Source organism: Cyanobium gracile UHCC 0281, from assembly GCF_034931305.1.
Lineage (GTDB): Bacteria > Cyanobacteriota > Cyanobacteriia > PCC-6307 > Cyanobiaceae > Cyanobium > Cyanobium gracile_A.
Genome location: NZ_JAYGHY010000016.1, coordinates 1 through 52710, shown reverse-complemented (window position 1 = coordinate 52710; position 52710 = coordinate 1). Strand labels below are relative to the sequence as shown.

The 52710-nt window shown below is 67.2% G+C and carries 48 protein-coding genes, 1 tRNA gene and 1 pseudogene; 22 read left to right on the top strand and 28 right to left on the bottom strand.

Translation table 11 applies throughout. The features are described 5' to 3' along the window. Window positions 1–1026 (bottom strand): hypothetical protein (locus VB739_RS07100; RefSeq protein ID WP_323356393.1); only part of this gene is annotated, 1026 nt, incomplete at its 3' end. A 67-nt stretch (window positions 1027–1093) separates the two neighbouring features. After that, on the bottom strand, window positions 1094–2809 hold the full coding sequence (locus VB739_RS07095; RefSeq protein WP_323356392.1) for an AarF/ABC1/UbiB kinase family protein: 1716 nt from the start codon (window positions 2807–2809) through the stop codon (window positions 1094–1096). Here VB739_RS07095 and VB739_RS07090 point away from each other — a divergent pair. From VB739_RS07090 to VB739_RS07080, 3 genes are read left to right on the top strand one after another with little or no spacing between them, the layout of a single operon-like run. Then, window positions 2808–4166 carry an aminotransferase class I/II-fold pyridoxal phosphate-dependent enzyme gene (locus VB739_RS07090; RefSeq protein WP_323356391.1) on the top strand — a complete coding sequence of 453 codons (1359 nt, stop codon included), beginning with the start codon at window positions 2808–2810 and terminating at the stop codon, window positions 4164–4166. The two genes, VB739_RS07095 and VB739_RS07090, sit on opposite strands and share 2 nt — an antisense overlap. 5 nt (window positions 4167–4171) lie before the next feature. Then, window positions 4172–4771 (top strand): precorrin-6Y C5,15-methyltransferase subunit CbiT, encoded by a 600-nt coding sequence (cbiT, locus tag VB739_RS07085; protein WP_216910874.1) that lies wholly within the window; start codon window positions 4172–4174, stop codon window positions 4769–4771. Between the two features lie 10 nt (window positions 4772–4781). Beyond that, window positions 4782–5687, top strand: a complete 906-nt coding sequence (locus tag VB739_RS07080; RefSeq protein ID WP_323356390.1) for a phosphatidate cytidylyltransferase — start codon at window positions 4782–4784, stop codon at window positions 5685–5687. Window positions 5688–5703: 16 nt separating this feature from the next. Here VB739_RS07080 and VB739_RS07075 read toward each other — a convergent pair whose 3' ends face one another. Together VB739_RS07075 and VB739_RS07070 are read right to left on the bottom strand one after the other, a co-directional pair. Continuing rightward, window positions 5704–6306, bottom strand: coding sequence for a DUF2993 domain-containing protein (locus VB739_RS07075; RefSeq protein WP_323356389.1), 603 nt, complete (start codon window positions 6304–6306; stop codon window positions 5704–5706). Between the two features lie 93 nt (window positions 6307–6399). Further along, on the bottom strand, window positions 6400–6705 hold the full coding sequence (locus VB739_RS07070; RefSeq protein ID WP_323356399.1) for a hypothetical protein: 306 nt from the start codon (window positions 6703–6705) through the stop codon (window positions 6400–6402). Window positions 6706–6777: 72 nt separating this feature from the next. Here VB739_RS07070 and VB739_RS07065 point away from each other — a divergent pair, with 72 nt between their 5' ends. After that, window positions 6778–8247: an NAD(P)-binding protein gene (locus VB739_RS07065; protein WP_323356388.1), complete on the top strand. Its 1470-nt coding sequence runs from the start codon at window positions 6778–6780 to the stop codon at window positions 8245–8247. On the opposite strand, the gene VB739_RS07060 is transcribed toward VB739_RS07065, so the two are convergent. The 5 genes from VB739_RS07060 to VB739_RS07040 all read right to left on the bottom strand — a co-directional run bounded on the left by VB739_RS07060 (window position 8198) and on the right by VB739_RS07040 (window position 13937). Then, a complete protein-coding gene (locus VB739_RS07060; protein ID WP_323356387.1) occupies window positions 8198–8656 on the bottom strand; it encodes a DUF1499 domain-containing protein in 459 nt (152 codons plus the stop codon). The two genes, VB739_RS07065 and VB739_RS07060, sit on opposite strands and share 50 nt — an antisense overlap. Continuing rightward, entirely contained in the window at window positions 8653–9573 is a 921-nt protein-coding gene (locus VB739_RS07055; protein WP_323356386.1) for an alpha/beta fold hydrolase, read from the bottom strand. The genes VB739_RS07060 and VB739_RS07055 overlap by 4 nt, the downstream gene beginning before the upstream one ends. After that, entirely contained in the window at window positions 9570–10673 is a 1104-nt protein-coding gene (locus tag VB739_RS07050) for an iron-containing alcohol dehydrogenase (protein ID WP_323356385.1), read from the bottom strand. Before VB739_RS07050 ends, VB739_RS07055 begins: the two co-directional genes overlap by 4 nt. 54 nt (window positions 10674–10727) lie before the next feature. Next, a complete protein-coding gene (locus VB739_RS07045) occupies window positions 10728–13289 on the bottom strand; it encodes an ATP-dependent Clp protease ATP-binding subunit (RefSeq protein WP_323356384.1) in 2562 nt (853 codons plus the stop codon). 177 nt (window positions 13290–13466) lie between these two features. Next, on the bottom strand, window positions 13467–13937 hold the full coding sequence (locus VB739_RS07040) for a GNAT family N-acetyltransferase (protein WP_323356383.1): 471 nt from the start codon (window positions 13935–13937) through the stop codon (window positions 13467–13469). A gap of 56 nt (window positions 13938–13993) precedes the next feature. Here VB739_RS07040 and lysA point away from each other — a divergent pair, with 56 nt between their 5' ends. Genes lysA through VB739_RS07000 form a run of 8 tightly spaced genes read left to right on the top strand, consistent with a single transcriptional unit; the run spans window position 13994 to window position 20841 of the window. Beyond that, window positions 13994–15409, top strand: coding sequence for a diaminopimelate decarboxylase (lysA, locus tag VB739_RS07035; RefSeq protein ID WP_323356382.1), 1416 nt, complete (start codon window positions 13994–13996; stop codon window positions 15407–15409). A gap of 48 nt (window positions 15410–15457) precedes the next feature. Further along, window positions 15458–16273: a diadenylate cyclase CdaA gene (gene cdaA / locus VB739_RS07030; protein WP_323356381.1), complete on the top strand. Its 816-nt coding sequence runs from the start codon at window positions 15458–15460 to the stop codon at window positions 16271–16273. Further along, window positions 16270–17058, top strand: coding sequence for an isoprenyl transferase (locus tag VB739_RS07025; protein WP_323356380.1), 789 nt, complete (start codon window positions 16270–16272; stop codon window positions 17056–17058). Before cdaA ends, VB739_RS07025 begins: the two co-directional genes overlap by 4 nt. Beyond that, window positions 17055–18032 carry a biotin synthase BioB gene (gene bioB, locus VB739_RS07020; protein ID WP_323356379.1) on the top strand — a complete coding sequence of 326 codons (978 nt, stop codon included), beginning with the start codon at window positions 17055–17057 and terminating at the stop codon, window positions 18030–18032. The genes VB739_RS07025 and bioB overlap by 4 nt, the downstream gene beginning before the upstream one ends. Beyond that, complete coding sequence (locus VB739_RS07015) at window positions 18029–18973, top strand: rhodanese-related sulfurtransferase (protein ID WP_323356398.1); 945 nt, start codon at window positions 18029–18031, stop codon at window positions 18971–18973. Before bioB ends, VB739_RS07015 begins: the two co-directional genes overlap by 4 nt. Window positions 18974–18977: 4 nt before the next feature. Further along, window positions 18978–19994, top strand: a complete 1017-nt coding sequence (locus VB739_RS07010; RefSeq protein WP_323356378.1) for a DUF952 domain-containing protein — start codon at window positions 18978–18980, stop codon at window positions 19992–19994. Beyond that, entirely contained in the window at window positions 19988–20488 is a 501-nt protein-coding gene (locus VB739_RS07005; RefSeq protein ID WP_323356377.1) for a hypothetical protein, read from the top strand. The genes VB739_RS07010 and VB739_RS07005 overlap by 7 nt, the downstream gene beginning before the upstream one ends. Window positions 20489–20511: 23 nt before the next feature. Next, on the top strand, window positions 20512–20841 hold the full coding sequence (locus VB739_RS07000; RefSeq protein ID WP_323356376.1) for a hypothetical protein: 330 nt from the start codon (window positions 20512–20514) through the stop codon (window positions 20839–20841). A 56-nt stretch (window positions 20842–20897) separates the two neighbouring features. Here the strand turns inward: VB739_RS07000 and VB739_RS06995 are convergent, their stop codons facing one another. Further along, window positions 20898–21092, bottom strand: a complete 195-nt coding sequence (locus VB739_RS06995) for a DUF2256 domain-containing protein (protein WP_323356375.1) — start codon at window positions 21090–21092, stop codon at window positions 20898–20900. Window positions 21093–21204: 112 nt separating this feature from the next. On the opposite strand from VB739_RS06995, the gene VB739_RS06990 reads away from it, so the two are divergent. Next, window positions 21205–22236: a magnesium transporter CorA family protein gene (locus VB739_RS06990; protein WP_323356374.1), complete on the top strand. Its 1032-nt coding sequence runs from the start codon at window positions 21205–21207 to the stop codon at window positions 22234–22236. A gap of 31 nt (window positions 22237–22267) precedes the next feature. Here VB739_RS06990 and VB739_RS06985 read toward each other — a convergent pair whose 3' ends face one another. The 5 genes from VB739_RS06985 to VB739_RS06965 form a co-directional block, all read right to left on the bottom strand. Next, the gene (locus VB739_RS06985; protein WP_323356373.1) at window positions 22268–22711 is read right to left on the bottom strand and encodes a nuclear transport factor 2 family protein; all 444 of its coding nucleotides are present in this window, start codon (window positions 22709–22711) and stop codon (window positions 22268–22270) included. Between the two features lie 13 nt (window positions 22712–22724). Beyond that, entirely contained in the window at window positions 22725–22970 is a 246-nt protein-coding gene (locus VB739_RS06980; protein ID WP_323356372.1) for a hypothetical protein, read from the bottom strand. 33 nt (window positions 22971–23003) lie between these two features. Next, window positions 23004–23240, bottom strand: a complete 237-nt coding sequence (locus VB739_RS06975; RefSeq protein WP_216910803.1) for a chlorophyll a/b-binding protein — start codon at window positions 23238–23240, stop codon at window positions 23004–23006. 166 nt (window positions 23241–23406) lie between these two features. After that, a complete protein-coding gene (locus tag VB739_RS06970; protein ID WP_323356397.1) occupies window positions 23407–23550 on the bottom strand; it encodes a chlorophyll a/b-binding protein in 144 nt (47 codons plus the stop codon). A 344-nt stretch (window positions 23551–23894) separates the two neighbouring features. Continuing rightward, entirely contained in the window at window positions 23895–25115 is a 1221-nt protein-coding gene (locus VB739_RS06965; protein ID WP_323356371.1) for a family 10 glycosylhydrolase, read from the bottom strand. Window positions 25116–25238: 123 nt separating this feature from the next. Between VB739_RS06965 and VB739_RS06960 the strand changes: the two genes are divergently transcribed. After that, window positions 25239–26258 carry a glutathione S-transferase family protein gene (locus tag VB739_RS06960; RefSeq protein WP_323356396.1) on the top strand — a complete coding sequence of 340 codons (1020 nt, stop codon included), beginning with the start codon at window positions 25239–25241 and terminating at the stop codon, window positions 26256–26258. Here the strand turns inward: VB739_RS06960 and VB739_RS06955 are convergent. Next, window positions 26143–27126 carry an ion channel gene (locus VB739_RS06955; protein ID WP_323356370.1) on the bottom strand — a complete coding sequence of 328 codons (984 nt, stop codon included), beginning with the start codon at window positions 27124–27126 and terminating at the stop codon, window positions 26143–26145. The two genes, VB739_RS06960 and VB739_RS06955, sit on opposite strands and share 116 nt — an antisense overlap. A gap of 150 nt (window positions 27127–27276) precedes the next feature. Here VB739_RS06955 and VB739_RS06950 point away from each other — a divergent pair, with 150 nt between their 5' ends. The 5 genes from VB739_RS06950 to VB739_RS06930 all read left to right on the top strand — a co-directional run bounded on the left by VB739_RS06950 (window position 27277) and on the right by VB739_RS06930 (window position 32179). Beyond that, on the top strand, window positions 27277–28416 hold the full coding sequence (locus VB739_RS06950; protein ID WP_323356369.1) for a hypothetical protein: 1140 nt from the start codon (window positions 27277–27279) through the stop codon (window positions 28414–28416). 94 nt (window positions 28417–28510) lie between these two features. Continuing rightward, entirely contained in the window at window positions 28511–29182 is a 672-nt protein-coding gene (locus tag VB739_RS06945) for an ABC transporter ATP-binding protein (protein ID WP_323356368.1), read from the top strand. After that, window positions 29179–30045, top strand: coding sequence for an ABC transporter permease (locus VB739_RS06940; RefSeq protein ID WP_323356367.1), 867 nt, complete (start codon window positions 29179–29181; stop codon window positions 30043–30045). Before VB739_RS06945 ends, VB739_RS06940 begins: the two co-directional genes overlap by 4 nt. 149 nt (window positions 30046–30194) lie before the next feature. Further along, window positions 30195–31241 carry an Acg family FMN-binding oxidoreductase gene (locus tag VB739_RS06935; protein WP_323356366.1) on the top strand — a complete coding sequence of 349 codons (1047 nt, stop codon included), beginning with the start codon at window positions 30195–30197 and terminating at the stop codon, window positions 31239–31241. Between the two features lie 758 nt (window positions 31242–31999). Continuing rightward, complete coding sequence (locus tag VB739_RS06930) at window positions 32000–32179, top strand: hypothetical protein (RefSeq protein WP_323356365.1); 180 nt, start codon at window positions 32000–32002, stop codon at window positions 32177–32179. A gap of 104 nt (window positions 32180–32283) precedes the next feature. On the opposite strand, the gene VB739_RS06925 is transcribed toward VB739_RS06930, so the two are convergent. Beyond that, window positions 32284–33582: a cytochrome P450 gene (locus tag VB739_RS06925; protein WP_323356364.1), complete on the bottom strand. Its 1299-nt coding sequence runs from the start codon at window positions 33580–33582 to the stop codon at window positions 32284–32286. Between the two features lie 268 nt (window positions 33583–33850). On the opposite strand from VB739_RS06925, the pseudogene VB739_RS06920 reads away from it, so the two are divergent. Both VB739_RS06920 and VB739_RS06915 read left to right on the top strand, forming a co-directional pair. Beyond that, a pseudogene (locus tag VB739_RS06920) lies at window positions 33851–34955 on the top strand (IS3 family transposase). A 69-nt stretch (window positions 34956–35024) separates the two neighbouring features. Beyond that, window positions 35025–35123 carry a DUF1651 domain-containing protein gene (locus VB739_RS06915; RefSeq protein ID WP_416233309.1) on the top strand — a complete coding sequence of 33 codons (99 nt, stop codon included), beginning with the start codon at window positions 35025–35027 and terminating at the stop codon, window positions 35121–35123. 826 nt (window positions 35124–35949) lie between these two features. On the opposite strand, the gene VB739_RS06910 is transcribed toward VB739_RS06915, so the two are convergent. Then, window positions 35950–36023: transfer RNA gene (locus tag VB739_RS06910), tRNA-Pro, on the bottom strand. A gap of 329 nt (window positions 36024–36352) precedes the next feature. After that, the gene (locus VB739_RS16675; protein WP_416233308.1) at window positions 36353–36742 is read right to left on the bottom strand and encodes a PilZ domain-containing protein; all 390 of its coding nucleotides are present in this window, start codon (window positions 36740–36742) and stop codon (window positions 36353–36355) included. A gap of 451 nt (window positions 36743–37193) precedes the next feature. Between VB739_RS16675 and VB739_RS06905 the strand changes: the two genes are divergently transcribed. Next, window positions 37194–38957 carry a carbon-nitrogen hydrolase family protein gene (locus VB739_RS06905; protein ID WP_323356363.1) on the top strand — a complete coding sequence of 588 codons (1764 nt, stop codon included), beginning with the start codon at window positions 37194–37196 and terminating at the stop codon, window positions 38955–38957. Between the two features lie 9 nt (window positions 38958–38966). Here VB739_RS06905 and VB739_RS06900 read toward each other — a convergent pair whose 3' ends face one another. The 9 genes from VB739_RS06900 to VB739_RS06860 form a co-directional block, all read right to left on the bottom strand. Then, window positions 38967–39653: an autotransporter outer membrane beta-barrel domain-containing protein gene (locus VB739_RS06900; RefSeq protein ID WP_323356394.1), complete on the bottom strand. Its 687-nt coding sequence runs from the start codon at window positions 39651–39653 to the stop codon at window positions 38967–38969. A gap of 27 nt (window positions 39654–39680) precedes the next feature. After that, window positions 39681–41420 carry a hypothetical protein gene (locus VB739_RS06895; RefSeq protein WP_323356362.1) on the bottom strand — a complete coding sequence of 580 codons (1740 nt, stop codon included), beginning with the start codon at window positions 41418–41420 and terminating at the stop codon, window positions 39681–39683. 343 nt (window positions 41421–41763) lie between these two features. Further along, window positions 41764–42468 carry a hypothetical protein gene (locus VB739_RS06890; protein ID WP_323356361.1) on the bottom strand — a complete coding sequence of 235 codons (705 nt, stop codon included), beginning with the start codon at window positions 42466–42468 and terminating at the stop codon, window positions 41764–41766. Between the two features lie 118 nt (window positions 42469–42586). After that, window positions 42587–43444, bottom strand: a complete 858-nt coding sequence (locus tag VB739_RS06885; RefSeq protein WP_323356360.1) for a hypothetical protein — start codon at window positions 43442–43444, stop codon at window positions 42587–42589. A 51-nt stretch (window positions 43445–43495) separates the two neighbouring features. Continuing rightward, window positions 43496–46918, bottom strand: a complete 3423-nt coding sequence (locus VB739_RS06880; RefSeq protein ID WP_323356359.1) for a CHAT domain-containing tetratricopeptide repeat protein — start codon at window positions 46916–46918, stop codon at window positions 43496–43498. Between the two features lie 65 nt (window positions 46919–46983). Continuing rightward, window positions 46984–47346, bottom strand: a complete 363-nt coding sequence (locus tag VB739_RS06875) for a dihydroneopterin aldolase (RefSeq protein ID WP_323356358.1) — start codon at window positions 47344–47346, stop codon at window positions 46984–46986. Next, window positions 47343–48674, bottom strand: a complete 1332-nt coding sequence (locus VB739_RS06870) for a glutamate-5-semialdehyde dehydrogenase (RefSeq protein ID WP_323356357.1) — start codon at window positions 48672–48674, stop codon at window positions 47343–47345. The genes VB739_RS06875 and VB739_RS06870 overlap by 4 nt, the downstream gene beginning before the upstream one ends. 5 nt (window positions 48675–48679) lie before the next feature. Beyond that, on the bottom strand, window positions 48680–49597 hold the full coding sequence (locus VB739_RS06865) for an ROK family protein (RefSeq protein ID WP_323356356.1): 918 nt from the start codon (window positions 49595–49597) through the stop codon (window positions 48680–48682). A 33-nt stretch (window positions 49598–49630) separates the two neighbouring features. Then, on the bottom strand, window positions 49631–52710 hold a 3080-nt coding region (locus tag VB739_RS06860), incomplete at its 5' end, for a translocation/assembly module TamB domain-containing protein (RefSeq protein ID WP_323356355.1).

The window sequence follows — 52710 nt, the reverse complement described above, 5'->3', positions numbered from 1 at the left end:
GGCCTGCAGCCGGGGCGGCGCGGCCCCCGGCCGGTGCAGCCGCAGCACTCCCAGGCCGAACACCAGCACCGCCGCCAGGGCGGCGCCGGTCGTCAGGGCGCTGGAGACGGCCAGCGCCGGGCCATTGGCCAGAAACCAGCCGACCTGAAACAGGCCATAGACCCAGCTCACCAGCAACCGGTGCCGCTGCCAGCGATGGCGCCGGGGCAGCTCGGAGCCCACCAGGGCGATGGCGGTGGCGATCGCCAGGGCCGGGCCACCCTGGGGAGCGATCGCCAGGGGCACCAGGCTCACGGCCACGTGCAGCGAGGCGATCGTGGCGGTGCGCGCGATGGCGGCCAGGCCGAGGTTGACGGCGACGCCACCGGCCAGCAGGGCCATGGCCTGGGCTGGGACCACCACCCACTGCAGACCGAGCTGGGGCAGCCCACCGGCGGCGGCGCAGGCGAACAGGACCAGGGCGCCCCCGCCGCTGCGCAGGCCGTCGGTGAGGTCGCGCCAGCGCTCCCGCCGGCCCCAGAGCAGCGACGGCAGGGCCAGCAGCCCGCCAGCCAGCAGGACGAGCAGAAAGCGCTCCCGGGCACCCAGCCGCAGGCCCGCATGGATGCTCATGAAGGTGACCCCGGCCACCACCACAAGCACACCGAGCAGGCCGCTCCAGTTCTCCACCAGCCGCCGCTCGATCCGCTTCCAGGGTCGGGCTGCGCCCCTGGCCGGCCGCAGCGGTGCGACAGGCACGGGCGCGGGCACCACTGGGTCGTCCCAGGCCCGGGTGGTGCCTGGGGCTGGGGCTGGGGCCAACACCGCAGGCTCCTCCGCCGGGGCGATTCCCGACTGGCCGGGCCAGGATTCACCCGCCAGGCGCTTCTCCAGGGCCTCGCTCCAGAGCGAGAGGGCGAAGAAGCGCTGGCTGAGGGAGGCACTGTGCCGCTCCAGGCGCCTGAGGCGGCGCTCCATCGACAGGGTCTGCAGGATCCACCCGGCCAGCAGGAGCAGGAGGGCGATGAGCAGCAGAGCCTCGGTCAAGGGGCCGCAGGAGGCAGGGTCGCGACCCAGCTTCGCCTGGCCAGGCGCTCAGCGCACCCGTGGGGCCTCAGGCGGCGAGCGGATTGAGGCGGGACAGCAGACCCGTGGCCAGCTTGCGGGCCGAGAAGGTGCGGCCCATCAGCCCCAGCAGGGCCTGGAGATCGTCGGTGTGCAGCCGGTCGTGGCTCACCAGACTCAGCAACAGCCGCTGGCGCAGGCTGGTGCCTTCCTTGCCCAGCAGCAGGCGCAGGCCATCCCGCGCCACGGGCAGCAGGTCGGTGGAGGTGGTGCCGTTCTCGACCACCGCCAGCAAGTTCTCCAGCCGCTCCACCCGCAGGCGCCCGTCCTTGTCGAAGATCACCTCCAGCAGCTTCTCGCGCATCTCGGCAGTGTCACCGGCCAGCAGGCGCCGGGCCACGTAGGGGTAAGCCACCCGGATGATGCGGAAGTCCGGGTCGAGGCGCATCGCCAACCCCTCCTGGCTCACCACGGCCCGGATGATCAACGCGAAGCGTGCCGGCACCCGGAACGGGTAGTCGTACATCAGCTCCGAGAAGCGATCGGTGATCGCCTTGAAGTTGAAGCTGCCCACGTTCTCCCCCAGGGCACCACCGAGCACTTCCTCGAGCGCCGGCACGATCGGCCCCAGGGGGGTGCTGGGGTTGAGGAAGCCGAGCACCACGAAATCCCTGGCCAGGGCCTCGAAATCACGGTTGATCAGATGCACCACCGCCCCGGTGAGGGTCAGGCGGTCGGAGTCGCTCAGCGAATCCATCATGCCGAAGTCGACATAGGCCACATGGCCCAGGCCGTTGGTCTTGCCCGGCAGGGCGAACAGGTTGCCCGGATGGGGATCGGCGTGGAAGTAGCCGAACTCGAGCAGCTGCTGCAGGCCTGCGATCACCCCAGTGCGGATCAGGGCCGCCGGGTCCAGGTGGTGGGCCTCCAGCTCACGGCGGCTCTGCAGCTTGGTGCCGTTGATCCAGCTGGTGGTCAGCACCCGGCGACTGCTGAGGCTGCGCACCACAGCCGGAACGGTGACCTCGGGGTGGTCCTGGAACAGGGTGGCGAAGCGTTCGGCGTTGTCGGCCTCACGCCGGTAATCGATCTCCTCGAACAGGGTGGAGCCGAACTCATCGATGATCGCCCCGAGGCCGAAGCCCAGGTTCAGGGGCAGGAACGGGGCCGCCAGCACCGCCAGCGAGCGGATGATGACCAGGTCGCGGCGCAGCACGAAGGGCAGATCGGGCCGCTGCACCTTCACGGCTACCCAGTGGCCCTCCGCCAGACGGGCCCGGTAGACCTGCCCCAGGCTGGCCGCCGCCATCGGGTAATCGGGGAACTCCTCATAAAGCTGGTGGGCAGGGGCCCCCAGTTCCTCCTCGATCAGCGCCAGGGCGACCGCGTGGGAGAAGGGGGGCAGATCGTCCTGGAGCCGGGCCAACTCCTCCAGCCAGTCGCGCCGCACCAGGTCGGGGCGGGTGGAGAGGGCCTGCCCCACCTTGATGAAGCAGGGCCCCAGGTTGCTGAGGGTTTCCAGGATGGCGCGGGCCAGCCGCTGCTGCACCCGGGCATCGGTGCTGCTCGACTGAACCGCCAGCCGCAGGGCCAGCCCGGCAAGCCGCCAGATCACCACGATCAGCCGTGCCACCAGGACCCACGGCCGCAGCAGCAGCCAGCGCAGATCTCCGTTGGGGTCGTAGGTGGGCGTGGGGGTGACGGCCTCTGCCAGTGTCTTGCCGCAGCGATCGCCAGACTCTAGGAACTGTGTTCCCTGGTCCATGGGCCCCTTCTGGCGGTCAGCGCCGCTGGCCCTGCACCTGCCGGCCCATGGCCGGGGCCGGGCCCTGGCCCCCGCCCTGCGCCGGCTGTTGCGTCAGCCACCGGGGAGCTGGGATCTGCCGGAACTGCCTGGCTTCGGCGGGCCCCTCGAACCGGAGGGAACGGTGGCCGAAGCCCAGGGGCGCGCGGCGGCCCTGCTGGGGGCGGAGCGTTGCTGGTTCGGGGTGAATGGGGCCTCGGGGCTGCTGCAAGCGGCTCTGCTGGCCCTCGGCCCGTCGGGGTCCCGGGTGTTGCTGCCCCGCAACCTGCATCGCAGCCTGCTGCACGGCTGCGTGCTGGGCGGCATCGAGCCGCTTCTGTACGACCTGCCGAGCGATCCGCTCACCGGCCTGTGGCAACCGCCGCAGCCCGAGCGGCTCGAGCGGGTGCTGGCTGCCGCCTCCGACGGCGGCAGCCCCCCAGCGGCCCTGGTGCTGGTGGATCCCACCTACCAGGGCCTGGTGGCCGACCTGCCGGCCCTGGTGGCCCTCGCCCACCGCGCTGGACTGCCGGTGCTGGTGGACCAGGCCCACGGCGGCGGCGAGGCCCTGGGGGCCGGAGCCGATCTGGTGGTGCTCTCCGTGCAGAAGAGCGGCACCGGCCTGGCCCAGAGCGCGGCCCTGCTGGCCCAGGGTGACCGGGTGGCCCCGGAGGCCATCGAGCGGGCCCTGCTGTGGCTGCAGACCTCCAGCCCCAGTGCCCTGCTGCTGGCCTCGACGGCAGCAGCCCTGGAGCATGGAGCCAGCGATGCCGGACGTCGCCAGCGCCACCGGGCCGAGGCCAGGGCCGCCCGGCTGCGCAGCCGGCTGGAGGACCTGGGCCTGCCGCTGGTGGCCAACGGCGATCCCCTGCGCCTGGTGCTGGCCACGGCCCCGCTGGGGATCAACGGGCTGGAGGCCGACACGTGGATGCTGCAGCGTGGGGCGATCGCGGAGTTGCCGGAGCCAGGCGCCCTCACCTTCTGCCTGGGGCTGAACCCACCCCGGGGCCTGGAGCGGCGCCTGCCGCGCCTGCTGCAGGACCTGCGCCGGGCCCTCGGCGGACAACCGCTGCCGTCCTTCACAGCTCCCCCTCTGCCGCTGCTGGCGGCACCGGAGCTGCCGATCGGCGTGGCCTGGCGGAGCCCGGCGGAGGCCGTCCCCCTGGAGCGGGCCGCCGGCCGGGTGGCCGCGGCACCGATCTGTCCCTACCCGCCGGGGATTCCGCTGCTGGTGCCCGGCGAGCGGATCGATGCGGCCCGCGCCGACTGGCTGCAGGGCCAACGGCGCCTCTGGCCCGGCCAGATCGCTGATACCGTGAGCGTTGTGGTCGGTTCGTGAGCCCGTTGCCGAACCCCTTCCACTGGGATTTCGTCACCCCCGGACTGCCGGACAGCGCCTTCGAGGACGCCCCGGGATTCAGCCCCACGCCGCTTGAGCTGCGGGTGATGCTGCTGGCCCACCTGCGCCCCCGCGCCGATTCGCTCGTCTGGGACGTGGGCGGCGGCACCGGCGCCCTGGCCCTGGAAATTGCCCGGCTGATGCCCACCGGCGCCGTTCATACCCTGGAGCGGGATCCGGAGGCGATCGACCTGCTGGAACGCAACCGGCAGCGCTTCGGCATCCACAACCTGCACATCCACGCCGGCGAGGCCCCGGAGGGACTGGCCCTGCTCCCCCCCAACCCCGACCGGGTGCTTCTGGAGGTGGGCCGGCCCCTGGAGGACGTGCTGCGGGCCGTCTGGGGGGCCCTTCAGCCCTCCGGACGGCTGGTGATCAGCACCGTCAACCTGGAGGGTCTGGTGAAGGCCACCGACACCCTCGCCCAGCTGGGGGCCCACGATGTTCAGGTGGTGCAGGCCACCGTGCACCGCATGCAGCGCCGCGGCAGCCAGGCCAAGCTGGCCGCCGCCGAACCGCTGTTCGTGATCGCCGCCGAGCGTTGAGCCCCAGCCCTTGCCTCCCGCCCCCCGCACCGCCACCTCCCTGTCCCGCCTGCTGAGTGGCTGGCTGGCCGGCGGCTTCGGGCTGGTGGTGGTGGGCCTCGGCGGCTGGTGGTTCACCGTCGCCGTGGGGGTGATCGTGCACCTGGGCCTGCTGGAGTTCTTCCGCATGGCCCAGTTCAAGGGCATCCGCCCCGCCACCAAGACCACCCTGGTGGCGGTGCAGCTGCTGCTGGTCTCCACCCAGGTGGCCGCCGGCAGCCTCTGGCCGGGGGGTGGCATGGCGGGCGACGTGGCCGCCGCCGTGCTGCCCGCCTCCGGGGCGGTGATCTGCGGCTGGCTGCTGCTCCAGCCGGTCACCGGCACCATCGCCGACATCGCCGCCTCGGTGTTCGGGCTCTTTTATCTAGGCTTCCTGCCCAGCCATTGGATCAAGCTGCGTGATCTCACCGATCCCGCCCTCGCTCCCGCCCTCGACGGGCTGGGCTGGCCCTGGAGCCCCGGCATGGCCCTCACCCTGCTGGCCTGCCTGATGATCGTGGCCACCGACATCGGCTCCTACGTGATCGGTCGACGTCTGGGCCGCCACGCCCTCTCGCCGATTTCCCCTGGCAAGACGGTGGAGGGGGCCCTGGGCGGGGTGCTCTGCGCCCTGCTGGTGGGGGGCGTGGGCGGGGTGCTGCTGGGCTGGCGCTGGGGCTGGCTGATCGGAGCGGTGCTGGGGGCGGTGGTGTCCCTGTTCGCCCTGGTGGGCGACCTGACCGAATCGATGATGAAACGGGATGCGGGCCTGAAGGACTCCGGCGATGCGATCCCCGGCCACGGCGGCATCCTCGATCGGATCGACAGCTACCTGTTCGTGCCAGCGGTGGTCTATTCCGCGGTGACCCTGGTGCTGCCGCTGCTGCAGCGGGGCTGAGCGTCTGCCTGGGCCCTCAGGGGGAGACCCGGGCCTCCCCCTCCAGGTGCAGCAGACCGGCACCGAGCTCGGCCCGTTCGATGCGGATGTTGGGATCCATCGGCAGCCGGGCGTGGGGAGTCCCCTCGGCGCAGCGCAGCTCCACGGTGCCGCCGTCGGCCCGCACCGCCACCTCCCGCTCCACCGGCTCCCGATCGCCGCTGGCGAAGGCCCGCAGCACCAACCGGTCCTCGCGGATGCGCAGCCCCGCCAGGGGGGTCAGGCCCAGCAGGTCGTCGGCCAGGCCATCGCCGAGGCCGCGCCAGGCCGGGGTGCTCAGGGAACGGCTGAGGCCGTCGCCGCTGAAGCTCACCAGCCCCTGGATGCGGAAGGGCTGCTCCAGCCTCACCGCCTGGTTCCGCACCAGGGATCCCATGCGCACCTGAATGCCGTCACAGCGGAGGTCCACCTCCTCGATCTCCATCGCCTGGTACACGACCCGCCGGGCCCGCAGCCGCACCCCATCCAGACGTCCCCGCAGCAGCCGCAGCCCCGAACCCTCCAGGCGGATCTCCAGCCGCTCGATGGCCTCGCACTGCTGCCGCAGCCACAGCTCCAGACCCCGGGCCAACAGCCCCATCACGGGGCCTGCTGCTTCAGGTGCCTCGGGGGGACGGTCGCTAGCTGGTGTCTCGCTCATCCGCCAGCAGAGGGCACAGGACTGCTCAGATTCTCATTCCATCCGGGCTCGGCGCGCCTCGCGGAAGGCCTCCGCGGCCGTCAGTGCCGCCAGCAGCAGCAATCCCCCCAGGCCGACCAGCTGGTTGCGGGGGTCGGGCGCCGTCAGGTCCGTCGCGCTGGCTGCGCCGCCCAGCACGGCCCCCAGCAGGAACCAGGCCGTGGCCAGGGCCGAGGTAATCCAGTAGGCCCGCCAGCGGCGCTGGTAGATGTAGCCGGTGCCCAGGCCGGGCACGACGTTGAGCAGGGCCCCCAGCCAGGGGGCGGACGCGGCCAGGATTGTCTTGTCTTCAGGCGTCATCGTCATCACGGCATGGCTGGATCGTCAGGTGAGTCTGGCCAGTCGCGGCGGCCAAGCGCGCCATCGCTGGCGGTGATCGGCGCCGGAGTGGCCGGTTGTGCCCTGGCCGCAGGGCTGCGGCGCGGTGGCTGGGACGGCCCGATCGACCTCTGGGAGGCGGGTCGGGGTCCCGGAGGTCGGGCCGCCACCCGCCGCTCCCGCCAGGACGCCGCTTGGCGCCTCGACCACGGAGCACCCCTGCTCAACCTGCTGGAGGGCCCCGAACCGGAACTGGTGGCGCCCCTGCGGTCGGGGGACTGGATCGTGCCCTGGCGGGAGCCGGCGGCGGAGCTGCAGGCCGACGGAACCCTGGGACCAGCCGAGGCCGATCCCCTGCTGCGCGGCGCTTTGTACCGGGGCCGTCTGGGCATGGACGACCTCTGCCGCGGCCTGCTGGCCCTGGCCCAGGCCCAGGGGCCGCCACCCAGCCCCACGGGCCACTACGGCACCCTGGTGCGCCACCTGGAGGCTCGCCCCGATGGGGGCTGGCGCCTGATCGAGGCCACCGGGACGGTGCTGGGCGAGGCCGACTGGCTGGTGCTCAGCGGCACCCTGCTGGCCCATCCCCGCGCCATGGAGCGGTTCGGCTGGTCGGAGGTGCCGCTGCAGCGGGCGGCAGAGGGCCTCGGCGATGGAGCACTGGAGACGGCCCTGGCGGCCCTCGCCAGCATGGGGATGCAGAGCCGCACCAATCTGATGCTCACGATCGAGCCCACCGCGGCGACCCGGTGGCTGGCCCTGCCGTTCCGGCTGCTCGGCTTTGACGGCCCAGCCCAGCAGCGCTGGGGGCTGCGGCGGCTGGCGATCCAGCCCCTGGCCGACGGCCGCTGCGGCGTCGTGGCCCACAGCGTCACCGACGCCGTCGTCGACATCGCCGCCCTGGAAGGAGCCGTCGCCAGCGCACTGGTGCCGTGGCTCGGGGAGCGGCCCGTCGGTGGCGACGCCCTGGAGGGGGTGGTCCAGCGTCAACTGATGCACTGGGGAGCCGCCTTTCCCGTGGCCCCCGGCCTTTCCCCCACCGCCATGCTCTGCCCCGCCAGCCGGGTGGCCTTCTGCGGCGACTTCATCGCCGGACAAGGCTTCGGCCGGATCGAGGGGGCCCTGCGCAGCGCCCAGGCCCTGGCGGCTCAGCTGCTGGCCATGGTGCTGCTGCTCTGTCTTGCCCTGGGGAGCCCGGCGGCCGCCGCGGCCGCGGCCGTCACCTACCGCTGCGACGGTGACCTGCTGCTGGCGACCAGCGACAACGGGGCCGTGGATGCCCCGGGCCTCCCCAACACCAGCGCCGGCACGGTCCCCGGCGCCACGGTGCTGCTGGAGTGGCGCGACCTGCGTCTGCAACTGCCGCGCACCAACAATGCCGGCCCCCCCAGCTACACCGACGGGCTCTGGTGGTGGAGCCTGGAGGATCCGCAGCAGCCCCGTTTTCTGCACCGCCGCGGCGCCATCGAACGCTTCAGCTGTCAGGCAGTTGCTGCTGGAGGGCCGCCAGCCGGCGGGCATTGACGCCCAGATCCGAGTCCCCCAGCCGTGAGCTGGAGCGGGCCTGCAACACACCGGCGGCCGGCAGGGCCTGCAGTTCGAGGTCGTCGACGAAGCCGAACAACCGGCTGGTGGCTGTGGCGTGCAGATAGCGGCCATCACGCTCGACGATCCTGACGCCCTCGGTGGTTTCCAGCAGGGGCACCAACGCGCTCAGGGCCGCCTCCGGGTCGGTGAGCGGCCAGTCGGCCCGAACGCAGTGGGCCGGCACCGCACAGGCAGAGAGGGAGCCGTCGTGCACGCCGAGCTCCGCCGGCACCGGTCCCTCCAGGTGCAGCAGCGAGGCCTCGGCCGGGCCCGCCAGCCCAAGCAGCAAGACCAGCAGCAAGCCGGCAACGAGGCGTGGCAAGGACAGAGGAGAGGGGGACGTCATGGGGGGGTGGGGATCGGGGCGCAGGGTGAGCCCAGCCAGGCGGCGGCCACCCGCTCGGGCTGGTCGATGTGGGGCAGGTGGCCGCAGGCCGCCAATTCGGTGATGCGGGACCCCAGCAGGGCCTGGGCGGCCCGCTTCTGCGGGGCGCGCAGGATCCGGTCGTCGGCGCCCCAGAGCACCGCCAGGGGCTGGGGAGGCAGGGGCGCGCCGCAGCCGGCGAAGCCGCCACTGCGGGCGAAGCGGCGCAGGGCCTCGGCCCAGCCCGGCGCCCTGAGATGCAGCGAAGCAATCTCCAGCTCGGCCGGCCCCACGTCCCGATCGGGATCGGCAAAGGCGCTGCGGCAAAGGCCACCGCGCACCTTCGGCAGAGCCAGGAACCGCACACCGAGTCCGTCCAGCAAGGGCGGCAGCGGCATGGGGCGGCCGGTGAGGCCCGCCGGGGCCAGCAACAGCAACCGCCCGAAGCGCGTGGGGTGGCGCCGGGCCAGGGCCACCGCCACCGCTCCGCCCATCGAGGCCCCGATCAGGCCCAGTGTCTGTTCGCCGGCAGGAACCTGGCGATCGAACGCCTCCAGCCACGCGTCCAGATGCCGCAGGACAGCCTCGGGGGTGTAGTCGCGGTCCGCGGGCCTGGGGCAGAAGCCGAAGCCGTGCAGGTCCGGGATCAGCAGCCGGTGGCTGGCCGCCAGCAGGGGGGCCAGGCGGCGGAACTCCAGGAAGGAACTGTCGAAGCCGTGCAGCAGCAGCAGGGGCGGGCCCTCCCCCAGCACCGCCACCGGCCAGTGCTCCGGGTGCCCGGGCAGCTCCCACCACTGGACCTGGCCGGCCAGGGCGCGGCCCAACGGGTCAAGCAGGGAGTCGGCGGCGGCCGTGACCAGATCGCGGCCGCTGGGCGGGCGGGTGAGGCTGGACCTCACGTCTGCTGCCGGTCGACGGTGGCGCCCACCATGGCGGCCAGCAGGTCTTCGGGGGCCACCGCGAAGGGCAGGTGGTGCAGGTCGGAGCCGTCGCGGCAGGCGAAGCGGCAGACCTGACGCAGATCCTCCAGGGTGGCCCCGCCCAGCCCCAGGGCCTCGAGATCGGTGGGCAGCCCCAGCCGGCGGAAGACGGGGAGCAACTGGCGGCGGGCCTGGGCCGCCAGCCGGTTGCCGGCCAGCTGCTCCTCCAGCCAGAGCTGCACCAACACACCGAACCCCACTTTCTCGCCATGGAGCTGGCCGTGGGTGGCGGCGAGCTGGGTGAGGCCGTTGTGGACGGCGTGGGCGGCCACGGTGCGGCAACGGGCGCCGCCGATGCCGCCGATCAACCCCGCGGTGAGGGCGCAACCCTCGGCCACCCTCACCCAGGCTTCGCCGCTCGGGTCCGCCAGGGCGGCTTCCCCCTCCAGCAGCAGCAGATCGCGCAGCAGGCGGGCCATCTGCACGGCCTGCTGCACCAGGCCATCATCGCTGGAGCCGCTGCTCACCGAGGCCTCATACCACTTGGCCACCGCATCGGCGATGCCGCTGGCCAGGGTGCGTGCCGGCGCCTGCCGCACCAGGTCGTGGTCGAAGACGAGAAGATCGGGGCAGCGCTCGATGGCCACATCGCCCAGGAAGGCGCCCTCGGGTGTGTACATGTTGGCCAGGGCCGTCCAGCCAGCACAGGTGGCGGCGCTGGTGGGCACCGTGATGCAGGGCAGGCCAAGCCGGTGGGCCAGCAGCTTGCCCGCATCCAGCACCTTTCCGCCACCGGCGGCGATCAGAGCATCACAGCCGGCCGCGATGGCGTCCTGGGCCAGGGGCAGCAGGTCTTCGTCGCAGCAGTCGCGGAACCCCTGGCTGGCCACTGGGCGGGCACCGGCCCGCTCCAGATCAACCAGCAGCTGTTGTCGCAGGGAGTAGGTGGAGGCGCTGCGCCCCAACAGGAAGGGACGTTGACCCAGGGCCACAACGCGAGGCAGAGCCTGCGACCAGGCTCCGTCGCCGCGCAGCACCAGGGCCGGGGCGATGGCGTGGGTCTGCAGAGAATCCGTCATGGCCGACTTCTGATCACTGAAATGTAGAAGTCGGCCGAACGACGTCGCGACGACTCAGGCGCTGGCGCCCGCCAGCTCCGGCAACGGAGGGGTGATCGACTGCTTGCGGATCACCACCTGCTTGTCGTCATCGACATCCACCAGACAGGCGTCGCCCTCACCGATCCGGCCGGAGAGGAATTCCTCGGCCAGCGAGTCCTCGAGCAGACGCATCACGGCACGACGCAGGGGCCGGGCACCGTAGCTGGGGTTGTAGCCCTCTTCCACGAGACGCTCCTTGAAGGCCTCGGTGACGGACATGCCGATCCCCTTGTCCTGCATGCGGGCGAAGACCTCCCGCAGCATGATCTCGGCGATCAACTTGACCTCGTCGCGGGTGAGCTGACGGAAGACGATGATCTCGTCGAGACGGTTGAGGAACTCGGGGCGGAAGTACTGCTTGAGCTCCTCGTTGACGAGTGAACGGATGCGGTTGTACTGGGTTTCCTCCACATCGCCGCCGCCGAATTCGAAGCCCAGGCCACCGCCACCTTTTTCGATCACCTTCGAACCGATGTTCGAGGTCATGATGATCAGGGTGTTCTTGAAGTCGACCGTCCGTCCCTTGGAGTCGGTGAGCCGACCATCTTCCAGCAGCTGCAGAAGAAGGTTGAACACATCGGGGTGGGCCTTCTCGATCTCGTCGAACAGCACCACGGTGTAGGGACGGCGCCGTACGGCTTCCGTCAGCTGGCCGCCTTCGTTGAAGCCCACGTAGCCAGGAGGCGAACCGATCAGCTTGCTGACGGTGTGGCGCTCCATGAATTCGCTCATGTCCAGGCGGATCATGGCGTCTTCGCTGCCGAAGAAGTAGGCCGCCAGGGCCTTGGTGAGTTCCGTCTTACCGACGCCAGTGGGGCCGGAGAAGATGAAGCTGGCGATGGGTCGGTTGGGGTTCTTCAGGCCGACGCGAGCCCGGCGGATGGCCCGGGACACGGCCTTGACGGCCTCGTCCTGGCCGATCAGGCGCTGGTGGAGGGTCTCCTCCATGTTGAGCAGCTTCACCGACTCGCTCTCGGTGAGCTTCTGCACGGGCACCCCGGTCCAGGAGGCGACGATCTGGGCGATGTCCTCCTCGGTGACCAGGGGAGCACGGCTTTCATCGGTGCCACCGTCATCGGCTGGAGCAACGCCGGCGAAGGACGACCCTTGCGCTTCGGCAGCGGCAGGGGCCACGGCGGCGGGTTCGTCGTCACGGCGGGCCTGGAGGATCGAGCGGATCTGATCGCGCAGTTCCACTTCCTTGTCGCGCAGTTCACCGGCCTTGGTGAAGTCCTGCTGGCGGACGGCGTCCTCCTTCTCCTTCTGTACACCACGCAGCTGCTTGTCGACCTCCTTGGCCGCCGGGGGCAGCTTGGAGTTGAGCAGCCGCACCCGGCTGCCGGCCTCGTCGATCAGGTCGATGGCCTTGTCGGGCAGGAAGCGATCGCTGATGTAGCGGTCGCCCAGGGTGGCGGCCGCCACGAGCGCCTCATCGCTGATCTTGAGGCGGTGGTGCTGCTCGTAGCGCTCCCGCAGACCCTTGAGGATCTCGATCGTGTCGACGACGGAGGGCTCGCCCACCATCACGGGCTGGAAGCGACGCTCGAGGGCGGCATCGCGCTCGATGTGCTTGCGGTATTCGTCGAGGGTGGTGGCGCCGATGCACTGCAACTCGCCCCGTGCCAGGGCAGGCTTGAGGATGTTGGCGGCGTCGATGGCGCCCTCGGCAGCGCCGGCACCGATCAGGGTGTGGACCTCGTCGATCACCAGGATCACGTTCCCGGCGGAGCGGATCTCCTCCATGATCTTCTTGAGGCGCTCCTCGAACTCACCGCGATACTTGGTGCCGGCCACCAACAGGCCGATGTCGAGGGTGAGGACCCGCTTGTCCTCAAGGATGTCGGGGATCTCGCCCTGGGTGATGCGCTGGGCCAGGCCTTCGGCGATGGCCGTCTTGCCGACGCCGGGCTCGCCGATCAGCACGGGGTTGTTCTTGGTGCGGCGACCCAGGATCTGGATCACCCGATCGATCTCGTTGTGGCGACCCACGACGGGGTCGAGCTTGGACTCGGCGGCCAGCTGGGTGAGGTTGCTGCCGAACTCATCGAGGGTGGGGGTCTTGGTGGATCCCTTGCCCGAGCTGCCGGACGCCACTTCAGCCGTCTCGCCGAGCATGCGGATCACCTGGGTGCGGACCTTGGCCAGGTCGACACCGAGGTTTTCGAGCACACGGGCGGCGACGCCCTCACCCTCGCGGATGAGCCCGAGCAGGAGGTGCTCGGTGCCGATGTAGTTGTGACCGAGCTGCCGGGCTTCTTCAAGGGAGAGCTCCAGCACCCGCTTGGCCCGTGGGGTGAAGGGAATCTCGACGGCGACGAAGCCCGAGCCGCGGCCGATGATCTTCTCGACCTCGACACGGGCATCCTTGAGGTTGACCCCCATCGACTTGAGAACCTTGGCGGCGACACCGGTGCCTTCGCCGATCAGGCCCAGCAGGATCTGCTCGGTGCCGACGAAGTTGTGGCCGAGGCGGCGGGCCTCTTCCTGGGCCAGCATGATCACCTTGATGGCCTTCTCGGTAAACCGCTCGAACATGGGGCGGGACCTGATGCAAGTGCAACCAACCTATCAGGATTGAAGGGCTGCGTGGGAGGGCGGGGACACTCTCAGGCGAAGGCGTTGCGCCGCAGGCTCTCAGGGGAAGCTGAAAACAAACAACAAGCCCAGAAGTATGGGATGTAGGTATAGATATCTACGGTTATCCGCACCCTTTCACCTCTTCAGGTTGACCCATTGGATCAGGGCATCCTCGCCACTGCGGTAGTAACCATGACGGATGCCGGCGGTGCGGAACCCCAGGGCCTCGTACAACCCCGTCCCGGGCCCGTTCCCGGCCGCTACCTCCAGGGTGGCCCGGCTGGCGCCGCTGCGCAGCCCGACCTGCATGAGTTCCTCCAGGATTCGGCGCCCCAGTCCCCGGCGTCGGTGGCCAGGGGCCACCGCCACCAGGGTGATGTGGAGCTCATCGACCACCAGCCAGCCGCAGGCCATGGCCAGCAGCTCCTGCCCCTGGCGCAATCCCAGGCCTGGCCTTGCCTCCTCCTCCAGCTCCCGCTGCCACTGGGCCAGGCTCCAGATTCCGCCGAGGGCGGCCCGATCCAGCTCCAGGCAGGCACCGACGTGCTTCGGGGCCAGTTGGATCAGGGTCGGGGATGGCAGCGGTGACGGGGACGGCACAGCCACAGCGCGCAGGGATCCTTACGATCAGACATCTTGATCTCTTCCCCGGGCAGGCCGTCATGGTGACCAGCGCATCTCCGGCGACCGATTCGGTCGCCCCTGCCGCCGGGGAGGCAGCGGCGCCGTTTGAGCAGGGCCTCGATCGCCTCAGCCCCAACCGCAACCTGGCCCCGATCACGGCCCGGCTCGATGCCCTCGGCCGGCTGGAGGTGGGGGGGGTGGCCCTGGGCGACCTGGCCCAGACCTACGGCACACCGCTGTATGTGCTCGACGAGGAGACCCTGCGGGCCACCTGCCGGGCCTACCGGCAGGCGCTGGCCGCCCACTACCCGGGCGACGCGCTGGCCCTCTATGCCTCCAAGGCCAACAGCTCCCTGGCGATCACGGCGCTAGTGGCCTCCGAAGGGCTGGGTCTCGATGCCGTCTCGGCCGGCGAACTGCTCACGGCGCTGCAGGGCGGCATGCCGGCCGAGCGGATCGTCTTCCATGGCAACAACAAGTCGGCCGAGGAGCTCCAGCTCGCCATCGACCGGGGCGTCACGGTGGTGCTCGACAACTGGAACGACATTGAGCTGCTCTCCGACCTGGCAGCCGGGCGGGCCAGGCCGGTGCGGGTGCTGGTGCGATTCACGCCCGGCATCGAGTGCCACACCCACGAGTACATCCGCACCGGCCACCTCGACAGCAAGTTCGGCTTTGACCCCGACCAGCTGGAGTCCGTGCTGCAACACCTGGCCGGGTGCGCCTGGGCCCGGGTGGATGGCCTGCATGCCCACATCGGCTCCCAGATCTTCGAACTGGAACCTCACCGCGACCTGGCGGCGGTAATGGCGGAGGCCCTGCTCCTGGCCCGTTCCCTTGGTCACCCCTGCGGCGACCTCAACGTCGGCGGCGGGCTCGGCATCCGTTATGTGGGCTCGGATGATCCCCCGAGCATCCAGGAGTGGGTGCGGGTGGTGGCGGGGGCCGTCGCGGAGGCCTGCAACCAGCGCCAGCTGGTGCTGCCGCGGTTGCTCTGCGAACCCGGCCGCTCCCTGGTGGCCACGGCCGGCCTGACCCTCTATTCGGTGGGCAGCCGCAAGGAGATCCCCGGCCTGCGCACCTACCTGTCGGTGGATGGCGGCATGAGCGACAACCCCCGGCCGATCACTTATCAATCCCTCTACACCGCCGTGCTGGCCGACCGGCCCCTGGCCGAAGCCACTGAGGTGGTGACCGTGGCCGGCAAGCATTGCGAGTCCGGTGATGTGCTGCTGCGCGACATCCGCCTGCCGGCCGCCTCCCCCGGCGACGTCCTCGCCGTGTTCGCCACCGGGGCCTACAACGCCGCGATGGCGTCCAACTACAACCGCATCCCGAGGCCGGCGGCGGTGTTCGTCCATGACGGCGTGGCCGATGTCGTGCAACGGCGGGAGCGGCCGGAAGACCTACTGCGCTACGACGTTTTGCCCCACCGTCTCCTGCCGGTAACCTGACCCCGTCAGGCGGCCTTCCCTGGAACCGGCCTGCCCATCTGTCTTGTTGTGATCTGGCTGCGGCTCATCGATTTCCGCCTGCTGCTGGATCTCCTGTTCGCCTCCCTGCTTGGGCTGCTTCTGCTCGGCCGGGTCACGGAGGCCCGCACCCTCTGGCTGCTGCGGGGGTATCTGTTTCTGGTGGCGCTGGCCTGGTTCGTGCAGCGCTACGCCAACCTGCCACTGACCAGCAGCCTGGTGGACGCCCTGGTGCTGGCCTGCAGCCTCGCCCTGGCGATCCTGTGGCAGGGGGAATTGCGGCGGCTGATGGAACTGCTGGGTACCGGTCGCCTGGGCGTGCTGTTCGCCGATCGCAGTCGTGATCAGTTGGCGTCGGGGTCGGTGAGCCTGCTCACCGAGGCCGCCGGCCGCCTGTCCCAGGCCCGCTGCGGTGCCCTGATCGTGCTCGACCTGGGCAGCGATCTGCGCCCCGAAGACTTCCTCAACCCCGGCATCCGCATCGACGCCCATCTCTCCGTTGAGCTGATGCTCAATCTCTTCGCCGTGGACACGCCCCTGCACGACGGGGCCGTGCTGGTCCAGAAGAACCGCATCGTGGCGGCCGGTGTGATCCTGCCCCTCTCGCGCCAGGGCCTGAACCGCTATGGCACCCGTCACCTGGCCGCCATGGGGCTGACCGAACGCCACGACGGCTGTTTCTGCATCGTCGTCTCAGAGGAAACGGGCACCCTGTCGCTGGCCTCCCAGGGCCGGCTGGAGCGGCCCATCACCAGTAGCCGGCTCCACGACCTGCTCACCGAGGCCCTGGCCTCCGCACCCACGGGGCGTAGCGTGGCTGCGGACCTGCCGGAACATCGCGGATGAGTCGCGCCCTGGCGACCACTCCATCGTCCGATCCCGACCAGCTGCCCGCCCAGCTGGATCCGGCTCGACTGCCCTCTCACGTGGCCGTGATCATGGACGGCAACGGCCGTTGGGCCCGCCAGCGGGGGCTGCCCAGGGCCATGGGTCACCGGGCGGGGGTGGAGACGCTCAAGCGCACCCTGCGCCACTGCAGCGACTGGGGCATCGGCGCCCTCACGGCCTACGCCTTTTCCACTGAGAACTGGACCCGACCCGGAGAGGAGGTGGCCTTCCTGATGGCCCTGTTCGAACGGGTGCTCGCCCGGGAGCTCGACGCGCTGGAACGCCAGCAGGTGCGGATCCGCTTCCTCGGCGACCTGGAGCCCCTGCCGGAGGGCCTCAAGGAGCTGATCACAGATGCCACCGAGCGCACCGCCGCCAACAGCGGCATCCACTTCAACGTCTGCACCAACTACGGCGGTCGCAGTGAGCTGGTGCGGGCCGCCCGCCGCCTCGCCGAGCAGGCCGCCCGTGGCGAGCTCGACCCGGCCAGCATCGACGAGGCTGTCTTCGCCGCCGAACTGTTCACCGCCGGCGACGCCGACCCCGACCTGCTGATCCGCACCAGCGGCGAGCAGCGCATCAGCAACTTCCTGCTCTGGCAGCTGGCCTACGCCGAACTGCACATCACCGAGGTGCTCTGGCCCGACTTCGACACCGGGGCCCTGTTGGCGGCGCTGCTCGATTATCAGGGGCGCGAGCGCCGCTTCGGCGGCGTCCATACCGGTGTCGAGAACGCCCCATGACCCTGCGCCACGACTGGTCCCGCCAGGAGATCCAGGCCCTGCTCGACCTGCCTCTGATGGATCTGCTCTGGCAGGCCCAGGGCGTCCATCGCAGCGCCAACCCCGGCTACCACGTCCAGTTGGCCTCGCTGCTGAGCGTAAAGACGGGAGGCTGCGAGGAGGACTGCGCCTACTGCCCTCAGTCGATGCATCACCCCAGCGATCTGGAGGGACGCCAGCCGCTGGCGGTGGCACCGGTGCTGGAACGTGCCCGGCAGGCCCGGGACGCCGGCGCCCATCGCTTCTGCATGGGCTGGGCCTGGCGGGAGATCCGCGATGGGGCGCCGTTCGAGGCGATGCTTGCCATGGTTCGCGGCGTGCGGGAACTGGGCCTGGAGGCCTGTGTCACGGCCGGCATGCTCACAGGCGGCCAGGCGGCCCGGCTGGCGGAAGCGGGGCTCACCGCCTACAACCACAATCTCGACACCAGCCCCGAGCACTACGGCCGGATCATCTCCACCCGCACCTATCAGGAGCGGCTCGACACCCTGGCGCGGGTGAGGAGTGCCGGCATCGACCTCTGCTGCGGCGGCATCATCGGACTCGGCGAGGGCCCCGAAGACCGGGCCGGGCTGCTGCAGGTGCTGGCCGGCCTGGATCCCCACCCGGAAAGCGTGCCGATCAACGCCCTGGTGGCGGTGGAGGGCACCCCGCTGGAGGAGCAGCCAGCGATCGACCCCCTCGAGCTGGTGCGGATGGTGGCCACCGCTCGCATCCTCATGCCCCACAGCCGAGTGCGGCTCAGCGCGGGGCGCGAGCAGCTGGGGCGGGAAGCCCAGATCCTCTGCCTGCTGGCCGGCGCCGATTCGATCTTCTACGGCGACACCCTGCTCACCACCTCCAACCCCGCGGTGAGCAGCGACCGTGAGCTGCTGAGGGCCGCCGGGGTGCGGGTGCACCTGGAAGGCCAGCCGCTCGCCGCCGCCGGGCGCTGAGGGTGCAGGTCGCCGCGTTCTACAGGTTCGTGACCCTGGCCAGCGAGGAATTGCCCGACTGGCAAACCAGGCTGCTGGCGCTGGGGAGCGAAACCGGTCTGCTGGGCACCATCCTGCTGGCCACCGAGGGCATCAACGGCACGGTGGCCGGATCGGCCTCCAGCGTGGCCGCCCTGCTGGAGCTGCTGCAGACCGACCCCCGCCTGGCGAACCTTGCGGTGAAGCGCAGCGAGGCCGAGGGGCGGGTGTTCCACCGTTTCAAGGTGCGCCTCAAGGCGGAGATCGTGACGATGGCCGAGCCGTCGGCCCAGCCGTCCCGGGGCACGGGGGTGCCGGTGCCGCCCGAGCACTGGAACGCCCTGCTGGGGGATCCCGACACCCTGACCATCGACACCCGTAACCACTACGAAGTGGCCCTGGGCAGCTTTGCGGGCGCCATCGACCCCGGCACCGAGACCTTCAGCGATTTTCCCGCCTGGGTGGAGCAGCGGCTGCGGCCGCTGCTGGCCGAGAAGCGCCCGCAGCGGCTGGCCCTGTTCTGCACCGGCGGCATCCGCTGCGAGAAAGCCACGGCCTACCTGCTGGCCCAGGGGTTCGAGGACGTGCTGCAGCTGCAGGGCGGCATCCTCAACTACCTGGAGCAGGTGCCGGAAGCCGAGAGCCGTTGGCAGGGGGAGTGCTACGTCTTTGATCAGCGGGTGGCCCTCAACCACCAGCTGCAGCCGGGCTGTTACCACGTCTGCCACGCCTGCGGTCTGCCCCTGGCCCCGGCCGACCTGGAGCTGGACAGCTACGTGGCGGGGGTGAGTTGCCGCCACTGCATCGATCGGTTCACCCCAGCCGACCGGAAGCGTTTTGCCGAGCGCCAGCGGCAGATGCGGCGGGCCGAGGCCTGCGGAGAGCCGCACATCGGCCGGGTCATGCCCCCCGCCGGCGCTTGAGCGGATGACGGCCGCCCTGCCGATCCTGTACAGCTTTCGCCGCTGCCCCTACGCGATTCGGGCGCGGCTGGCCCTGGCGGCGGCGGGGCTGAGGCCGGGTGTGGATCTGGAGCTGCGGGAGGTGCACCTGGGCCGCAAGCCCCCCGAACTGCTTGAGGCCTCCGCCGCTGGCACTGTGCCGGTGCTGGTGCTGCCGCCGGAAGCGGGCGCCGATCCCCAAGGGGCCGCCCGGGCGCTGCCGGACAGCCTGGCGGTGATGGACTGGGCCCTGGCGGTGCATGATCCGCACGGCCTGCGGCGCAGCGGCGAGCAGGCCCGGATCACCGCCCTGATCGAGCAGAACGATGGGGCCTTCAAGCACCATCTGGATCGTTTCAAGTACGCCCATCGCTATCCCGGCGACGACAGGGAGCTGCATCGCGGCGCGGCGCTCGAGATCCTGCGGGGCTGGAGCGAGACCCTGGAGCCTGGCGGCTGGCTGGTGGGAGGGCATCCATCCCTGGCCGACATGGCGCTGCTGCCCTTCGTGCGCCAGTTCCGGCTCGCCGATCCCGAGGGGTTAGACCAGCTGGGAGATCTGGCGCCGCTGCAGGACTGGCTGCAACGGTTCCTGCAGGGGCCCGAACTGGCGGCGGTGATGGCCGGGCCCTGGGCGCCGCGGCGGCCCTGGCGCTCAGCCAGGTGGATCTACCACCTGGCGATGGCTGACGAATGGCGCCAGGCCCGGGCCGCAGGGGTGTACGAACGCTCGACCCGCGGGCAATCGCTTCAGGATGTGGGCTTCATCCATGCCAGCGGGGCCGATCAGGTGGAGGCCACCTACGGGCGCTTCTACGCCGATGCGGGGGAGGTGCTGCTGCTGACCATCGACCCCGATCGCCTGACGGCGCCGCTGCGGTGGGAGCCGGCTCCGGACACGGGCGAGTGCTTCCCCCACATCCACGGCCCGTTGCCCCTGCAGGCGGTGCTCGCCGCCGAAGCTTTCCCGGCGCAGGAGCCCGCAGCCGGCCAGCGATGTTGAGCCTGGCTGCGCTGGAGGAGCGGGCCAGGGACCACGGCCTCCTGCTGCGGCTCCAGGTGACGGGGCTGGCGGGGGTGCGGGGGCTGCGGGTGGGAGTGGCGCGATCCCGGGCGGAACAGCCGCCGCTGCTGTTGGGGGAGCTCAAGGGCTGGTGCCTGCCCGTGGCCGATGGCCTGCGGCTCGACACGATGCGGGTGCAGGGGGAGCGCAGCCAAGCCGTGGGGCCGCTGATCTGGGCGGCCACCTTCTCCTGGGCCCTGGAGACCACCCCCTGCCGCTCGGCCCGCTTGCTGGCGATTCGGGATGGGGAACGCCAGCACCGTCGCCTGCGGCGCTACTTCCGGCGGCTCGGCTTCACGCCGCTGCGGGAGCTGGGCGGCGGCCCGCTGGATCTGGCCCCGCGGCTGGTCTGGGGCGGGGCCGGTCTGCTGATGCGGGGCGACTGCGACGAAGGACTGCAGCGCAGCGAGCGCTGGCTGGGGTCCATTCCCTGACCATCCCTGCCCGTGACCCGGCCATGCCCCGGGCACCTGCGGATGTCACCTGGGCTGGCTACGCCGACGGGTGGAACATCGAAAACCTCTTCCTTCCCGAGGCTGACGCCAGCGAGCAGGTGCGCGAGCGCTTCCAGGCCAAGTTCGCCAGCCTCGCCACCGACGAATGCCTCACCGCCCCGCTGGGGCGCGGCGCCCTTGAAGTGGTCGTCGAGATCAAAGGGCACCCGGTACGGATCTTCACCGCGCCTTTCAAATCCAAGCTGATCTCCTACGCCCGCCTGCGGGGGCTGGTGGAGGGCAGCCCGTTCGCCCCGAACGACGGAAACGAACGCTATCGCTACGCCATCTAAGGCCTGTACCGGCGCACCACCGAAGCGCTGACGCTGCGGGATCGTGTCAACCAGATTCACTCCAACTGCGCCGGATCACCGGCCCCGGAGGTAGGGCTGGTGCGCCACAAGCGGTTGCGGTTGCGGCTGCGGCGGCAGCGCTCGGAGCAGTAGCGCACCTCTTCCCACACCTCCTTCCACTTTGCCCGCCACTGGAACGGGCGTCCGCAGACCGGGCAGGTCTTGGTGGGGCGATCGACGTGATGAGGCATCCGGTCAGGGAGCGGAGCCGCCAGCCTGCCAAAACCGAAGACGTTGCCGTGACCCGCTCAAATGCTCCAGGCGTCTTCCCTACGCTGAGCGCAGCCATCAGCCCACGCGCGTGTGTCTGACGCCAGCTTCTATCTCATCGGCCGGAATGGCCCAGCGAAGCGCCTGGCGTCGGCGATGGAGGCCGTAACGGCAAGCGACGTGGACGGTTTTGCCTGGTTGCATTACCGCGAGGCCAGCAGGGACGAACTGGGCAAGCTCGTGGGTCTGCTGGGCCTGCACGCCCTGTCGATCGAGGATTGCTTCGATGATCATCAGATTCCCAAGATCGACGATTTCCCCGACACTATCTTCATCCTCTTCAACACCTTTCAGTACAGCCATAGTGTCCTCGACGTGGGTGAGATCAACCTGTTCCTCGGTCAGCGGTTTCTGGTCAGCATCAGTCATCTGGACTCCAGGCATCGTTCCTACCTCGATGGAGTGGAGAAAATGGTGCAAAGGGGCATCGAGGAAGCCCGGAAGGGCCCCTCCCACCTCATGCATCTGATCCTCGACCACGTCGTCGATCAGAAGTTTGTGGCCATCGAGGCCCTCGAAGACGAGCTGGATGGTGTGGAGGGAGCCCTGATTGCGGATCCGGCCAGTTTCAAGCCGGCCGAGCTGATCAGATTCCGGCGCTACCTGTTGCGCTTGCGCAAAAGCTTGTTTCATGAGCGCGAGATCCTCAGCAAGATCTGCCGAGGGGATTTTCCAGTGATTTCAGAAAAGGCGCTCTACCACTATCGCGACATCTATGACCATCTGGTGCGCTTCTATGAGGTCACAGAGTCATATCGGGACATCGTCACCAGCCTGATGGAGATGTATCTGTCGATGCTCAACAATCAGATGGCCAAAGCTGCCAATGACACCAACGCCACGGTCCGGCGCTTGACACTGATCACGACGATCTTCATGCCGCTGACCCTGCTGGCAGGCATCGGCGGCATGTCCGAGTGGACGATGATCACCGGCCCAGACAACTGGCGTGTCTCCTATCCCGCCTTCATGCTCGCCATGGTGGTGATCGGTTTTGCCAGTTACTACGTTCTCAGCCATCTGGACCGCAACAGGCCCACGGCGCGTCGCCACCGGTCCCGTTGAGCGATCGCCAGGGCGGCGGTGGCGGCCAACATCAGGCCACGAACCGGCCGTAGAGCCAGCGCACAAAACCTCCGACCAGAGGCACCGGGGCGAAGGTGGGGCCGACGAAATCGAAGTAGTCGCGGTGCTCGACAATCTTGCCGTCGACGCCGAAGCGGAGGCGGGTGGTGCCGGGATACACGAAATCGATACCTTTGATCGTCAAGCCCATGGTCCATTCGACGAAAGCCGTGTCCCCGGAGATGGCGACAGCGGCAGGCTCAAGGAACACGTCATCGCAACGCTGCATGAGACCCTCCTGGGCCACGATGTAGGCGCTGAGGCCACGCCGTTCCTGGGTGGGGTCTTGAAAATGAACGTCCTCGTCGTAGACGGCCCGCCACTGCTGCGCTGTGGGTCCGGGGGCGCCGTAGGGCTTGGTGAACAGGGCCCTGAGTGAGGCCTCATCCAGCGGTGGCTGCAGCGGGTCGGTCATGGCCGTGGCGGCTTCAGGCTTCGGCCGGCCGCGGACGATTCAGGACCAGGGCCGCGCCGCCGATGGCCACCAAGCCCAGGGCTCCGGCGGCGGCCAGGAAGACCAGGGTCTGCAGGGCCAGCAGGAACAGGCCCAGGGCCGATGCCGTCTTGATCTGCACCTTGGCCTTGACCAGCAAGGTGAGGAGCAGCAGCACCGTGGCCTGCAGACCGGCGATCCGGGCCGCCGTGAAGGGACAGAGGGGGGGCGGGATCAGCATCAGCACTGGGCGATCAGCATCAGGAGGGGGCGATCAGAAGCAGAACGGCAGGAACTGGGTGCGGCAGGCGGCGTAGCCGTCGGTCAGGGCACCTAGGCCAATCTGATGGGCGATGCCGGAACCGGTGATGGCTTCGGTAAGGACACCGATCACCAGGCCAAGCATGGCAGCGCGGCCGTTGAAGAGCTCAACGCGCTTGAGTTGCTCCATGTGGATGGAACGCTCGTCGTCGCCCTGCAGAAAAGGGGCGTTGGCGGGGGTGTTGGTCATGGGTTCAGAAAAAAGAGGGGGAGAAAGCTTGAGCCTTCAGACGGTCAGCGGATTCTGGGTTCCAGGTCGCTGGGGCGGCTGAGGACGAAGGTCACCATGCCGGTGAGCAGCACCACAAGGGCGACGACAACGGTGATGGCAGGGGTGTAGTCGGTTCCCATGGCGATCAACCCAGACCGATCTGGGAGAGGATGCCCTGGCCGGTGAGCAGCTCGGTGCCGAGGCCGATCACGAAGCCGAGCATGGCAAGGCGACCATTCCAGGTTTCAGCGAAGGCGACGAAGCCGAAGCGGGAGGGGGTGTCGGTCATGAGTGTTTCAGTTTGTTTCGTGAATTGTAACAGCTTGTAAAGGCTGGCGTCAGCCACGGCCGGCAGGGCAGGCAGCGGCGGCCCCGATAGCGACGGCGACGGCCAGCTCGATCTCGACGACCTGGCCGCCTTCGCCGCCGCCTATGGCCATCCCACCCTTGGCATCGCCGCCAACCTCGATCGGATGCTCGCTGGCCTGGGCCTGCCCCCCGGCCGCCACCTGTTTGATGGGGTGGACCTGGCGGAGCCGCCGCGATCGATCGCATAGGGCGCTCTCAGCCCACCTGTTGCAGGGCTGGAGCGATGGTCGGGTCCCCGACGCTCTGCTCACCCCACCAGGCCGGCTACAGAGACGGTGGCAGTGGCGGTGGTGGCGGCAGCCAGGGCCGTGGGGGGCTGGTGACCGCTGGACCGCCCAGCCATTCGGCAAACCCGGCGATGCGCTCCTGCGGGGACTCGGGACCGAGACTCCACAGGCTCTCGAAATAGAAGAACGCCACCCCAAGACCCTGGGCCCGGGTAGCGGCCACTTTCTGGCGGATCAGCGCCAGCGGTGTGGGTCGGTTGCGCTGGCCACTCATCATGGCGATGGCCGTGGGGATGCGCTGGCGGGCTTCCTGCACCTCGGGCCGGCTGAGGTGTGGGAGATAGCTCTCCAGATCGGGACGGTAGATCTGGACCAGCAGTTCATCGGCGATGCCGCGCCGCACCCACTCGCGCCAGTCCTGCAGCTGCAGCTTGTAGGCGAAGTCGTAGTAGTTGGGCGAGATCGAGATCGCGGCACCGGGGCGGGCCGCCCGCACCGCCCTGGCCAGCTGGTCCATGAAGGCGGTGATCCGGTCGGCCCGCCATTTCACCCAGGCAGGGTCCTCGGGGTTGGCCGGTGGATCCTTGCCGGTGTCCTTGCGGTAGAGCGCCGTGGTGAAGGGGTCGTAGCCGAACTCCCGCGGCAGGCTCATGTGGTCGTCGAACTGGATGCCATCGGCGCCCCAGTCGTTCACCACCTCCAGCACCAGGTCGGTGATCAGCTGCTGCACCTCTGGCCGGAAGGGATTGAGCCACACCACCGTGCCGGCGGCGCTGATCGAGGTGAGCCCACCATCGCGTTTCTGGGTCAGCCAGCTGCGGTGCCGCCGCGCCATGGGCGAATCCGGTGGCGCCATGAAACCGAATTCAAACCAGGGGATCACCTTCAGCCCGCGACGGCGGCCGGCGTTGATCACCTCGGCCAGGATGTCCTGGCCCTGCAGGCCCCGGAAGGTGAAGTCCTGCAGCTGGCGCACCTCGCTCACACGGCTGGGGTAATAGGCAAACCCTCCGTTCCAGACCACCGGATACAGCCGGTTGAAGCCCAGATCCGCCAACTGGTTCACCGCGGCCTGCATCCGGCCGCGATCGCGCAGCACCGGCATGTCGTTGGCGGTGAACCAGACCCCCCGCAGTTCCACCGGTTGCTCCTGGGCCAGAGCGGGATGGGTCAGTTGCGGCAGGCCAGAGAGCAGGCCCGAGAGCAGGCAGCCGCAGAGGACCAGGGCGATCCAGCGGAGGGGGCCGTGTCGCGTCAAGGGATCGGAGCTTCTGATCCCTCCACCATGGGACCGAATCCACTCCTGCAGCGGCCAGCTGCTGCCTGCCGAGCGGGTGGCGCCGCAGGCCCGTTAGGGTCCGCCGGCGTCATGACAACCGTGATGGGCCTGCTGGTGGAAGGGGTCTGGAAGGACCAGTGGTACGACACCAGCAGCAGCGCCGGTCGCTTCGAGCGATCTCGCGCAGCCTTCCGCCACTGGATCACCCCGGACGGTTCGGCCGGTCCGAGCGGGGAGGCCGGTTTTGCGGCCGAAGCCGGCCGCTACCACCTTTATGTATCGCTGGCCTGCCCCTGGGCTCACCGCACCCTGATCGTCCGCGCCCTCAAGGGACTGGACGCTCTGATCCCGGTCTCCGTCGTGCATTGGTTCATGGGCGCACAGGGCTGGACCTTCTCAGCAGCGGAGGGGGTGGTGCCTGATCCCAACGAGGGAGCCGAAGCCCTGCACCAGCTCTATACCCGGGCCGATCCCCAATACTCCGGCCGGGTCACCGTGCCGGTGCTCTGGGACAAGCACCAGCGCACCATCGTGAGCAATGAATCGTCCGAGATCATCCGGATGTTCAACAGCGCCTTTGATCACCTGGGCGCCCGGGAGGGTGACATCTATCCAGTAGCGCAGCGTGAGGAGATCGACCGGCTCAATGAGCGGATCTACCGCACAGTGAACAACGGGGTGTACCGCTGTGGTTTCGCCACCACCCAGGAGGCCTACGAAGAGGCGCTGGGTCCCCTGTTCACCACTCTGGATGGGTTGGACACGCAGTTGGCCACCCGGCGCTATCTGCTGGGCTCCTCGATCACCGAGGCGGACTGGCGTCTGTTCACCACGCTGGTGCGCTTTGATCCGGTCTACGTGGGGCACTTCAAGTGCAACCTGAAACGGCTGGTGGATTACCCCCACCTGTTCGCCTACATCCGCGATCTCTACCAGGTGCCGGGGGTGGCCGAAACGGTGAACATGGCACACATCAAGCGCCACTACTACCAGAGCCACACCATGATCAACCCCACGGGCGTGGTGCCGGTGGGTCCGGAGATCGACTTTCTCCTTCCCCATGAACGGGAGTCTCTGGGCGCAGCACCGGATCCTGCAAGTCCGTCTCATCGAAGCAGCTGAAATCGAGGCAGACGCTGTTCGGGCCGTCCATCCGCACCATGTCGCGGAACTGTTCCCCCAGCCGCAGGTCCGCCGCCCCATAGCTGCAGCGAAAGTGCACCGGAGCCAGCAGGATCTCGTCGAGCCCCTGGAAGGCCACCAGGATTTCGGCCTGACGCCGCTCCAGCTCTTCCCTGTCCAGGCCGAAGAGGGGGCTGTGGGGGTCGACCCGGTGCATCACGGTCCACATCAGCTGGAAGCTGATCGATTGATCACGCACCAGCGGCAGGGGCACGATGCGACGCATCCTGCGGCCGTTGCTCTCCTCATTCATGGCCAGGGAGGCCCGGATCCGCCCGTCCACCAGGCTGTTCTGCCGCACATTGGCCACCCGGAAGGTGAGGGTGGGGTGCCCCTGCCAGGGTTCGATCGTGGCCACACGGCTGAAGCGCAGGCGGGCCCGGCTGCGGGAGAAGCGGGAAAAGGCCAGACCGGTGGTGACGGCAATGAACAGCAGACCGAACAGGGCCTCCACCGTCACCACCAGATTCACCCAGAGGCTGCTGGGATGGAGCACCCCGTAGCCGATCGAGCCGAGGGTCTGGACACTGAAGAAAAAGGCATCCAGCACGGAGAGGCGCTGCCCGGCAGGGGCCCCACCAATGCCATCGAGATCCAGCGCGTAGAGCAGCGTGAAGGCGAGATTGAGCAGCAGATAGCTGGCGGCAATGCTGAGCAGAAAGCCCGGCCAGGGAATGGCCAGCATGAAGCGATAGGGCTCCCGCCAGTGGCGGTGCCAGCCCTGCAGCTCCTCCGCATGCAGCACCCCACCCCGCTGGCTCATCCGAACCGAACGGATCGGCTGGCGACGTTCAACCTGTTGCGCCATCCCCAATCCAGTGGTGCCGGAGGCCATCGTGACATCGAAAGCTGCCAAAGAAGGCCATCATCAACACCAATAAGAAATGTGAGACCCATCAAGAGTGCATGGAAGTGTCGCTGAGACTACAAACCAGATGATGTTCTCAGCGGAACAAGAGTGGCTGACTCTGAACGTGGCCGATCATTCAACAATATCGTCTCAGGCATCGCCGCCATAGCCGGCACCATCGGACTAGTTGTCGCCACCATCACATCCAACGAGGTCAACAAGCTCTCCCAACAATCTCGCACCGCGGGGCTGGTTGGCGATCTCACCGATAAACTCACATCCAAGGAACTTGGCAGAGACATCTCCCTGCTGGCGATTGAGCACATGCTCAACACCGAGCCAGGCAAAGAAAAGGCACCGAGGGATAAGTTACTGCTCGCGCGAATCTCCATCCTTCTGATTGAAGGCTCATCCGGAGAAGAGTCAATCAATGCCCAGAACAACAATTCCCGCCAAGCCTCTGCCACCCAGACCCAGTTCAACCATGGCGTTGACCAGGCCGCCAGGGTGCTGAATCGGCTGGTTCAGAGTTCTGGCGAAAGTTGCAACAGCCACTACAAACAGCAGATCTTCAATCTGAATCTGAAGCTTAGCGGCAATAACCTGACTACCGCCGCTGCCATCGAAGCCGATTGCGGCGAAGCCGGATCCCTGGCGATTGAAGCGCTAGGCAAACAGGTCGAGGGAAAAGACAGTAATGGTGAGCAGGCTGTCAGCGTTTCTCAGCTTGCCCAGGACGCCATCACTGATCCCAAGAGGGTGGCCATCTCACTGGCCCAGGCCAGGGTGGTCAACCAACTTAATGCGTTCAGGCTCGAAGCGGCCCATGCCGAAAGTCCCTACACCGAATCAAGCCTGGCCATCGTCACCGTTCATCTGGATGATCCGGCTTTAGCCGATCAGCTGGAACCACTCCTGCTCCAGCTCTCTGCCAAGCGCTGGTACATCGTCTCGGGAGTCCGGATCGTTGAACCCTCAGCAAGGAGTTGCGGTCAGTACAACTCTGTTCGCTTCTTCCACAAGGGCGACATCGATCTAGCCAAGAAGCTGATTGCTCAGATCGACACACTCAAACCATCAGCCACACCTGTCAGAGCCCTCGTTGAAGGATCAGGCAATACAAGGCCGGGAATCCTTCCCATCGACTTGAGTACATGGAAGTATTCACGCTCCGTCCCCCAAGGCACTGTGGAACTTTGGTTGGCGTCGAAAGGGAGCAGCTGCCAATCCGCCGCCATTAGCACTTAGCCTGAACCCGTCCGATTGGCATCGGATCACCGCACAGGGCGATGGTGATCCATCACTGGCCATCAGACGGGATCGGCGCCGGTCAAAGTGAGACGTGCCCAGCCATCCCGTCGCCATCGACCGCTCCCTGCTTCTGAGCGCCAGGGGCCTCCAAAGGCAACTGGGACATCGGCTGGTCTGGAGCCAGCTGGATCTTGAGCTGGCCGCCGATGATCGCCTGGGGCTGGTGGCGCCCTCGGGTGCGGGGAAAACCCTCTTACTGCGGACCCTGGCCCTGCTTGATCCCCCGCAGGCAGGACGCTTCAGCCTGCTGGGGCGCCCTCCGGCAGCCTGGGGTCTGCCTCGTTGGCGCGCCATGGTGTCGTATCTGGCGCAGCGGCCCGTCGCCGCAGGGGGAACCGTGGAGGCGAACCTTCGCGCGCCCTGGCGGTTTCGGGAGCGTCGCGGGCCAGTGGGCTGGAGCTACGAGCGAATCACCAGCTGGCTGGCGGCGCTGGGGCGCGACCCTTCGTTCCTGAGCTACGACGCCGAACGGCTGTCCGGCGGTGAGCTGCAGCTGCTGGCTTTGCTGCGGGTCCTGCAGTTCGATCCAACAGTGCTGCTGCTGGATGAACCCACCGCCTCCCTCGATGGGGCCACCACCGCCGCCGTCGAGGCCCTGCTGATCGCCTGGCTCGGCGCCGGCCCGCGTGCCGCCGTGCTGATCAGCCATGACAGCGACCAGATCGAACGCTTCGCCACACGGATTCTGGAGCTGCAGCGATGACCCCCTCGACGGCCGGCGCCCTGACGATCAGTGATGGCCGCCTGGCCCTGTCCGCCCTGCTGATCCTGGTCAACGTGGCCCTTTCGGCGGCGCTGCGCCTCGGCCTCGGCCGCAGCCTGCTGCTGGCCTCCGTCCGCATGGTGGTGCAGCTGCTGCTGGTCGGCTTCGTGCTCGAGTGGCTGTTCCGCCAGGACGATGCGCCCCTGATCGTGCTGGTGGGGGCGGCCATGGCGATGATCGCCGGGGTGTCCGCCGTGCAGCGCACCCGGCACCGCTTTGCCGGCATCTATCTCAACAGCCTGCTGTCGGTGATGGCCTCCTCGGCGCTGGTCACGGGCCTGGCGGTCACCGAGCTGATCCGGCCCCAGCCCTGGTACAACCCTCAATATCTGATCCCGCTGCTGGGGATGGTCCTGGGCAACACGCTCAACGGGCTCTCCCTGGGCCTCGATCGCTTCATGGAGGGGTTGCGCAGCGGCCGCGATCAGATCGAAACGGACCTGGCCCTGGGGGCGACCCGCTGGGAGGCCTGTCAGACGGTGGTGCGCGACGCCATCCGCGTGGCCATGATCCCCACGATCAACTCGATGATGGTGATGGGCCTGGTGAGCCTGCCGGGAATGATGACCGGGCAGATCCTCCAGGGAGCGGCGCCGGCGGCGGCGGTTCGCTACCAGATCGTGATCCTGTTCATGATCGCGTCAGCGACGGCGCTGGGGGTGTTCGCCGTCGTGGGCCTGGCCTATGGACGGCTCACCAGCGCCGACCACCAACTGCGGCTCGATCGCCTGGTGAGGGCCGGTGGAGAGGGTGAACTGCGGGCGACCGGGGGCTTCCTGATCTGGCGGCGCCGTCGACGCTGACGCTGAGGCGGCGTCGAGCCGGGAAACGGTCAGTACGTTGAAGCTCCAGGCCTGCGGCACCGCGAGGCGTCGCCGTTCCTCATCCGGTGGGCACGGCGATGGTGACAAGAAGGAATCTGCTTCTGGGGGCCGGCGCTGCCGCGGCGACCGTGGGCGCTGCCACCTGGGCGAACAGGGGCGGGATGGGCTCGATGGAGGCGTACGACGACGCCGTCGCCGTGATGCGCCGAAGGCCGAGCGCCGCCCCGGAGATCCGCGACCTGATCCGATACGCGACCCTGGCCGCGAACGGACACAACACCCAGGCCTGGCTGTTTCGCCCGGATGAAGACGGGATCACGATCCTTCCGGACGTGCAGCGACGCACCCCTGTGGTCGACCCCGACGATCACCATCTGTACGTCTCGATGGGCTGTGCCGCCGAGAACCTGGCCATCGCGGCGGGCACTGCGGGCCGTGCCGGTGCCATCGACGTCCATCCAGCCGGCGACGGCGGAGTGAGGTTCCGCTTCGGGACTGGTAATGGCAACGATCAGTCCCTTTTCGAGGCCATCCCGCAGCGGCAGTCAACACGGGCCGACTACGACGGATCGCGTGTCGAAGCGAGCGATCTGCGCCAGCTGAGGGCGGCGGCAGCCATCCCGGGGGTTGATCTGGTGCTGGTGAGCGAACGGACGCAGCTGAACCAGCTGCGTGATCTGATCCTGGCGGCCAACACGGTCCAGATGGGCGATCCGGCCTTCGTGGCGGAGTTGAAACGCTGGCTGCGGTTCAGCCCCAACACAGCCCTGCGCCTGGGTGACGGGCTGTTCAGCGCCGCCAGCGGCCAGCCCCCCCTGCCGGAGTGGCTGGGACCCTGGCTGTTCGATCGGGCCTTCAGCGTGAAGGCCGAAACGGCCCGCTATGCCCGGCAGATCGCCTCGTCCGGCGGGATCGCCGTGCTCGCCGGAGCCGAAGCGGACCCGGCCCACTGGGTGCAGGTGGGACGGGCCTGCCAGCGATTTGCCCTGCAGGCGACGGCGCTGGGCCTGACCTGCTCCTTTCTCAACCAGCCGGTCGAGGTGCCGGAGTTTCGCGCCGATCTGGCGGCGCTGGTGGGTCTGCCGGGTCGACGGCCGGACATCGTCCTGCGCTTCGGGAGGGCTACACCGCTGCCGTTTTCGGCCCGACGACCGCTCGCGGCGGTGCTCCTCTGAGCGATCAGCCCTGCCATCGCATCCGAAGCCGGCAAGGCAGGACTCACCGGCGAAGGATCGCACCAACAGGACACGCCACGCCTTCCACAGCGGCTGAGAGCGTTCAACCGAAAGGCATCAGGCCAGTTAGAATCGCATCAAGAAAGACCTTCTCCAGAACCAACTCTGGTTCAGCCGATCATACTCCTGTCACGAAGACATCTGTCCTGTCCTGGAGAAGAGGAATGCCCATCCACCACCCTCGGCTGTGGGTGATTCCACTGATGGGAATCGCTCTGGGACCCTGGAGCATGGTTGTTCCAGCTCTCTCTGCGCCCAGGCCAGTCCCCCTGTCCTCCCTTCCTGGGCAATGCCGGAATGCCATCCAGCGCTTCGGACCTGAGCCAGGCCTGGTCGCAGGTGGACCGGATCTTCATCGTGATGAGAATGGTGACATCAGCATCGGCTGGAGCAGTGCAACAAATCAATTCTTCTCAAGCACTGCGAAAGAGGCAACGGCCAGCCGGAAGATCGGCAAAGCTTGCCCTCAGGTCGCCATCGTTGTCTTCAGCGGCGCCACCGGAGGGACGGAACGATGGTATATCAGGCGAAACGGATTTACAGTCAGACACTCCAGAGACAGCGGCTATGCCGGTGATGCGTCGAAGTACTGGAAGTGGGAGACGGTCCCGTTCAACTACGACCCCGGACAATCCTATTGATGGCGCAGGCCACCCAGAACCGAATCCGGAATACGATGAAGCCCCCGCCCATCTGATGTGAAACAGATCGCTGGACCACTACGAAGAGCAGTCATCTATGGCCTCATCAGCTATCTGGGTCTTGTTCTGATCAACAACTCGGAGCTGAATCTTCCCAACATGTGGATCGCCTATCTACCGATGTTTATCGGTGTCTATGTGGCGACACAATGGCTGGACAAGAAGCTTGGGGACTGAGAGACCCGGATCCACCCCTTGGCGCAGCCTGAACAGGATCAGCGCGTCCTCAGGCCATGCAAAGCCGACAGCCAAGCCATCAAGGGGAACGGCGTCCGCGCTCGTCAGGGGTCCTGGGCGGTCCTGGGGCGTAGGCGCACCAGCAGGCCATCCTTCGGGGAAGGGCTGGGAATGACCATGAGTGTCAGGTCCTGATCCGGCTCCAACGCAAAGCTCAGCTGCTTGAGCAGCCCCACCGCCAGCAGCCGGATGTCCAGCTCCGCCAGCGCCTTGCCCAGGCAGACGCGCTCACCGCCGCCATAGGGCAACAGGAACACGTTCGTGTCTGGCTCGAGATGCCGCTGGGGCCGAAAGGCGGCCAGCTCCGCAGGGTCAGCGCCGTGGCGCTGGCTGGCGGTGATGCTCACCTGCACCACCCGCTCGGCCGGCACCAGCACACCGGCCAGGGCGATGGGCTCCAGGGTGCGGCGAAAGAAGCCCCCCACAGGCGGGGTCAGCCGCATCACCTCCTTCACCACGGCCTCCAGCCGAGGGGCCCGCAGGGCGTCGTAGGCGCTCACCGCTTCCCCCTCGGCAGGTGGCCAGGACAGGCCGTCGAGCTCCGCCAGCAGCCAGGCCAGTTCGGCGGGGTGCTGGAGCAGGGTGAGCAGCAGGCAACTCAGCGAAGAGGCGGTGGTTTCGTAGCCGGCGAACAGCAGCAGCAAGAGCTGCTCCGCCACGTCATCGTCGGCCAGGGGGAGGCCGGCTTCATCCAGGCCGCCGGCCAGCAGATCAAGGCCGCCAGCGGCGAGGGGGGCTCCCGAGGCCGCAGCGGCCTGGGCCTTATGGAGCACACAGCCGAGGCGCAGCAACAGGCGCTTGCGGGCCTGAAGGGCGCGGGCGAAAGGAGTGCCGGGCAGCGCGAAAGGGAGGGAGAACAGGCCCTGGCACCAGGTTTCGAAATCCTCGAACAGGGCGTCACGATCGCCACCATCGAGGCCCAGCACCGTGGTGGCGATGACGCTGAAGGCAAAGCGCCGTAACCGTGGTACGAGGGCAACGGGCGCTGGCGCCGCCAGCAGCTCCTGGTTAAGCGCCTCCACCAGCGCGACGATCTCCGGGCTGTAACGCCTCAGAGCAGCAGAAGCGAACAGCTGGCCCACCACGCGACGTCGGGCCTTGTGGTCGACGCCGTTGCGGTTGGCCAGGGACAGCGGCCCGAGCAACTGCCTCACACTGTCGGGCCACCAGCCCTGGATGGCGTCGCCCTGGGCGAACAGGTCGGCGATCGCCTGCTCGCCGCGGATGAACACGGTGCGCTGGCCCAGAAGGCTGGTTTCGTAAACGTCCCCGTAGCGCTCGAAACGTGAGCGGGCGAAATCAGGATCGCGAAGGAAGGCGAGGGTCTCGAGCACGCCAGCCATCGCTGGCGTCGAGGGGACGGGCCGAAGGATGGCGGGATCGAGGGGCACGCGACGTCGTCCTGGTTGGCCCCAAGGCTGGCAGCCAGGCAATGACGCTGCGACGCCCCTGGCGGCCATCTCCTCGGCCTGCAGCAGCCGCTACGGAGGGAAAGCGTGCTGGAGGCACCAGGCCTCAGCCGAGCACACAGCGCGTTTGACATGGACCCCGGAAACTGGTCCATGGTGAATGAGAGTCCTCAGCCGGCCAGACTGGGCCGGGGACTTCACCATGAAACGCACCAGGCACACCGCGGAGCAGATCATCCGCAAGCTCAAGACCGCCGAGCAGCTGATCGCCCAGGGCAAGACCGTCGCCGACGTCTGCCGCGTCATCGAGGTGACGCAGCCGACCTACCACCGCTGGCGCCAGCAGTACGGCGGCATGCAGGCCGAGGAGGCCCGGCGCCTGACCCAGCTGGAGAAGGAGAACGCCCGTCTCAAGAAGTTGCTGGCAGAGGCGGAGCTGGAGAAGGCCATGCTCAAGGACCTTGCCGAGGGAAACTTCTGAGCCCGGAACGCAGGCGCAGGGCCGTTGTGGTCCTGCAGGAGCGTTACCGGGCCTCTGAACGCCTGGCCTGCCGAGTGGTGGGTCAGCACCGCAGCACTCAGCGCCACAGCGGCAAGGTCGTCGACTTGGAGGAGGCCAAGCTCAGGCATCGCCTCCGCGAGATTGCCGCCGATCACATCCGCTGGGGCCGCCGGATGGCCTACCGCCTCCTGCGGCGCGAGTGCTGGACGGTGAACCACAAGCGGGTGCAACGGCTCTGGCGGGAGGAGGGGCTTCAGCGCCCCACTCCCAGGAAGCGCAAGCGGGCCCGGCCCGCCGACGGGTCAGTGAGGCGTCACCGGGCCGAGCATCCCCACCAGGTGTGGGCCATGGACTTCCAGTTTGACGCCACCGCCGATGGCCGCAGACTCAAGTTCCTGAACGTGATCGACGAGCACAGCCGCCTCTGTCTGGCCATCCGGGTGGGCAGACGCTGCATGTGGTGGCGGTTCTGGAGGAGCTCACCAGCCTCTACCCAGCCCCGGCGTACATCCGATCAGACAACGGCCCAGAGTTCATTGCCCAGGCCCTACGGGACTGGTGCGAGACCAGCGGCACCACCAGCACGGCCTACATCGAGCCAGGTTCCCCGTGGGAGAACGGCTTTGCCGAGTCGTTCAACGGCCGCTTCCGGGATGAGTTCCTCAACACCGAGCTGTTCACCACAGCCCCAGAGGCGCAGATCCTGGCCGATCGCTGGCGCTGGGAGTACAACACCCTCAGGCCGCATTCGGCCCTCCAGGGGCGTACGCCCCTGGAGGCAGCTCAACAGGGAGCTGCCGCATGACCACACCCAACCACTCTCATAAGCCCTGGACCGATAGAGGGGGTCACGTCACCTGATCAGGAGATCCCGTTGCTGAAATCACGCCGGGAGCTGAGCCGGGCTGATGCCCTGAAGCTTTGGGGCGAGAAGCGCAAGGCGGGCTGGACGCCCTGCAGCCCTCAATGGTGATCAGTGCCATGCCACAGGTACGGAAAGAGAACCATCCGAGAGCCCCCAACACCTTTCAATCGGCGTACATTGAACTTGAGGGGAGGCACCCCCCCCAAGAGTTCTCTCCTCAAGAGCAAGCCGGGTAAGTCGCCCGGCAGCGCAGACGGAGGTGATGTTATTGGAAACGTGCCCAACGTGGCACCGCACGGTTGCCAAACAAAGTGGACGAGCGAGACATACGCTACTTCTATCGCCTTGATGTGCGAATCCTGGGCTGAATAACCCAGGCGGGGCAAATTAGCCGATGAGGTCAAGCCTGGAGCATCTCTCATCACGCAACGGTTTCCGTTGAACATCCCGCAGTCGCAGTTGCGGGATGTTCTTTTGGCGCCTTGCCTGAGCCATGTCGATGGAGTGCGGTCAACCGTACTGACGCCACCGGAAGGAACGCCTATCAAGTGGGTAGAGGCCTCGACCAGGGCAGCGCGAGCCCAAGCCCTGCAACCGGCCCAAGGGCGCCTGATACGGGGCGCCCTTCTCATTGGGGACCAGTGGAAGAAACAGCTGCTGGAGGGTGCCCTCCGAGGACGCTCCTGCCGGGCCTTTACCCGTTGCATGAAGCCTTCCATCCGTTGCCTGCGCCAGCAGTGGCGTCCTTGGGCATGACAGCCTCGGGGGGAGTCCGTTCCAAGGGAAGCCCACACCAAGTGATTTGCGTCTGGCGTCACCCCTGCCCATGCCGCTTCAGCAGGACATGGCCTTTTGGCCTTTATCAACGGTCCAGGGAGTGCAAGTTATCAATGGTTTTTCAACCAGCGGCTTTGGCCAATCCCTGAAAACCCAATCGGGGCGACAGGATTCGAACCTGCGACCTAGTGCTCCCAAAGCACCCGCGCTACCAAGCTGCGCCACGCCCCGCTCACCACACCTTAGGCCATGATCTGGCGACAACCGCTCCAGTGACAGAAGGCCAGACCCTGAGAAGGGTCTGCTACGGGTGCTGGTGCAGAGGCTTAAACGGCAGCCAGGTGAGCGGCCTGGAGACAAAACACGTGTTGGGACCACGATTGCCGGGAACACAGCCTTGGACGATGGCAACAGCAGAACGCAGTCACGAATGCCCTGCATGGGGTTGGCAGGTGTGTGGAACAAAAGACAGGAGCCACCTGCCCAAGAGCGGATCCGCATCGCTGCGCTGTTAAATGAAGGAGGCCGGCGTGCAACCGAATCAATCGATGGATTGCACCTCAGACGTCCAAAGATCCAGGCGCCAAAAGAGCTCTGTCAAAGTACTGATCCAGGATGGTTCCTGGTAGCACTGGGCCCTCCGTGAAGGCAAGACCCATGTGAATCTTATGATTCATGGTCGTCATCCATTTCACGCAAGCAGACAGATAGACATTTCGGAAGAGTGCATAGTCGCTGACATTGAGGAAGACTTGATCGTTGATCTTTACTTCCATTAATCCGCGACGGACAATGCGAGCTCCGGCCCTGCTGATGTCACCTAATGTTACGCAGCCCGAATGACCCGAGGACAAATGGATACTGGCGGGAACTCCCGAAGGCAGAACCTGTCTTAGCGAACCGCGCCGATCTTTGCGTCGCCCTTCATTTTCAGCAAACGTCGGAGTCATCAATCTAGTTCATCCTTCTCGATTAAAAGGTAGATGAAAGCCGCTGCATTGTCAACGACAAGGTGTCGTGACGGACACAACAGTGCAGATCCATCGAGCTTCAGGCAAAGAAATGGATAAGACGCCGCATGGGGATCGCGGCAGGGCGTGACCGCCTGGGGCGCGCGATCGGCCATGGCTGCCCTGATCAATGCCAATCCCAGCAAGAAGAGGATAGAGAATAATGTCATAAGACTGACGTTTCCGGTGTCCGAATTAGAATCAAATCAAAGGAGTGACAATGATGGCAGCCATTCTGATCAGAAGTCGGATTAGCAAGGCCAGGCCACGGCTGCGCATGTGTTCTCTCAAGCGGCTTGCGTGCAGCTCGCTCAGTCTTGCGTTTCAAGGCCTTTTGAGCATGGCCCTGATGCTACCTAGCACAGCGCAAGAGGGCAGACGAGCGGTGAAGGTGGCCGCCGTCGACTTCATCCCCGCATGGGGTGATCTTGAGGGCAATATTCGGCGTCTCACGCAAGCCGCTGAGCGCGTGGCCGCCCAGGGCGTGGACTATGCGGTGTTTCCTGAAACGGCAATCAGTGGTTACGACTTTAGCGAACCCGCACAATTGGCGCCCTATGTGGACACCATTCCGGGACGTGCTACAGCGGCCTTGTTGCCGGTGCTCAAGCGCACCGGGCTGATCATGAGCGTGGGCATTGCCGAGAAGGACGCCATTACGGGCATCTTTTACAACACCGCTGTTTTGATGGGCCCTGAGGGAATCATCGGCAAGTATCGCAAGAATGGACTCAATGCCCAGGACGTGCAACTGTTCGGGCCAGGTGACACGGATGTCGGGGTCTTTGACACACCGATCGGGCGCATTGCCCTGATCATTTGCTATGACGATACCTACTGGCAATACGACCGGTTGGCAGGCCTGAGGGGGGCTCAGATCATTGGATGGCACTCGGTTTCTGATCGTGTCATGCCAGGCACCCCGCCGGCGAAGGCTCGCCTGAACCACTCCACGGTGGCCAGCGTTCAACACATGAGTGCGCTCAACGGCGTCTTCGTGGTTGGTGCCACCCGCAGCGGCATTGAGCGCAACCCGATCACCGGCAGTCAGTTGTTTTACAACGGTGGCTCCAGCATCTGGTCGCCACACGGGCGCAAGCTTGTCCAGGCGCCCGTGGTCCCTCCCGAGACACTTCCACCCGGGCTCAACGGATGGATCGCGACCACCATCGTCCCCGCCGAGGCTGATGCGGTTCGCCAGAGGCGATTGGCGGCTCGTCGACCCGCTCTCTACAACCCGTTGCTGGCACTACGGCGCGCGCCCGTTGATTCCACCGCAACGATGGGGAATCGGCCTGTGCAGTTGGCCGCAGCACAGTGGCTAGGACGTTCATCCCAACTGGGCAGCAGCCAGCCCCGGGCCAATGAGCTGATGGTGCTCCCCGAGCTCTCGGGGCTGCCAGCTGGACTCGGTGCCGATGGGATCAGAAGCCGGGCCGAACGTCGCGGGGGAGCCTTCGAGCAACTCCTTGCCAACCGCGCCAAAACCGGACATGGCTATCTGGTGGGCAGTTACCCCGAGCGTGAAGGCTCGAAGGTGTTCCACACCGTGGCCCTGGCTGGTCCTGGCGGCACAATCCTTGGCCGTTATCGCGCCACCCACCTCAGCAATTCAGAAATGGCCTGGGCCAGCCCCGGTGACGCCCCCCTTGTGGTGGCCACCCCGCTGGGCCGCGTTGGGCTGGCCACGATTGGGGACCTTGCTGTCCCAGAGCTGGTCGGCCTCTACCAAACCCTGCGTGCTGACATGCTGGCCGCTCCAGCTGGTGAACCTTCCCCGCTCAAGGTGGAGATCGATCCACGCCTCTATGCGGTGAGTGATCCCCCGACGGGCCGAGCCGATTTGCATCCCTATCTAGCCGCCAAGTTGGGACAGTTCTGGGTCATCAGTGGCGGCAGGCGGGTTGGCAGCGGTACCGCAGCAGGGATCTACGGCCCTGAGCCGGTGGTGGTCACACCCACGCTCACGGCGGCTGCCGGAGCTGATGCGGTGCGCCACCGCACGGTGGTGCCGGCGCCTGGCACCTGGATCAATCAACAGCAGCTGGTCACTGGCCAGCGCAACGACCTCTACCGCCCCCTGGTCCTGGATGCTCAGAACCGCTGTTTCCAGACGTGGAAGCAGGCCGGCCATGGAATCGTGAGCTGCCCCTGACGATAAGGACTAGAACCTCACTTTCACGCCACCGCCGTAGGTGAACTGGGAACCATTGGAGAAGGCTTCGTAGCCGAGGTTGGCATACAGCGACGTTGTGCTGGAAACCTTGAGATCAACACCTCCTTCCACAGCCAACGTGTTGACGCCACGATTCTCGCCCTGGGTCTGGAAGCTTCCCGAAGCTGGCGCCGAATCGAGTGACGACGTCACCGAACGCACCCCGGAATCATTGGCAAGCGCATCCACTTGGTAGGCAACGGCCAACCTCGGGGTGATGGACACGGTGTTGGCTTTGTTGAGGGGAATCGGGCTGGAGGCCAGTTCAAAGCCGAGGGTGCCCACCAGACTGTTGGCCGACTTGCCTTGAACAGTGAGATTCAGCCCCCCTGCTCCACTCTCTGTGAAGGCACTCTGCTGATAGCCGCCCCAGGCCACACCGACAAAGGGCTTGAGGAAGACCTGGGTGCTGGCCGTTGGCTTGGAGAGATGGACGAGATAATCCGCATTCAGGGCCACCGTGTAGCCACTTCCAGACGGCGAGGCTTGGGCCGGAGAGCCGCCGCCAACGAACGCGAGGTTGCGACTGCCGGTGGAGTTGAAGTTCGCATACCCCACCAGGCCACGGACGCTCCATTGGCTGGAAGGCTTGTACACGCCATACAGGGAGGCACTGTTGACCTTGGATGTGACGATGGCGCTGGTCAGGGACAGGTTGGTGAGTTAGGCGGTTCCGTAGCCGTAAGCCGCCCCAACGGTCCACTTGGCCGAGGGCTGATACTCAAGGCCATAGAAACTGGAGAAGATGCCGGAGTCATAGGACGAGAGACCACCGGATCCCCTGATACTGCTGGTGGCGTTGGCAGCTTGGCCAAAGACACAGAAAGGTTTGTGGGACTTGGATCCCTGCTCACCTTTCGCAGGATTGATCACCCAACCGGTGGAGGAGCAGTGTCCCGCCTGATTGAGCAGAAGGTCTCTCTGGCGCTTCAACGTCTCCAGGCCAACGCTCTGAAACGCGGCGTAGGGCTCGGGTGAGAGCGAATCAATCGCTGCGGTGAGCTGGCCAGCGGAGGGGAGCGCCAGCAATTGGGAGGTGGCCAGGAGGAAATCAGGGGAGATTCCTGCAGCCAACGCCTGGCCGGTGGTGAAGCCCGTGAAGCCGATCGGGAAGCCCACGGCGTTGGCATTGTTGGCACCCGCAAAGGCCAGCGACTGGAACACGCGGTCAAACACACCGGCTGTGGCCACCTGGTTCACGCCACCCCGGCCGAGGGATTGCATCGCCGAGGTGGTGGGGCCGAAGCCATTGGTCGGCCGCCACTGGACATCAAAGGTCCGGGGGTTGCCATCGGCCTCCTGGACCAGAACGGTGCCGGTACGCAGCAGGGCGCTGGTGATCCCCGTTGAATTGAGGCTCAGGCTGGTGGGGGTGGCGAAGCCGGTGCTGTTGGGGGCGTCAACAATCACATAGGAATAACCGGGCCAGGGTCCGCCGCCGCCAAACGCCGTTAGATCCGCAATCCCTGTGAAGTTGCTGACGTTGCCGGCGACGTTGATCCTGTCGTTCTGGGGACCCTGAAGTTCCGCTTGAATCGTGCCACCGTTGAGAGCCAGATTGGCAACGGAAATGGATCCAATCGAGTTGCCTGGCGCAATGATGCCACCTGGTTGGATGGTGCTTGAGGGCAGAAATCCCGTACCGCCAACGATGCCGCCGGACTGGACCGTCAGGCCTGAAGAGGAGGCGATGGAGCCCAGCACGCGAAGGTTCGCGCCACCGAAGACCGTTGTTGGCCCCGTGAAGTTGCTGACACCCGAAAGGGACAGGTAGCCACCGCTGCCGCTGTTGATGAGACTGATCGGGCCACCGGCACCAGAGAAGATTCCGGTCAGCTCAGCCGTGTTGCCAGCCAAATCGATGGCATTGGTGGCCTGGGGGCCGAGGGTCCAGTTCTGCGCAAAGGTTCCGGGGATGTTGATCGTGAGCGTTCCGCCGGCGAAGGTGGTGGAAACGCTGGGATCGCTGATGAAAAAGGGTGTTCCTGGGACGATACCTGCGGGGGGTATAGGAGGTACAGGAGGAATGATTAGTGGAGAGAAAGATAATGAACTGGGAAAGCCGAAGTCGATGTAAAATGCGCTACCGCCATACAACAACGTAAAGTATGACCGTAAAAATAGATCATAATCCGTGCCACCAACACTGACTTGGTAGTAGGCATCGGCGTAAACGTCAGTGGAAGTGCTATCGAAGAATCCGGCGATATAGGCAAAGGGCTGGTTGACCAATTCACCGCCCGGGGTCGACACCACAACAGCTGTCGTGCCTGCCCCGCTGACGCCATTGCCGGCCGGCAGGTTGAGCAGGGTTCCTGACACCGGCCCACCGGAAGGGCTAGAGCCAGGATCCGCCGTGAAGGTCCAGGCCCAATCGAGGGCATGGGCTTCGCCTTGCGTCAACAGGACTGCCGTCGCCAGGGCACCGAGGAGCGTCTTCGAGGAAACCGTACGCAACCTCCAGTGGCCTGCGTGATAAGGCGAACCCATTGGACCCATTCGTAGCAGCGTCATTCATGCTAATGCCTCTATACGTATAAGCGCAGATACGCCTAAAGCTGTAATACGGTGTGATTTCATGTTTTAAGGATCTTGGGGGCCATCGCCTTGGGCGAACCCCTCCGGACGTTCGGCCTGACCAGACCTCACCAGTGATCCAGCGCTGGGTAAGCAGCAGCACAAGCGCGGAAGCCCCGCCGATTAAAACTGAACGGCAAGGAGAACGGACTTGCGGGAAGTCGGGTTCCTAGGGTTTGGAAAGATTGATCTGATCGCTATCGGAAAAGACCCGCATCAGCGAGTCAAATTTGCGCAATCGCTGATCAAGCTCCTTGGAGGAGAGCTCCTCTGGCTTGTCGCATGAGATGTCTGATTCAAGAAACGATGTGTCGGGCTGGGGGACAACCCGGCAAAGGATCGGCACCATATCTTCATTGCTGTTCAACTGCCACATCATGCGCTTGCCGCCGAGGAGGTGGCGATCGGGAGGTCGGGTCAGCACAGGGACGACCAGGCTGACTTCCGCCGCCGAGTACGTATCAGGGATACGCACAAGAATCGATCGCTCGATCGTTTCTCCTGGGTGGATCATGTCGTCATCGAACATCCGCCCGGCCGCCAGTGTTGCATATTGGTCGTCAATGATGTACTTCTCTGATTGGAGCAGAGCCTTTCCGAGCAGGACACCGTTGGCATCTTCAAGAAAGGCTGGCTGTAGGCCCTGGCGTCGATCAATCGCCGACAGCTGCCAGGCATTGGCGAGCAGATAGATCTTGCGGCTGCTGGGGTTGGTGGCCGTCAGCTTCAGCGTCATCTCCCGGCTGCCTGGGCTGCTGCCACGCCCCTCGCCCGGTGTCAGGGAGATGCCGAGGTTGATGTGGGCCGGGGCCCAGGACGGAACCAGGACGCTCTGCCAATAAAAGGTATAAATCCCCCACAGAGAGGCCACCACAATGCCACCGGAACGGATCCAATCGTGGGTCTGCTCCGACCGCATCCAACGCCGCAATCGCAAGAATCCCTTGCTGGCCCCTGCTCTGGGTAATCCCTCTGAAGGCACCGGCATCAGCTCATCGTGACTTGGTGGAGGGCTTCGGAATGCCTGGGGAGGCTACGTTGAAGGCACCGATTCTCCGAGGGCATGGTGCGTTGGCACGGGGACGGCAACGACTGCCGATCACCGCCATCAGGCTGCTGCTGGCGCGCTCATCCCTGATCTGCTCCAGCTGGGCCAAGGTGGCGGGATCGGGAACAGTCCCGTTGGCCAGCGCCGTCATGTCGCCATCCGAGCAGGAGGCGCCCGTGGCACCAAAACCGGTGAGCAACGCATAGGCCCGCTGGGGTCGGGTTCCCATGCGGGCCGTCTGGGAGGCTCCATAGGCCACCAATGCGGGGCCCAGGGGTTTCTCCTCCTGGCTCGGGGGCTTCCTTCCAGGAACCGCAGCGATCAACACGCCCGCCACACAGTTGGCCTGGAGATTGGCAGCAGCAGGGGATAGCGCCGAAGCGCTGCTTTGGCGGCTGAGGACGCTTTCGGCAAGCGCCGTGCCGATCCAGTAGGCCAGGGCCCTGTCGCCGTGCGTCTTGACACGCAACGCCAGCAGGGAGCGATCCAGAACCACACGATTGCTGCCTGGGCACCAGGCGCTGACGCGTCCAGGGACCTCCACCTGAGCCGTGCCACCACAGGCGGTCTGGAGTCCGACGCCGGCCGGCAGCAGTTCGATGCTGGGAAAGGGCAGGGGGGCGGTGGCGGGGTCGGCGCTCCAGCTCAGGCGCAGCTGCTGAGCGGTGCGCTGCACGTCCGTGGCGAGATCGGCCGCGTGGGCACTGGTGGCAAAGGGGGGGATATCAAGACACCAGGCCGCCAGTGCCAGCGCAGCGATCCCCCCTGCGACCGTTCGTTCACGCATTGCCAGGGAAGCCAACACTGAGAACCCGCATCATCCGCTTCCCACTATGACCGCAACCGACCACGCTTACTTCCTCCCCTTTCCAGAGCCCAGACGCTCAATCGGACGCCAGTCCCCCGTCAACTGGAACGCTCCCCACACATACGCATCCCGGTACAGCGGATCCGCATGGCGACGGAAGTCCGCCTGTGTCGCCGTCAGCGCTTCAGCCCTCCCTTCTCCCTGCCGCAGACGCCCGTAATACGCCGCCATGAACGCCGCCGTCGCCGCGTCATCCACCTTCCACAAGCTCAGCAGCGTCGCCCGGCTACCCGCCACCGTGAACGCCCGCTGCAGCCCATACACTCCCTCGCCGCTGCGCACATCACCCAGACCCGTCTCGCACGCCGACAGCACCACCAGTTCCGTCCCCTCCAGGTCCATCCCCGTCGCCTCCGCAGCCGTCAGATAACCGTCATCGGCTGGGTTCCGCTCCGGTGCGTTCGCTCCGCTCAGCACCAGCCCGCTGCGCAGCAGCGGGTCCTCCGCCACCCCCAACCCACGCGCGGCCCCTTCACCTTTGCGCTCCTCGGGCTCCGGGGCGGGGAAGAAGAAGCCATGGGTTGCGATGTGGAAAATCAGCGGTCCTTTCTGCTGCAGCGCCCGCGCCGCGGTGGCCTGCTCCGCCACGATCGGGGCACCCGCTCCCAGCAGGGTCGCCACCTGCGTCGCCTCCGCCTTCGTCGCCGGCAGCGGGTCCCACGTCAGGCCCCCACGCAGCGCGCTTGAGCGCTGCTGGCCGCCTTGCGTTCCTCCCGCTCCGGCACCGGCAGTGCCAGCGGCGACCCCATAGGCCGGGTTCGCCATCACCACAGGCGACCCACCCGCCTTAGGCGGCTGCTGCAACCGCACCAGATCACGCCCCGTCGTCACCACCCGCAGCCGCACCGCCTCACTCAGCAGCCGCTGCCGATCCTTCCCCGCCGGCAGCACCGCAAACGGAATCCGGTGCAGTTCCCCATCCGGCGACAGGAACAGATCCTCCACTCCCCCCAGCTGCGCTTGCAGCGGATCCAGCACCAGCCGGCTCACCTCCGCCCACAGCGGCGCCGGATCCACCTCGTTCTTCGCTGTCGCCCCATGGGCCTTGGCCACCGCCGCATCAATCCCCGCCGCCTCACCCAGCGGCACCGACACGCTGCGGCCATCGGCCTGCAGCACCAGCGCCACGTACCGCGGCGGCCCCCACGATCCCTTCCCACCGGCAGCCACCTGCCAGGGCCGGTACCTCTGGAACTCCACCAGCGCACCCTTCCTCGGCAGCGCCGCCGCCACCTGCGCTGTGCTCACCGCCTCGATCCGCAGGTTCGGCAGCGACCGGTACAGATCACCCTCCAGTTGCAGACGCTGCTTCTGCAGCTCCGGCCGCCGATCCGCCGGCAGGCTCACCGAGGCCAGCTGGCGATCGATCGCACCGATCCGATCCGCCAGTTCACGCGTCTGGGGCCCGCTAGCCGCCAGCCGCTGTTGCCGCTGCTCGATCTCCGCCAGCAGCCCCTGGCGGTTCAGCCGCGTCTGCAGCGCCAGCTCCCTGGCACCGGGGTCCTGATCCAGCAGCGCATAGATCGTCGCCGGCGCATCGCTCTGCTCCGCCAGCAGCCCCCCCCGCAGCTCGCGCGGCTGCAGCGGCAGCTCGCGTACCAGCCAGTTCGCCTGCGTCCGCGACACGCGGCTCAGCAGCGCACGGGCTGAGGGGTAATCCTTCTGGTTTAGGTGAAGCAGGGCCAGGCTGTCGATGATCGTGGCTGTAGAAGGATGCTCTCCGCCCAACCTGTTCTCAAGAATCACCAATGCTCGCTTGTACAGCGGCTCAGCATCGATGAATCGACTTTGCTTCCGGTAAAGAGAAGCCAGGTTGTTGAGGCTGGTGGCCGTGTCGGGATGGTCAGGGCCCAGCATCTTCTCTCGAATCGCCAGTGCCCGTCTAATTAAGGGCTCGGCTTCTCCGTAACGGCCCTGACCAAAATAGAATGTCCCCAGGTTATTGAGGTTTCGGGCGATGTCCGGGTGTTCAGCGACCAGACTCTTCTCCTGGATGGCTAAAGCTCTTTTCAAGAGAGGCTCCACTTCCCCAAATCGATCTTGTTCGTTGTTCAGGTACGCAAGATTGCTGAGGATGGTTCCTGTATCGGCATGCTCAGTGCCAAGCACTTTCTCGTTGATTGAAAGCGCACGACGAAATAGCGGTGCCGCCTCCGCATTGCGACCCTGCTTTACATAAAGCGACGCCAAGTTGTTAAGAGACTTTGACGTATCAATGTGCTCTGCACCAAGCGTTTTCTCTCGGATCGCCAACGACCTCTGGTAAAGCGGTTCTGCCTCCCCATAGCGACCTTGACTTGCCAACACCGACGCCAAGTTGCTGAGGCTGATGGCTATGAGTCGTTGATCATGACCCTGCGACTTCTCCGCAATGGCCAGCGATCGTCTAAAAAGGGATTCGGCCTCAGCGTGGCGGCCTTGACGCTCGTAGAGCAGCGCCAGCTTTGCTAATCCAAGTCCCATTTGGCGGGGATTGGAGTCGGTTGATATCTCTTGAATAGTAAGTGCGCGCATGTAAAGTGGCTCAGCCTCCTGATAGCGGAGCTGGCGAACATAGAAATCTCCAAGCTTGTTAAGGCTGTTTGCTAAATCAGGATGCTTAGGACCCAGAGATTTCTCCCGGATAGCAAGTGCTCGCCTGTAAAGCGGCTCGGCTTGTACGTAGAGGCTCTGCTTATTGTAAACGAAAGCCAGGTTGTCAAGACTGAGAGCCGTATGAAGATGTTCAGGATGAAGCGTCTTCTCTCGAATCGCTAGCGCGCGTTTTAAAAGAGGCTCCGCCTTTCCATAGTCTCCCTGATTTGCATAAAGAATACCCAGGTCATTTAGAGTTAGAACCGCATCGGGATGCTCATGCCCTAGCGCCTTCTCCCGAATCGCCAGTGCTCGCCTGTAAAGCGGCTCAGCTTGTACGTAGAGGCTCTGCTTATTGTAAACGAACCCTAGGTTATACAGGCTGAGAGCTGTATGAAGATGCTCAGGATGAAGCGTCTTCTCACGAATCGCTAGCGCGCGCTTCAAAAAAAGCTCAGCCTCTTGATAGTCTTCTTGATTTATATAAAGAATACCCAAGTCGTTGAGGGTTAAAACTGTGCCGGGGTGCTCCGCGCCCAACGTTTTCTCTCGCCAAGCAAGAATTTTCTTCATTAATGGAATTGCTTGCCCATAGTCTCTTCTAGCCTTCAGTTCTTCCGCCTTCATGACCCAGGCCTCGACCTGGGAGAGTTCTTGTGAGTCAATACCCATCTGAGCAACATTTTTCCCAGACACCTGGAACTCATTGGGGGACTGATGTGAGTGATCACGGCGTGCCATTTCCGCCGCGCCAGCCGGTGCGCAAAACGCCAGAACACCAGCAACCAGCCATGCTTCCGCAGGGCTACGCCAACCGCTTGCTGAACGGCTCACGGTGCTCTATTCCAGGAGAGAGAAGCCAACGTAGGGGAATTGCTGATGAAAAAGCCAATCCCCCCTCACCCCCACCGCCGCCGCCGGCTCACCGCCACGCTGCCGTTGAAGCCTGGCACCGGCACGCGGCACTTGCTCAGCTCCACCGCCAGAGGGATCGGCCCGTAGCACTCCTCCAGTCGATCGAGGATCCGCTCGCTGTAGTGCTCCAGGGTCTGGCAGCGGATGGTGCGGGCCTGCGCCTGCAGCACGGCGATGCCGCGGCCGTAGTCGTAGCCCTGGCTGAGGTCGTCGCTGCGGGCCGTGGCGGCCAGATCCGCCCCCAGGGAGAAGGCGATCTCGAACCACTGCCCATGCAGACGTTCCTGCTCGTACACCCCCACATGGGCCCACACCCGCAGGCCGCGGACATGGATCGCCTCGTTCACAGGGGCAGGGGGCGGTGGCTGAAGCTCCGCGTTCCGTCGGCGTAGTCGGCGGCGATGTGGCCCTCGCCGCGCAGGCGGTAGCGGTAGGTGACCAGCCCCTCAAGCCCCACCGGCCCCCGCGGCGGCAGGGTCTGGGTGCTGATGCCCACCTCGGCGCCGAAGCCGTAACGGTTGCCGTCGGCGAAGCGGGTGGAGCAGTTGAGGAACACCCCGGCGCTGTCCACCGCCCGCAGGAAGCGGTCGGCGGACGCCGGATCGGTGGTGGCGATCGCGTCGGTGTGGCGCGATCCATGGCGGCGGATGTGCTCCAGGGCCGCCTCCAGATCCTCCACCACCTTCACATTGAGGATCAGATCCGAATACTCCGTGTCCCAGGCGCCGGGCCCGGCCACCTGCTCCACCCCCAGGGCGCAGGCGGCGGCATCGCCCCGCAGCTCCACACCTGCCGCCGCAAAAGCGGGCAGGGCCGCCGCCAGGAAGGCCGGCGCGATGGCCTGGTGCACCAGGAGGGTCTCGATGGCGTTGCAGGCCGCCGGGTACTGGGTCTTGCTGTCGAGGGCGATGCGCAGCGCCAGGGCCAGGTCGGCGGCCCGATCCACAACCAGATGGCAGATGCCGTCGGCATGGCCCAGCACGGGAATGCGGGTGTTGTCCTGGATGAAGCGCACCAGGGCGTTCGACCCCCGGGGGATGATCAGGTCCACCAGGCCATCCAGCCGCAGCAGCCCCAGGCTCTCCTGGCGGCTGGTGAGCAGCTCCAGGGCCCCGGGGGGCACGGCGCTGCCCTCCAGACCCCGCTGCAGGGCCGCCACGATCGCTGCGCAGCTGCAGCTGGCCTCCCGTCCCCCCTTGAGCAGGGCGCCGTTGCCGGAGCGGATCGCCAGCGAGGCGATCTGCATCACCGCATCGGGCCGCGCCTCGAAGATCACCCCCAGCACCCCCAGGGGCACACTCAGCCGCTCCAGCACCAGTCCCTGATCGAGTTCGGTGTGCAGCTGGCGCCGGCCCACCGGATCGGCCAGGGCCGCCACCTGGCGCACGCCGGTGATGGCGCCCGCCAGCTTGGCGCCATCCAGCTTGAGGCGGGCCACCAGGGCCGGCGCCAGCCCCTCGGCGGCCGCGGCGGCCAGGTCGGCCCGATTGGCCTCCAGGATCTCGGCGCTGGCGGCGTCCAGGGCGTCGGCCATCGCCTCAACAGCGGCGCGGCGTTCGGCGTCGCTGCACTGGCCCAGGGCCATGGCGGCCCGTCGCACCGCCGCGGCCCGCTGCAGCAGCTGGGGGTCGGGCTCCGGAACGACGCTGGTGGGCGGGGTGATGGTCTGGCTCATGGCTTCTAGTCTCCCAAGCGATCCAGCGCCAGCCGCACCGCCCCCAGCCGACCGGCGCCGTTGCCCAGGGCGCAGCGGCGGATCTCCAGACCCTCCCGGCTCACGGCCAGCACCCGCTGCTCCACCTCCCGCCAGACCGCCGGCAGGAAGTGGTGACTCGCCCCACTGAGTCCGCCGCCGATCAGCACCAGCTCGGGGGTGAGCACATACAGCAACGAACTCAGCCCCACCCCGAGCCAGCGTCCATAGGCCTGCCACGCCGCCAGGGCTTCGCTATCGCCGGCATCGGCGCGGCGGCAGAGCTCCATTGGATCGAGCGGGCTGAGGCGGGCGAGGCCGCCGATGCTGCAGAACTGCTCCAGGGAGCCCCGGTTGCCGCTGCGGCATTCGGGGCCATCGGGATCGACGCCGATCAGGCCGGGTTCGGCCGCCGCGCCGCCGTGGCCGGTGAACAGCTGGCCGCCGAGCAGCACTGCCCCGCCCACGCCGGTGCCGAGGGTGAGCAGCAGCACGTTGTCGACGCCCCGGGCCGCCCCCTTCCAGGCCTCGCCGAGCAGGGCGCCGTTGGCATCGTTTCCCAGGATCACCCGCCGCCCCAGCTCGGCTTCCAGCCAGGCGGCCAGGGGCACGTCCCGCCAGAGCGGCAGGTTGATCGAGATCCGCGCCACCCGGCCGGCCGCGTCGCAGGGCCCCGGCAGACCGATGCCCACTCGGGATGCGAGGTGATCGGGGTCGATGGCCTCGACGGCCTCAGCCAGGGCCACGCACACCGCCCCCGGCATCGCCGGCTGGGGGGTGGGCACCTCGGCCTCGGCAAGCAGGGTGCCCTGCGGGTCGCAGCGGGCCAGCTTGATCGCCGTGCCCCCCAGATCGATGCCGATCAGCTGGGCCTCACCAGGAGGTCGTGCGGGGGACGACGCCATTGGCGCACCATAAACAGCGGGGGGCCGCCGGCCTCAGAAGCGCAGGAACACCTGCAGCAGCGACTGCCAGGCCCCTTCCGTGTCGACCGAGGTCTGCAGATTGAAGGTGTCGGAGGCCTTGTAGGTGAGCGTCACCTGGGGGGGCACATCGGAGCGGTTCGGAGCCGCCAGCACCGACATGCTGAAGCGGTTGGTGATATCCACGCCGACTTCCGCCCCCAGCACCAGCTGGGGCGGCACCCGCCGGCTGGTGCGTTCCTGCTGGGTGTCGATCGACTGGTTCACGTAGGTGGGGTAGAGGGCCAGGCTCACCCGCTGGCCCAAGGCATCGCTGAGCGAAGACAGCAGCGGCGACAGCAGGGTCTGGCCGACCACCGTGGCCAGGGCCGCTCCGGCCCCGCCGCCGCTCAGACCCGCCAGGGAGTTGCCGCCGATCAGGGCCACGAGCCGCTCCTGCGGGAGGGGCGGGCTGCTGCGCAGCTTGAGGTTCTCGGCGATGCGGTCGGCCGGCCCGCTCACCGAGACAACAACCAGGATCAGGTTGAGCTGGTTGAGGGCCGAGAGACCGGCCTGGTTGGGGGCGTTCTGCACCGAGGGGCCCGTCTCCCCCACCCCGGCCGGCGCCAGCACATTCAGGCTGTCGGAAATGCGGGTGCGCAGGGCGATGTCGAGGTAGGGCACCAGCCCGAGGGAGGGGGTGAAGATCGCCACGTTGGGGGCATCGGGATCGAGGCTGAAGCTGGTGGTGAACAGGTTCAGCCGTCCCCCCAGCAGCCGCACCACCCCGGAAGCCCGCAGGGAGGGATCCAGGCGGCCATTGATCCGCAGCCGGCCGGCCGTGGTGAAGTTGGCGATGTTGGGGATCACCACCCGCAGATCCGGACCCAGCCGCAGGGTCATGTCCTCGAAGGCCAGGTAGGGGAAGCGGGGCACCGAGGCGCGCAGGGCTTCGGCGGTGGTCGACTCGACATCGGGACCGAGCAGCACCAGGGGCTGGTCGAAGTTCCACTTCGACTCCAACAGCTCGGGCATGGTGCGCGGCTGCACCGGTTGGTCGGACACCGGCGCGCTGGCCGCCAGCTGTCCGGGCTGGACGTTGATCGTGCCGCGGCTGATCGCCACGTCGCCGCCCAGCACGGGGGCCACCAGGCTGCCGCTCAGGTGCAGCTGCCCATCCCCCACCGCCGCCAGGCGCGGCACCTTGAAGGGCACCTGGTCCAGCTTCATCACCAGGGTCTTGTCCTGAGCCAGGGGTCGGAACAGCCCCAGGCGACCCTCGCCACCGACCACCCCCTTCGGCCCCACCCGGGCGCGGAACTCCTGCACCACCAGCTGTTCGAAGTCGAACAGGATCGTGGCTTCCACCTCGCGCACCTCCTGGCCGATGAAACGGAAGCTGAGCTCCCGCAAGCGCAGGAAGCCGTTGGCGATCGGATCGTCGAGGCTGCCGCGCACCAGCAGCTGCAGATCGGCGCCGCCCTCCTGCCACGCGAAGGCCTGCCCCCCCAGCCGGGTGAGGAAGCGCAGACCATCGCCCCGGGTGGCGAGGCGCAGTTCGAGTCCCTGCTGGGACGCCACCAGCGGGATGGTGCCCGCCAGGTCGACGCTGCGGGAGGCCCCCTCGGCCCGCAGGGCCAGATCCAGACCGATTCCTTCGGCCTTCAGTTCCACCCGTCCCCGTTCCAGCGCCAGGGCCTCGTCGCCGAGGCGGCCATCGACCAAGGCCAGATCGAGGCTGAGCTGGGGGCGGGCACCGCCCAGCCGGTACCGGCCCCGGGCGGCCAGGCTGCCGCGCAGGTTCTCCGGCAAGGGCGTGAGCAGGGCCAGCAGGGAGAGGGGCAGGTCGGCGAGGCTGAAGCTGCCGCTGCCACCAGTGAGGGGCCCCTCCAGCCGCACCTCGAACGGCTTGCCGGCCAGGGCCTGGGCCCTGTCGCCCTGGTTGTACCAGAGGTGACCGGTGGCTTTGAGGTCGGCCCGGGTGCGGGCGAAGTCAGGGCCGCTGAGCAGCAGATCGGCATCGATCCGGGCCTGCAGGCGCTCGAGCCGGTCCGCCCGGCTGGCCCGGCTGGCCGCCTGCACCCGGGCCGCGACCCGCTCCTCCGCCTGGGCCAGGGCCAGCAGCTGGTCCGTGACCGTGCCGGCCATGGTGTCGATCACCAGGCTGCCCAGGTCGCTGGCCCGGCCGCGCTGCGGTGCCGGCGCCCCACGCCAGATCGGCCAGGCGTCGTTGAGCTGGCGGAACAGCAGGGTGGAGAGCTGGCTGGCCTCGAAGCGGGCCCGGAACGGACCGTTCCAGCGCCCGGAGACCGTGGCGGCGATGCGGCCCTCACCCAGGGGCTCGATCTGGCCCTTCACCCGGTACTGGCGGTCGTCGTAGGCCACATCGGCCTGGATGCGACGTCCCCCCACCCCCAGGAACTGGGGCGAGAGCAGCTCCACGCGACCGTCGAAACTGAGTGGCTGCAGCCCCAGACGGCCACGGCCGCTGAGGTCCCCCTGCAGGGGGCGCAGGCGGCGGTTGGGTCCGGTGGCCACCGACAGGCCCCGCAGCGGGAAGGAGCGCGCCACCCAGCGGTAGCCCGCCGGCCGGCCGTCGAGGGTCAGCAGGCCGCCGGCCCGATCGATGGCGGCCCGCACCGGTTGCCAGCGACGGTCGAGCAGGGCCGTGATCCGTCCCTGCGACGTCGGCGCCACCGCCGTCAGATCCAGGGATCGGTCCTTGAGGCTGCCGCTCCAGGTTTCCCGCAGCAGCAGGGGACCCGCCCCGGGCTGCTGCAGACGCAGCTGCAGGTCGGGACGCAGTTCCGCCAGGGGCCCGGCGATGCGGCCCGCGACATCCAGCTGCCCTTGCAGGGTGGTGCCGAGCAGCGGGTTGAGGCGGGCCAGGGGGTAGTCCTGGACATCGACGCGGGCCAGCAGCGGACCGGCCACCAGACCCTTGCCCGCCTGGAAGGACAGGGGCAGCTGGGCGGTGGCCTTGAGGCGGTCGGCCTCGAAGCGCTCCAGCCGCAGCAGCCGGTCCCGCCACACCAACGCCGCCTGCCAGGGCCCCAGGAGCCGCTGGGACGCCTGGCCCGTCTCCAGCCGCAGGCGCGGTGCACCCAGGCGTCCAT

Bases quoted from the DNA above. Each gene is read 5' to 3' on its own strand.
- VB739_RS06925 (WP_323356364.1), bottom strand. From the start codon at position 33,582: ATGGCTGGCGTGCTCGAGACCCTCGCCTTCCTTCGCGATCCTGATTTC.
- VB739_RS06975 (WP_216910803.1), bottom strand. From the start codon at position 23,240: ATGACCAACACCCCCGCCAACGCCCCTTTTCTGCAGGGCGACGACGAG.
- bioB (WP_323356379.1), top strand. From the start codon at position 17,055: ATGACCCTGCGCCACGACTGGTCCCGCCAGGAGATCCAGGCCCTGCTC.
- VB739_RS07050 (WP_323356385.1), bottom strand. From the start codon at position 10,673: ATGACGGATTCTCTGCAGACCCACGCCATCGCCCCGGCCCTGGTGCTG.
- VB739_RS07095 (WP_323356392.1), bottom strand. From the start codon at position 2,809: ATGGACCAGGGAACACAGTTCCTAGAGTCTGGCGATCGCTGCGGCAAG.
- VB739_RS07000 (WP_323356376.1), top strand. From the start codon at position 20,512: ATGCCCCGGGCACCTGCGGATGTCACCTGGGCTGGCTACGCCGACGGG.
- VB739_RS06980 (WP_323356372.1), bottom strand. From the start codon at position 22,970: ATGCTGATCCCGCCCCCCCTCTGTCCCTTCACGGCGGCCCGGATCGCC.
- VB739_RS07075 (WP_323356389.1), bottom strand. From the start codon at position 6,306: ATGGGGCTGTTGGCCCGGGGTCTGGAGCTGTGGCTGCGGCAGCAGTGC.
- VB739_RS07010 (WP_323356378.1), top strand. From the start codon at position 18,978: ATGACGGCCGCCCTGCCGATCCTGTACAGCTTTCGCCGCTGCCCCTAC.
- VB739_RS07005 (WP_323356377.1), top strand. From the start codon at position 19,988: ATGTTGAGCCTGGCTGCGCTGGAGGAGCGGGCCAGGGACCACGGCCTC.
- VB739_RS07025 (WP_323356380.1), top strand. From the start codon at position 16,270: ATGAGTCGCGCCCTGGCGACCACTCCATCGTCCGATCCCGACCAGCTG.
- VB739_RS06870 (WP_323356357.1), bottom strand. From the start codon at position 48,674: ATGAGCCAGACCATCACCCCGCCCACCAGCGTCGTTCCGGAGCCCGAC.
- VB739_RS07045 (WP_323356384.1), bottom strand. From the start codon at position 13,289: ATGTTCGAGCGGTTTACCGAGAAGGCCATCAAGGTGATCATGCTGGCC.
- VB739_RS06995 (WP_323356375.1), bottom strand. From the start codon at position 21,092: ATGCCTCATCACGTCGATCGCCCCACCAAGACCTGCCCGGTCTGCGGA.
- VB739_RS06985 (WP_323356373.1), bottom strand. From the start codon at position 22,711: ATGACCGACCCGCTGCAGCCACCGCTGGATGAGGCCTCACTCAGGGCC.
- VB739_RS06865 (WP_323356356.1), bottom strand. From the start codon at position 49,597: ATGGCGTCGTCCCCCGCACGACCTCCTGGTGAGGCCCAGCTGATCGGC.
- VB739_RS06970 (WP_323356397.1), bottom strand. From the start codon at position 23,550: ATGACCGACACCCCCTCCCGCTTCGGCTTCGTCGCCTTCGCTGAAACC.
- VB739_RS06940 (WP_323356367.1), top strand. From the start codon at position 29,179: ATGACCCCCTCGACGGCCGGCGCCCTGACGATCAGTGATGGCCGCCTG.
- lysA (WP_323356382.1), top strand. From the start codon at position 13,994: ATGGTGACCAGCGCATCTCCGGCGACCGATTCGGTCGCCCCTGCCGCC.
- VB739_RS07060 (WP_323356387.1), bottom strand. From the start codon at position 8,656: ATGACGTCCCCCTCTCCTCTGTCCTTGCCACGCCTCGTTGCCGGCTTG.
- VB739_RS06960 (WP_323356396.1), top strand. From the start codon at position 25,239: ATGGGCCTGCTGGTGGAAGGGGTCTGGAAGGACCAGTGGTACGACACC.
- VB739_RS07090 (WP_323356391.1), top strand. From the start codon at position 2,808: ATGGGCCCCTTCTGGCGGTCAGCGCCGCTGGCCCTGCACCTGCCGGCC.
- VB739_RS07070 (WP_323356399.1), bottom strand. From the start codon at position 6,705: ATGACGCCTGAAGACAAGACAATCCTGGCCGCGTCCGCCCCCTGGCTG.
- VB739_RS16675 (WP_416233308.1), bottom strand. From the start codon at position 36,742: ATGACTCCGACGTTTGCTGAAAATGAAGGGCGACGCAAAGATCGGCGC.
- VB739_RS06955 (WP_323356370.1), bottom strand. From the start codon at position 27,126: ATGGCGCAACAGGTTGAACGTCGCCAGCCGATCCGTTCGGTTCGGATG.